50 protein-coding genes and 1 pseudogene are annotated in these 47,736 nt (G+C 72.0%); 30 read left to right on the top strand and 21 right to left on the bottom strand.

From position 1 onward, the window contains the following. Window positions 1-250: 250 nt before the first annotated feature. Both JTN19_RS20065 and JTN19_RS20340 read left to right on the top strand, forming a co-directional pair. A pseudogene (locus JTN19_RS20065) lies at window positions 251-1,267 on the top strand (chemotaxis protein CheB); the annotation flags it as partial. A gap of 31 nt (window positions 1,268-1,298) precedes the next feature. Beyond that, window positions 1,299-3,422 carry a CheR family methyltransferase gene (locus JTN19_RS20340; RefSeq protein WP_206930940.1) on the top strand — a complete coding sequence of 708 codons (2,124 nt, stop codon included), beginning with the start codon at window positions 1,299-1,301 and terminating at the stop codon, window positions 3,420-3,422. Window positions 3,423-3,532: 110 nt separating this feature from the next. On the opposite strand, the gene JTN19_RS05635 is transcribed toward JTN19_RS20340, so the two are convergent. The 7 genes from JTN19_RS05635 to rpmH form a co-directional block, all read right to left on the bottom strand. Then, window positions 3,533-4,633 carry a response regulator gene (locus JTN19_RS05635; protein ID WP_206930939.1) on the bottom strand — a complete coding sequence of 367 codons (1,101 nt, stop codon included), beginning with the start codon at window positions 4,631-4,633 and terminating at the stop codon, window positions 3,533-3,535. Between the two features lie 167 nt (window positions 4,634-4,800). Further along, window positions 4,801-5,685: an acetylglutamate kinase gene (gene argB / locus JTN19_RS05630; RefSeq protein WP_206930938.1), complete on the bottom strand. Its 885-nt coding sequence runs from the start codon at window positions 5,683-5,685 to the stop codon at window positions 4,801-4,803. A 52-nt stretch (window positions 5,686-5,737) separates the two neighbouring features. Beyond that, on the bottom strand, window positions 5,738-6,406 hold the full coding sequence (gene yihA / locus JTN19_RS05625; RefSeq protein ID WP_206930937.1) for a ribosome biogenesis GTP-binding protein YihA/YsxC: 669 nt from the start codon (window positions 6,404-6,406) through the stop codon (window positions 5,738-5,740). Beyond that, window positions 6,403-8,262, bottom strand: coding sequence for a membrane protein insertase YidC (yidC, locus tag JTN19_RS05620; protein ID WP_206930936.1), 1,860 nt, complete (start codon window positions 8,260-8,262; stop codon window positions 6,403-6,405). The genes yihA and yidC overlap by 4 nt, the downstream gene beginning before the upstream one ends. A 9-nt stretch (window positions 8,263-8,271) precedes the next feature. Continuing rightward, the gene (gene yidD, locus JTN19_RS05615; protein ID WP_206930935.1) at window positions 8,272-8,565 is read right to left on the bottom strand and encodes a membrane protein insertion efficiency factor YidD; all 294 of its coding nucleotides are present in this window, start codon (window positions 8,563-8,565) and stop codon (window positions 8,272-8,274) included. After that, window positions 8,562-8,909: a ribonuclease P protein component gene (gene rnpA / locus JTN19_RS05610; protein WP_206930934.1), complete on the bottom strand. Its 348-nt coding sequence runs from the start codon at window positions 8,907-8,909 to the stop codon at window positions 8,562-8,564. The genes yidD and rnpA overlap by 4 nt, the downstream gene beginning before the upstream one ends. Window positions 8,910-8,940: 31 nt before the next feature. Further along, on the bottom strand, window positions 8,941-9,075 hold the full coding sequence (gene rpmH, locus JTN19_RS05605) for a 50S ribosomal protein L34 (RefSeq protein WP_184383339.1): 135 nt from the start codon (window positions 9,073-9,075) through the stop codon (window positions 8,941-8,943). Window positions 9,076-9,270: 195 nt separating this feature from the next. Here rpmH and JTN19_RS05600 point away from each other — a divergent pair, with 195 nt between their 5' ends. Genes JTN19_RS05600 through JTN19_RS05590 form a run of 3 tightly spaced genes read left to right on the top strand, consistent with a single transcriptional unit; the run spans window position 9,271 to window position 11,376 of the window. Then, the gene (locus JTN19_RS05600; RefSeq protein WP_206930933.1) at window positions 9,271-10,065 is read left to right on the top strand and encodes a 3-hydroxybutyrate dehydrogenase; all 795 of its coding nucleotides are present in this window, start codon (window positions 9,271-9,273) and stop codon (window positions 10,063-10,065) included. Continuing rightward, a complete protein-coding gene (locus JTN19_RS05595; RefSeq protein ID WP_206930932.1) occupies window positions 10,062-11,159 on the top strand; it encodes a patatin-like phospholipase family protein in 1,098 nt (365 codons plus the stop codon). The genes JTN19_RS05600 and JTN19_RS05595 overlap by 4 nt, the downstream gene beginning before the upstream one ends. 13 nt (window positions 11,160-11,172) lie before the next feature. Then, on the top strand, window positions 11,173-11,376 hold the full coding sequence (locus JTN19_RS05590; protein WP_206930931.1) for a hypothetical protein: 204 nt from the start codon (window positions 11,173-11,175) through the stop codon (window positions 11,374-11,376). Between the two features lie 8 nt (window positions 11,377-11,384). Here JTN19_RS05590 and JTN19_RS05585 read toward each other — a convergent pair whose 3' ends face one another. Genes JTN19_RS05585 through gluQRS form a run of 4 tightly spaced genes read right to left on the bottom strand, consistent with a single transcriptional unit; the run spans window position 11,385 to window position 14,684 of the window. Then, window positions 11,385-11,762 carry a DUF3293 domain-containing protein gene (locus JTN19_RS05585; RefSeq protein WP_206930930.1) on the bottom strand — a complete coding sequence of 126 codons (378 nt, stop codon included), beginning with the start codon at window positions 11,760-11,762 and terminating at the stop codon, window positions 11,385-11,387. Then, complete coding sequence (locus tag JTN19_RS05580) at window positions 11,759-12,940, bottom strand: class I SAM-dependent rRNA methyltransferase (protein WP_206930929.1); 1,182 nt, start codon at window positions 12,938-12,940, stop codon at window positions 11,759-11,761. The genes JTN19_RS05585 and JTN19_RS05580 overlap by 4 nt, the downstream gene beginning before the upstream one ends. Before the next feature lie 15 nt (window positions 12,941-12,955). Then, window positions 12,956-13,846 carry a DMT family transporter gene (locus JTN19_RS20505; RefSeq protein WP_340643282.1) on the bottom strand — a complete coding sequence of 297 codons (891 nt, stop codon included), beginning with the start codon at window positions 13,844-13,846 and terminating at the stop codon, window positions 12,956-12,958. Window positions 13,847-13,862: 16 nt separating this feature from the next. Further along, a complete protein-coding gene (gene gluQRS / locus JTN19_RS05570) occupies window positions 13,863-14,684 on the bottom strand; it encodes a tRNA glutamyl-Q(34) synthetase GluQRS (RefSeq protein WP_206930928.1) in 822 nt (273 codons plus the stop codon). Between the two features lie 225 nt (window positions 14,685-14,909). Here gluQRS and JTN19_RS05565 point away from each other — a divergent pair, with 225 nt between their 5' ends. Genes JTN19_RS05565 through JTN19_RS05530 form a run of 8 tightly spaced genes read left to right on the top strand, consistent with a single transcriptional unit; the run spans window position 14,910 to window position 21,696 of the window. After that, complete coding sequence (locus tag JTN19_RS05565) at window positions 14,910-15,497, top strand: HNH endonuclease (protein WP_242530899.1); 588 nt, start codon at window positions 14,910-14,912, stop codon at window positions 15,495-15,497. Window positions 15,498-15,502: 5 nt separating this feature from the next. After that, window positions 15,503-16,414 carry a glycine betaine ABC transporter substrate-binding protein gene (locus JTN19_RS05560; RefSeq protein ID WP_206930926.1) on the top strand — a complete coding sequence of 304 codons (912 nt, stop codon included), beginning with the start codon at window positions 15,503-15,505 and terminating at the stop codon, window positions 16,412-16,414. Between the two features lies 1 nt (window position 16,415). Continuing rightward, entirely contained in the window at window positions 16,416-17,507 is a 1,092-nt protein-coding gene (locus tag JTN19_RS20500; RefSeq protein ID WP_206930925.1) for an ABC transporter permease subunit, read from the top strand. Beyond that, window positions 17,504-18,412, top strand: coding sequence for an ATP-binding cassette domain-containing protein (locus tag JTN19_RS05550; RefSeq protein ID WP_206930924.1), 909 nt, complete (start codon window positions 17,504-17,506; stop codon window positions 18,410-18,412). The genes JTN19_RS20500 and JTN19_RS05550 overlap by 4 nt, the downstream gene beginning before the upstream one ends. After that, entirely contained in the window at window positions 18,409-19,161 is a 753-nt protein-coding gene (locus tag JTN19_RS05545; RefSeq protein WP_206930923.1) for an ABC transporter permease subunit, read from the top strand. Before JTN19_RS05550 ends, JTN19_RS05545 begins: the two co-directional genes overlap by 4 nt. Beyond that, a complete protein-coding gene (dapD, locus tag JTN19_RS05540; protein ID WP_206930922.1) occupies window positions 19,158-19,982 on the top strand; it encodes a 2,3,4,5-tetrahydropyridine-2,6-dicarboxylate N-succinyltransferase in 825 nt (274 codons plus the stop codon). The genes JTN19_RS05545 and dapD overlap by 4 nt, the downstream gene beginning before the upstream one ends. A 5-nt stretch (window positions 19,983-19,987) precedes the next feature. Continuing rightward, the gene (gene dapE / locus JTN19_RS05535) at window positions 19,988-21,133 is read left to right on the top strand and encodes a succinyl-diaminopimelate desuccinylase (protein WP_206930921.1); all 1,146 of its coding nucleotides are present in this window, start codon (window positions 19,988-19,990) and stop codon (window positions 21,131-21,133) included. Beyond that, on the top strand, window positions 21,130-21,696 hold the full coding sequence (locus JTN19_RS05530; RefSeq protein WP_206930920.1) for a hypothetical protein: 567 nt from the start codon (window positions 21,130-21,132) through the stop codon (window positions 21,694-21,696). The genes dapE and JTN19_RS05530 overlap by 4 nt, the downstream gene beginning before the upstream one ends. Window positions 21,697-21,700: 4 nt before the next feature. Here the strand turns inward: JTN19_RS05530 and JTN19_RS05525 are convergent, their stop codons facing one another. The 3 genes from JTN19_RS05525 to JTN19_RS05515 are packed head-to-tail and all read right to left on the bottom strand — an operon-like array spanning window position 21,701 to window position 25,382. Further along, window positions 21,701-23,359 (bottom strand): asparagine synthetase B family protein, encoded by a 1,659-nt coding sequence (locus JTN19_RS05525; RefSeq protein ID WP_206930919.1) that lies wholly within the window; start codon window positions 23,357-23,359, stop codon window positions 21,701-21,703. After that, window positions 23,356-24,465 (bottom strand): glycosyltransferase family 4 protein, encoded by a 1,110-nt coding sequence (locus tag JTN19_RS05520; protein WP_206930918.1) that lies wholly within the window; start codon window positions 24,463-24,465, stop codon window positions 23,356-23,358. Before JTN19_RS05520 ends, JTN19_RS05525 begins: the two co-directional genes overlap by 4 nt. A gap of 2 nt (window positions 24,466-24,467) precedes the next feature. Next, complete coding sequence (locus JTN19_RS05515) at window positions 24,468-25,382, bottom strand: glycosyltransferase family 9 protein (protein ID WP_206930917.1); 915 nt, start codon at window positions 25,380-25,382, stop codon at window positions 24,468-24,470. A gap of 59 nt (window positions 25,383-25,441) precedes the next feature. Between JTN19_RS05515 and ygfZ the strand changes: the two genes are divergently transcribed. Continuing rightward, on the top strand, window positions 25,442-26,272 hold the full coding sequence (ygfZ, locus tag JTN19_RS05510) for a CAF17-like 4Fe-4S cluster assembly/insertion protein YgfZ (protein ID WP_206930916.1): 831 nt from the start codon (window positions 25,442-25,444) through the stop codon (window positions 26,270-26,272). Continuing rightward, window positions 26,259-26,729, top strand: coding sequence for a methyltransferase family protein (locus JTN19_RS05505; protein WP_206930915.1), 471 nt, complete (start codon window positions 26,259-26,261; stop codon window positions 26,727-26,729). Before ygfZ ends, JTN19_RS05505 begins: the two co-directional genes overlap by 14 nt. Window position 26,730: 1 nt before the next feature. Here the strand turns inward: JTN19_RS05505 and JTN19_RS05500 are convergent, their stop codons facing one another. Both JTN19_RS05500 and JTN19_RS20495 read right to left on the bottom strand, forming a co-directional pair. Then, on the bottom strand, window positions 26,731-27,462 hold the full coding sequence (locus JTN19_RS05500; RefSeq protein WP_206930914.1) for a hypothetical protein: 732 nt from the start codon (window positions 27,460-27,462) through the stop codon (window positions 26,731-26,733). A gap of 20 nt (window positions 27,463-27,482) precedes the next feature. Further along, window positions 27,483-28,742, bottom strand: coding sequence for an O-antigen ligase family protein (locus JTN19_RS20495; protein ID WP_206930913.1), 1,260 nt, complete (start codon window positions 28,740-28,742; stop codon window positions 27,483-27,485). A gap of 91 nt (window positions 28,743-28,833) precedes the next feature. Between JTN19_RS20495 and JTN19_RS05490 the strand changes: the two genes are divergently transcribed. Beyond that, window positions 28,834-29,937, top strand: coding sequence for a glycosyltransferase family 4 protein (locus tag JTN19_RS05490; RefSeq protein WP_206930912.1), 1,104 nt, complete (start codon window positions 28,834-28,836; stop codon window positions 29,935-29,937). 79 nt (window positions 29,938-30,016) lie between these two features. Here JTN19_RS05490 and JTN19_RS05485 read toward each other — a convergent pair whose 3' ends face one another. Then, complete coding sequence (locus JTN19_RS05485; RefSeq protein WP_206930911.1) at window positions 30,017-30,418, bottom strand: SH3 domain-containing protein; 402 nt, start codon at window positions 30,416-30,418, stop codon at window positions 30,017-30,019. 65 nt (window positions 30,419-30,483) lie between these two features. Further along, entirely contained in the window at window positions 30,484-30,879 is a 396-nt protein-coding gene (locus tag JTN19_RS05480) for an EF-hand domain-containing protein (protein ID WP_206930910.1), read from the bottom strand. A gap of 261 nt (window positions 30,880-31,140) precedes the next feature. Between JTN19_RS05480 and JTN19_RS05475 the strand changes: the two genes are divergently transcribed. From JTN19_RS05475 to JTN19_RS05460, 4 genes are read left to right on the top strand one after another with little or no spacing between them, the layout of a single operon-like run. Beyond that, a complete protein-coding gene (locus JTN19_RS05475; RefSeq protein WP_206930909.1) occupies window positions 31,141-31,521 on the top strand; it encodes a hypothetical protein in 381 nt (126 codons plus the stop codon). Window positions 31,522-31,528: 7 nt separating this feature from the next. Beyond that, window positions 31,529-32,137 carry an RNA polymerase sigma factor gene (locus JTN19_RS05470; RefSeq protein WP_340643281.1) on the top strand — a complete coding sequence of 203 codons (609 nt, stop codon included), beginning with the start codon at window positions 31,529-31,531 and terminating at the stop codon, window positions 32,135-32,137. After that, window positions 32,134-32,598: a hypothetical protein gene (locus tag JTN19_RS05465; RefSeq protein ID WP_206930907.1), complete on the top strand. Its 465-nt coding sequence runs from the start codon at window positions 32,134-32,136 to the stop codon at window positions 32,596-32,598. Before JTN19_RS05470 ends, JTN19_RS05465 begins: the two co-directional genes overlap by 4 nt. Beyond that, window positions 32,595-32,987, top strand: coding sequence for a periplasmic heavy metal sensor (locus JTN19_RS05460; protein ID WP_206930906.1), 393 nt, complete (start codon window positions 32,595-32,597; stop codon window positions 32,985-32,987). The genes JTN19_RS05465 and JTN19_RS05460 overlap by 4 nt, the downstream gene beginning before the upstream one ends. A 26-nt stretch (window positions 32,988-33,013) precedes the next feature. Here the strand turns inward: JTN19_RS05460 and JTN19_RS05455 are convergent, their stop codons facing one another. The 3 genes from JTN19_RS05455 to JTN19_RS05445 are packed head-to-tail and all read right to left on the bottom strand — an operon-like array spanning window position 33,014 to window position 35,798. Next, window positions 33,014-33,676: a DUF1028 domain-containing protein gene (locus JTN19_RS05455; protein ID WP_206930905.1), complete on the bottom strand. Its 663-nt coding sequence runs from the start codon at window positions 33,674-33,676 to the stop codon at window positions 33,014-33,016. Next, on the bottom strand, window positions 33,673-34,443 hold the full coding sequence (locus JTN19_RS05450) for a UTRA domain-containing protein (RefSeq protein WP_206930904.1): 771 nt from the start codon (window positions 34,441-34,443) through the stop codon (window positions 33,673-33,675). Before JTN19_RS05450 ends, JTN19_RS05455 begins: the two co-directional genes overlap by 4 nt. Further along, complete coding sequence (locus tag JTN19_RS05445; protein WP_206930903.1) at window positions 34,440-35,798, bottom strand: formimidoylglutamate deiminase; 1,359 nt, start codon at window positions 35,796-35,798, stop codon at window positions 34,440-34,442. Before JTN19_RS05445 ends, JTN19_RS05450 begins: the two co-directional genes overlap by 4 nt. Window positions 35,799-35,884: 86 nt before the next feature. Here JTN19_RS05445 and hutI point away from each other — a divergent pair, with 86 nt between their 5' ends. From hutI to JTN19_RS20045, 10 genes are all read left to right on the top strand, one after another. After that, window positions 35,885-37,093 (top strand): imidazolonepropionase, encoded by a 1,209-nt coding sequence (gene hutI / locus JTN19_RS05440; protein ID WP_206930902.1) that lies wholly within the window; start codon window positions 35,885-35,887, stop codon window positions 37,091-37,093. Continuing rightward, window positions 37,090-38,607, top strand: a complete 1,518-nt coding sequence (gene hutH, locus JTN19_RS05435; RefSeq protein WP_206930901.1) for a histidine ammonia-lyase — start codon at window positions 37,090-37,092, stop codon at window positions 38,605-38,607. The genes hutI and hutH overlap by 4 nt, the downstream gene beginning before the upstream one ends. Beyond that, window positions 38,604-40,277: a urocanate hydratase gene (hutU, locus tag JTN19_RS05430; RefSeq protein WP_206930900.1), complete on the top strand. Its 1,674-nt coding sequence runs from the start codon at window positions 38,604-38,606 to the stop codon at window positions 40,275-40,277. Before hutH ends, hutU begins: the two co-directional genes overlap by 4 nt. A 70-nt stretch (window positions 40,278-40,347) precedes the next feature. Continuing rightward, entirely contained in the window at window positions 40,348-41,145 is a 798-nt protein-coding gene (locus JTN19_RS05425) for a phytanoyl-CoA dioxygenase family protein (protein ID WP_206930899.1), read from the top strand. Window positions 41,146-41,180: 35 nt separating this feature from the next. After that, window positions 41,181-42,266, top strand: a complete 1,086-nt coding sequence (locus tag JTN19_RS05420; protein WP_206930898.1) for a TRAP transporter substrate-binding protein — start codon at window positions 41,181-41,183, stop codon at window positions 42,264-42,266. A gap of 5 nt (window positions 42,267-42,271) precedes the next feature. Further along, a complete protein-coding gene (locus JTN19_RS05415) occupies window positions 42,272-42,820 on the top strand; it encodes a TRAP transporter small permease subunit (protein ID WP_206930897.1) in 549 nt (182 codons plus the stop codon). After that, complete coding sequence (locus JTN19_RS05410; protein WP_206930896.1) at window positions 42,817-44,388, top strand: TRAP transporter large permease; 1,572 nt, start codon at window positions 42,817-42,819, stop codon at window positions 44,386-44,388. Before JTN19_RS05415 ends, JTN19_RS05410 begins: the two co-directional genes overlap by 4 nt. A gap of 403 nt (window positions 44,389-44,791) precedes the next feature. Continuing rightward, window positions 44,792-47,125 carry a PAS domain-containing protein gene (locus JTN19_RS05405; RefSeq protein WP_206930895.1) on the top strand — a complete coding sequence of 778 codons (2,334 nt, stop codon included), beginning with the start codon at window positions 44,792-44,794 and terminating at the stop codon, window positions 47,123-47,125. 252 nt (window positions 47,126-47,377) lie between these two features. Next, window positions 47,378-47,548: a DUF1328 family protein gene (locus tag JTN19_RS05400; protein ID WP_206930894.1), complete on the top strand. Its 171-nt coding sequence runs from the start codon at window positions 47,378-47,380 to the stop codon at window positions 47,546-47,548. Between the two features lie 33 nt (window positions 47,549-47,581). After that, a partial coding sequence (locus JTN19_RS20045) for a sigma factor (protein WP_340643283.1) occupies window positions 47,582-47,736 on the top strand: 155 nt, incomplete at its 3' end.

Raw genomic sequence — 47,736 nt, 5'->3', positions numbered from 1 at the left:
AAGAGTAGTGTTTTCTGGAGACGACCTGCTCTGGCGGCCCCGGGCGCCAGCATGACTCCGCCCTTGCTGAGTCGATGGGACACGCCTCCGGCCACCCAGGCGGCCTTCCCTTGCCGCAACGTCCAACATCATTCATGTCATTCATTTACAAGGGCTTCCAACTTCAAGGTACTTATTATTTTAAAAATTACGGGAGTTTTCTGCAAAAATTACATTTCCAAATGGTCGGGATTGATCTAATACTATCCGTATGGTCAATGGTTCTGTCGAAAAACCTTCCGTTGTTGGAGGGATTGGTGCGTCGGCGGGCGGGGTTGAGGCGCTGCGAACCCTCTTTCAGCAGGCACAACCCGGCGGCGGCATCGCCTACATCGTCCTGCTTCACCTAGCTCCGAACCGCGGCAGCGAGTTGACGGAGATCCTGGCCCGCGAATGCGCCCTGCCAGTGACCACCGCGGAAGATGGGGCGAGCCTCGAAGCGGACCATGTCTATGTGATTCCGCCGGGGGTCTTCGCCACCGTGGCCGAGGGCAAGCTGGTGCTGACCCTCGCTGAGCGCACCCACCGCGATCCCCGCTCCATCGACGTGCTGTTTTCCTCCCTGGCCGATGCGTTCAACGAGCGCGCGGTCGGCGTGATCCTATCGGGCTTCGGCCATGACGGGACCATCGGCATCAAGGCCATCAAGGAGCATGGCGGGCTCACCGTGGCGCAAGGCAGCAACGGAACGAGCCCCGGGCACAGCAGCATGCCCGACAGCGCCATCGCGGGTGGGCAGGTCGACCTCGTGGTGCCCGCCGGCGACATCCCGCGCAAGCTGGCCGACTATGCCGCCAGCCTCGACAACTTCGGTGGCTTCGCCACCGACGCCACCGACGGCACCGCCCATGAAGGCGGGCAGCAGGCGCGGCTGGACGCGGCCCGGGGCACCATCTGCGGCATCCTGCGCCAGGAGGTCGGCCACGATTTCTCGGGCTACAAGTCCAGGACGTTCCTGCGCCGGGTCCACCGGCGCATGCAGGTTTTGCACCTGGCCTCGCTCGACGCCTACATCGGCCACCTGCGCGCGAATCACGACGAGGCCGTCGCCCTGCTGGGCGACCTGCTGATCAGCGTGACCGCCTTCTTTCGCGACGAGGACACCTTCGCAACCCTGGCGGCGCAGGCCATTCCGAGCCTTTTCGCCGGCAAGGGCGCCGAGGACATGGTGCGCGTCTGGGTGCCCGGCTGCGCCACCGGGGAAGAGTCCTTCTCGCTCGCCATGCTGCTCTGCGAACACGCCGGTGCGCGGGGGGGGGATGCCGCAACTGCGAATCTTCGCGACCGACATCGACGAGGCCGCGCTGGGGGTGGCCCGCGCCGGTCGCTATCCGATGTCGGTGCTCCAGCATGTCTCACCCGCGCGGCTCCAGCGCTTCTTCGTCGGCGAGGGGCTGATGCGCACCGTCACGAAGGAACTGCGCGACATCTGCGTCTTCTCCTCGCACAGCCTGATCCGGGACCCGCCCTTCTCGCGCCTGGACCTGATCTCCTGCCGTAACCTTCTGATCTACCTGGACGCGCGGGCACAGCGGGAGGTGTTCCCCCTGTTTCACTTCGCGCTGCGGCCGGGCGGGCACCTTCTGCTCGGCAGCGCCGAGAGCGCCGTGCAGTTCGCCGACCTGTTCACGCCCCTCGACAAGCACCACCGCATCTACCGCCGCCGCGACGATGTGGTTCCCGCGCCGCGCTTCCCTGTCCCGCGCGGGCTGCTGGAGGCGCGCGGCCTGTCCTCCCTTTCCGGCGCGCGGGCGCCGGCCGCGCCACGCACGGCGCGCCAGGCGGCCGAGGCCATCGTGCTGGACCGCTTCGCCCCGGCCCATGTGGTCGTGAACCGCGACGGGGCGGTGGTGCACTACTCCGCCCATACCGGCCCCTACCTTGAGGCCGCGCCCGGGGAACCCACCCGCAGCATACTGGCCCTCGCCCGTCCGGGGCTGCGCCTGGATATCCGCCTGGCTCTGGAGGAGGTGCTGCGAACCCGCCGCGCCGTCACCCGCACCGGGACGGCGATGACCGGGGGCGAGGATGCCAGGCCCGTCACCCTCACGATCACCCCGCTGCCGGAGACGGACCCCGCGGAGCCCCTCTTCCTGGTTGTCTTCATCGAGACCCCGGCGACCGAGACAGCCGTCACGGCCACACCGGCGCCGAAGCCGGGCGAGGCACTGGCCCTGCTGGCCGAGCAGGACCTGCGCGACACGCGCGAGCGCCTGCAGGCCGTCATCGAGGAGTACGAGACGGCGGTGGCCGAGCTGCGTGCGGGCAATGAGGAACTCGTGTCCGTCAACGAGGAGCTGCAATCCGCGAACGAGGAGCTGGAGACCTCCAAGGAGGAGCAGCAGTCGGTCAACGAGGAGCTCCAGCTTCTCAACCAGGAACTGAAGGCCAAGGTCGAGCAGCTCGATCGCGCCATCGCTGACCTGAACAACCTGTTCGCCGCCACGCAGGTCGCGACCGTCACGCTCGACCGCGACCTCACCATCCGCAGTTTCACCCCGGCGATCGCCGGCGTATTCAACCTCCTGCCGACCGACCTGGCGCGGCCGCTGGCCGATATCGCGGGCTCGATCGACACCGACGAAATCCTGCGCGAGGCGCGCGAGGTGCTGGCCAGCGGCAGGCCCATCGAACATCGGGTGGACCGCCGGGACGGCTCGGCGCAATTCCTCCTGCGCCTCGTTCCCTATCTGGTGGCAAATGGCGTGGTGGACGGCGTGCTGGCCGCCTTCGTGGACGTGACGCAACTGGTCCACGTGACGCGCGAGGGCGATCAGCAGCGCCTGCTGGTGGCCGAATTGAACCACCGCGTGGGCAACATCCTCAACGTCGTCATCGCGCTGACCCGGCAGACGCTGCACGACGACGCGCCCATCGCGGCGGCGCGGGATGCCCTCGTGGGCCGAATGGCAGCCCTGACGCGGGCCTATCAGCTGATCGCGCGGGAATCCTGGCGGGAGACGCTGTTGGCCGATGTCATCACCGAGCAGTTGGGCCCGCACCTGTCCACGCCGGCGCGAGGCATCGTCAACGGCCCCGCCATATGGTTGCAGCCTTCCGCCGCGGTGGCGTTCGGGCTGGTGATCCACGAACTCGCGACCAATGCCGTGAAGTACGGGGCCCTGTCCAACACGACGGGCACGGTGACCATATCTTGGGTCGTGGCCGGCACGACGAGCCAGCCCTGCCTTGACGTTCAGTGGCAGGAAGCGGGTGGACCTGCCCCGGAGGTGTCCCGGTTGCCTGGCTTTGGCACCCAGCTTCTCGAGGGGCAGGTGGCGCACGGGCTGGGCGGCACGCTGGAGAAGGGCTTCGCCCCTGAGGGCATCGCCATCCGGATCAGCGTGCCACTCGGCCCGCACCAAGGGCAGCGCCTGGGCTGAGCCGCGCCGTCGCGTTCCCTCGTGTCCCGCATCTTTGCGGATGTGGCCCTTCAACTGGGTCGGCGGCGCGGCACAGGCGAGCGCAGGCGCCGCGCGACTTCCCCCAGCACCTACCCCTCCGGATAGGCGGCGCGAAGGCGGTCCAGCAGGTCGGCCACTTGGCGGCGGGCGTCGGGGTGATTGTCGCGCAGCGCGCGCATGGCGGTGCGGGCCTCCTCCACGAAGCCCGTCCCGCCCAGATGGCCCACGGTGCCCGCGATGGCGTGGACGGGGCCAAGAAGCGGCAGATCCTCCGCCAAGGCGGCGTCCAGCTCGTGCAGGCGCGTGGCGAGTTCGCAACGGAAGAGGGGCCGCAGCGCCTCCTCCTCCGGCTGGTCACCCTGGCCGAGGGCCAGCACGATGCCGCGCATCAGGCCCACCCGCTCCACAGGTTTGGGCACATGGCCTGTCATGCCGGCCGCGTGGCAGGCGGCGATGTCCTCGGGGAAGCTGCTGGCGGTGACGGGAATGACGGGCACCTGGGCCAGCGCCCCGGGCAGGGCGCGGATGCGGCGCGTGCATTCCAACCCGTCCATGCCCGGCATCACCACATCCATCAGCACGGCGTCGAAGGGCTGCCCGGCGGCGGCGGCGGCGGTGAGGGCCTCCAGCGCCGCGGGGCCGTCCGTGACGGTCTCCAGCGTGAAGCCCGTCGTGGAGAGCAGTGCGCGCAGGACGGAGAGGTTGGCCGGCGAATCATCCACCCCCAGAAGCCGGAGCCGCCCGCCTGGCCAAGGCGCCGCGGCCGGCTGAGGCAGGGGCAAGGGCATCGGTGCCGGGGGCAGCACGGGCGGCGGTGCGGGGGAGGGCACCTCGCTGTAGAGCCCCAGGCGGAAGCCGCCCGGCAGCATCGCCGTGCTGGCCAACACCCAGCGCCCATCGGGCAGTGGCTGCGGCGTGGGGCCGGGCTGGGGGGGCGGGCCGCTGAGAAGGGCGACATAGCGGCGATTGCAGCGCAGCAGGCGCCCCTCCGCATCCCAGAGGGCCAGGGCATGCGGGCTGGTTTCAAAGCCGGCCACAACAGGAAGATAGTCGGGGGAGGAGGGGCCGGGCCGGGATGGGGGCCGCGTCCAGGCGAGGGCCAGCCCCATGCCCATCGCCATGCCGACGACCAGCAGGCCGGCGGCTTGCAAAATCCAGCCCGGTTGCTCCAGCAGGTCGTGCGACATCATGTGCCGCCGGCACCAGCGAAGGCGCAAGGCTTCGTCAGTCTGGTGCGTCGGCGGTGCAACATCCGGTTCCTGCGGCGCCTGGCGGGCCGCCAGGGCACGGCCACCCCTATGGCGACCGTGCCCTGCCAGAATGTCAGCCGCGGGTTAAGCCTTCCCGAACGCCCGCCTCAGGGCCGGATCAGCGTGCCGGCGCCACCATCGGTCAGCAGCTCGCGCAGCACGGCGTGGGGCAGGCGGCCATCCAGGATGACGGCGCCCTTCACCCCGGCCTCGACGGCATGGATGCACGTCTCGACCTTGGGGATCATGCCCCCCGCGATCCAGCCGGCCGCGATGCCGGCGCGCGCCTCGGCCACCGTCATTTCGGGGATGAAGTTCTTGTTCGCGTCCATCACGCCGGCGACGTCGGTCAGCATCAGCATCCGTTCGGCCCTGAGCGCGCCCGCGATGGCGCCCGAGACCGTGTCGGCGTTGATGTTGTAGGTCTGCCCGTCCGCCCCCACGCCCACGGGCGCGATGACGGGGACGATGTCCGCATGGATCAGCAGTTCGAGGACGCGGGTGTCCACGCTTTCGGGCTCGCCCACCAGGCCAAGGTCCAGCACCTGCTCGATGTTGGAGCCGGGGTCCTTCACCGTGCGGGTGGCCTTCCGCGCCCGCACCAGCCCGCCATCCTTGCCCGAGATGCCCACCGCCATGCATCCCGCCCGCGTGATGGCGGAGGCGAGCTGCTTGTTGACGGTGCCGGCCAGGACCATCTCGACCACCTCGACCATCTGCGCGTCGGTCACGCGCAGGCCCTGGACGAAGGTGGATTTCACCCCCAGGCGCGACAGCATGGCGTTGATCTGCGGGCCGCCGCCATGCACCACTACGGGGTTCACGCCCACCTGCTCCAGCAGGGCGATGTCGCGGCCGAAGCGGTCGGCGGCGTGCTCCTCGCCCATGGCGTGGCCGCCATACTTCACCACGACGATCTGGTCGTCATAGCGCTTCAGGTAGGGCAGCGCGCCGATCAGGGTCTGCATCTGGGTGAGCGCGTCATCGGCCATCTGGCATTCCTCGAAACCTTGCCCGCGCCTATCCGGCGCGGGGCGCGATCCGTCAAGCGAGGGCGGCGAGTTCCGCGCGCAGCTCTTCCATGCCGCGGCCGGTGCGGCTGCTGGTGACCAGCACCAGCGGGTGGCCGGCGGGGTGCTTGCGGGCGAGCGCCTGGACCTCGGCCTCGCGCGCCGCCAGCGCGGTGGGCTTCACGTCATCGGCCTTGGTCAGCACCAGCTGGAAGGCGACGGCGGCCTTGTCGAGCAGGTCCATGACCGCGTGGTCGGAGGCCTTGGTCTCGATCCGCGCGTCCAGCAGCAGCAGCACGCGACGGAGGTTGGGCCGGCCGCGCAGGTAGTTGAACATGAGGCCCTGCCAATCCTCCTTCACCGACTTGGCGGCCTTGGCGAAGCCGTAGCCCGGCATGTCCACCAGGGTGAGGCGGCCGTCGAGGGTGAAGAAGTTCAGCTGCTTGGTGCGCCCGGGCGTGTGGGAGACGCGGGCCAGCGCGTTCTGCCCCGTCAGCGCGTTCATCAGCGACGACTTGCCGACGTTGGAACGCCCTGCCAGCGCCACCTCCACGCCTTCCGGCGGGGGCAGGTGGTCCAGCGCCTGGGCGGCGGTGAAGAAGGTGCAGGGCCGGGCGAAGAGCAGGCGCCCGGCCTCGATGAGGGCGGCGCGCTCCTCCTCGTCGCGCGCCTCCAGCAAGCCGCCGGCGGGAAGTTCGGTCACTTCTTCGCCGCGGCCGGGCCGGCCAGCTTGCCGCCGCCCTTGGGGGCCGGCGGTGCGCCACCCGTGCCGCCTTGCGCGGGCGGCTTGGCCGCCTGGGCCTTGGCGTCGAGCCGCATGATGTACCACTGCTGCGCGATGGAGAGCAGGTTGTTCCAGGTCCAGTAGATGACCAGGCCCGCGGGGAAGCTCGCCAGCATGAAGGTGAAGATCACCGGCAGCCAGGCGAAGATCTTCTGCTGGATCGGGTCGGGCGGCTGCGGGTTCAGCTTCTGCTGGATGAACATCGTCAGCCCCATCAGGATCGCCCAGATCGGCAGATGGAGGAACAGCGGCGGATCCCAGGGAATCAGCCCGAACAGGGTGAAGGCGTTGGTCGGGTCCATGTCCGAAAGGTCACGGATCCAGCCGAAGAAGGGCGCGTGGCGCATCTCGATGGTGACGAAGAGCACCTTGTACAGCGCGAAGAAGACGGGAATCTGCACCAGGATGGGCAGGCAGCCCGAGGCGGGATTGATCTTCTCGCTCTTGTAGAGCGCCATCATCTCCGCCTGCATCTTCTGCGGATCGTCTTTGTAGCGCTCGCGGATTTCCTGCATCTTCGGCGCCACCAGCCGCATGCGGCTCATGGACTTGTAGGCCTTGTTGGCCAGCGGGAAGAACAGGATCTTGAGCGCCAGCGTGAAGATCAGGATGGCCACGCCGAAATTGCCGGTCAGGATGAACAGATAGTCCAGCGCGTAGAAGAACGGCTTGGTGATGAAGTAGAACCAGCCGAAATCGATCGCCTTGTCGAAATCCTGGATGTGCAGCCGGTCGCGGTAATCGTCCAGCAGGCGCACCTCCTTCGCGCCGGCGAAGAGGCGGCTGCCAAAGCCCGCACTTTGCCCGGGCGCGATGAGCTGCGGCGCGGCGGGCGCGATGTCCACCTGCCAGCGGTCCACCCCGGCATCGGGGATGTGGCGGAAGGCGCTGCGGATGCGCTCATTGCGGTCGAGGCGGGTCAGCGCCGTCAGCCAGTACTTGTCCGACAGGCCGGCCCAGCCCTCGGCGGCCTCGTTCTCCCAGGCTGAGCCGAGGGCGCGGCGCGAATTCCCCTCGTCACGGCCGGTGCTGTAGGTCATTTCCGTCAGGCGGCCATCCTGCACGGCGATGAAGCCCTCATGCAGGATGAAGAAGCCCTGCACCTGGGGCGTGCGCTCGCGGCGGATGCGGGCCCAGGGCAGCACGGTCACGGCCTCGGCGGAGGTGTTCTCCACCGATTGCCGCACCTCGAACATGTAGTTCGCGTCCAGCGAGACCACCGCCTGGAAGATCTGGCCCTGGCCATTGTCCCAGCGGAAGGTCACGGGGCTGTTGGGGCCGAGGGGCCCGCCCGTCACCGTCCAGTCGGTGTCGTTGTTGGGAACCGGCGTGCGGCCATCGGCCTGGGTCCAGCCCCATTGCGCGAAATAGCCCTCGGGCCGGCCGCGCGGGGCCAGCAGGGTGACGTTCGGGCTGTTGGGCTCCACCGTCTCGCGGTAGTCGCGCAGGGTCAGCTGGTCGAGCGAGAGGCCGCGGGCCGTAAGGGCGCCCTGCACGCGGGTGTTCTCCACCTGCACGCGCTGCGCCGGGATGGCGGGCGGCGCGGCGGTGACGGCGGTCTCACCAGGACCGGCCGCTTGCGGCGCGCCAGGCGCCGCACCCGGCGCCACTTGGGGCGTGGCGGGCGCGGGCACGGCCGGCAGCGGCACATCGGCCTGCTGCGTGGCCACCGGCCGCGGCGGCGGCACCGGGGCATTGCCGCGGTTCCACATCTCGAAGAGCAGCAGGATGCCGACGGAAAGGGCGATGGCCGCCAGGAGGCGCTTCTGGTCCATGGGTCTCGATCAACTCTCGGGGCGGGTATCGGGGCCGGCGGAAGGGGAGGCGGCGGGTCGGAGGCGGTTCAGCCCCGGCTTGCGCGGCGGCACGGGATCATAGCCGCCGGCATTCCAGGGGTTGCAGCGCAGGATGCGCCAGGCGGACATGGCCGCACCCTTCACCGCGCCGTGTTCGGTCACGGCCTCGATCGCGTAGTGCGAGCAGGAGGGGTGGAAGCGGCAATTCGCCCCGATGAAGGGGCGCAGCGTCCACTGGTAGGTGACGATGGCGCCCTTCAGCACATGCTGCGCGGGGTTCATGGCGCCCGCACCCCGGCCTTGGCCAGCGCCGATTCGAATTCGGCCCGCAGGGTGGGGAAGGGACAGGTCGCGGTGCCGTCGCGGGCGATGAGCACGAGGTCCCAGCCAGGCGCCGGGGCGGCATCCAGCACCAGGCGCGCCATGGCGCGCAGCCGGCGCTTGGCACGGTTGCGGACCACGGCGTTGCCGATCTTCTTCGTCGCGGTGAAGCCCAGCCGCGTGGCCTCGTCGGCGCGCGGCAGGGCCTGCACGACAAGCGTCCCGCGCCCGACCTTGCGGCCTTCGCGCGCAGCACGGAGGAATTCCGCGCGGCGCTTCAACCGTGCGGGCGGGGCAGCAGGCATCGCGGGGTCTCCCGCGCCGCGTGTGGCGCGATCAGGCGGAGAGCTTGGCGCGGCCCTTCGAGCGGCGGTTGGCCAGGATCTTGCGGCCCGCCACCGTGGCCGAACGGGCACGGAAGCCATGGCGCCGCTTGCGGACGAGCTTGGAGGGCTGATAGGTGCGCTTCACGGCAGGCTCCTGAACGGGCGTAAGGCAAATGGAAAGGGCGGGGCTGCCATAGGCTGTCCCGTGCTGTGGCGGGTATAGGAAGGGGGTGGCCTCCGCGTCAACCTCCGGCCCACCCGGCACCGCTCGTGAACGGGTTGTTGATGCGGTGCAGCAATGGGCCTATCCACGCGTTGCAAGGGTTTGGAGACAGGCGGCATGGAACGCATTCTTGAAGGCCAGGCGGCCCTCATCACCGGATCCACCTCGGGCATCGGGCTCGGCATCGCGCGGCTTTACGCCGAGGCGGGTGCGAAGGTGATGCTGAACGGTTTCGGCAAGCCCGAGGAAATCGCCAAGGCCCGCGCCGAAGTGGGCGCGCTGATGGGTGGCGGGGACGCCCCCTACAGCCCCGCCGACATGTCCAAGCCCGCGGAGGTGCGCGACATGGTCGCCGCCGCCGAATCCGCCTTTGGCCGGCTGGACATCCTGGTGAACAATGCCGGCATCCAGTTCGTCTCGCCCGTGCAGGATTTCCCGGACGATAAGTGGGATGCCATCATCGCCATCAACATGTCGTCCAACTTCCACGCCATCAAGGCGGCCATGCCGGGGATGCTGGCGCGGAAATACGGGCGCATCATCAATGTCGCCTCGGCGCACGGCCTGGTGGCCAGCCCCTACAAGAGCGCCTATGTGGCCGCCAAGCACGGGGTGGTGGGCATGACCAAGTCCATCGCGCTCGAGATCGCGGAAAGCCCCATCACCTGCAACGCCATCTGCCCGGGCTTCGTCCGCACGCCGCTGGCGGAAGCGCAGGTGAAGCCGCTGGCCGACAAGCACGGCGTCTCGGAGGAGGTGGCGCTGAAGGACCACCTTCTCGCCAAGCAGCCCTCCAAGCGCTGGGTCGAGGTCGAGGAGGTGGCGCGCATGGCGCTCTACCTGGTCGGCCCCGGCTCGGGCGGGGTGAATGGCGCGGCGCTGTCCATTGACGGGGGCTGGCTCGCGGCATGACGCCCCCGGAGGCCCCCATCGTGGTGGAGGAGGTGGCGGTCGCCACATCCCCGGCCGCGCCCGCCCTGCGCGAGGTGAAGCCCCGCCGCGTGAACCTGGCCCTGCAGGGCGGCGGCACGCATGGCGCCTTCACCTGGGGCGCGCTGGACCGCCTGCTGGAGGAGGAGGGGATCGAGTTCGACGGCCTCTCCGGCACCTCGGCCGGCGCCATCAATGGCGCGGTGCTGGCGCTGGGCCTGCTGGAAGGCGGGCGCGAGGGCGCCAAGGCGGCGCTGGACCGTTTCTGGCGGGCGCTGGGCGCCAAGTTCGCCGTCTCGCCGCTCCGTTCCACCCCCTTCGAGAAGGCGCTCTGGGGCTGGGACCTGACCTACAGCTTCGCCTACAACGCCTTCGACACCGCGACGCGGATGCTGAGCCCCTACCAGTTCAACCCCTTCCCGATGGAGTTCAACCCGCTGCGGAAGGCGCTGGAGCAGAGCCTCGATCTCGCGCGCCTGCGCGAAGACCGCAGCGCCATGCGGCTCTACATCTCCGCCACCAATGTCCGCACCGGCAAGCCGCGGGTGTTCAACCGCGCCGAGATCACGGTGGATGCGCTGCTGGCCTCGGCCTGCCTGCCCAACATCTTCCGCGCGGTGGAGATTGATGGCGAGGCCTATTGGGATGGCGGCTACCTGGGCAACCCGGCGTTGTGGCCGCTCTATCATGACCGCCCGGCGTCGGACATCATCATCGTCCAGTTGAACCCGCTGATCCGGCCCGAGGTGCCCACCACCTCGTCGGACATCATGAACCGGCTGAACGAGATCACCTTCAACGCCAGCCTGATGAGCGAGATGCGCGCCATAGATTTCGTGCAGCGCATGCTCGAATCCGGCCGGCTGGAGCAGCCGCGCTATCGCCGCATCTTCCTGCACGCCATCGAGGACGAGGCGCGGATGCGCGCCTTCAAGCTCAGCACCAAGTTCAATGGCGACTGGGATTTCCTCTCCACCCTGCGGGATTACGGGCGCCAGGCGGCGGACAAGTTCCTGCGCGAGAGCGTTTCCAGCCTGGGGCGCGAAAGCACCCTCGACATCCAGCGCTATCTGTAGCAAAGCCCGAGTCATGGACATGGGCATTGTGCTCCGCATCGGAGCGGGGGCTGTGGTGGCGTTGCTGGGCCTGGCGCTGGCGACGCGGACCACGATCGAGCTGCGGGTGACGCAGGAGCAACTGGGGATCGTGCTGATCCTGGGCGGGATCTTCTTCGCCTATCGGGCGGTGGCGGCGTATTTCGACGCCCAGGACCACGACCGCCACGGCGAGTAGGCCGCCATTCAGATGAAGGCGCGCAGCCGCGCCGGCCGGCCCTTCCGCAGCACCAGGATGGCCGCCTGCCGGAAGCGCCGTGCCAGCGCCGCCACCACGCGCGGGTCGGCGGCCAGCAGCAGGTTGTGCTCCTGCCAGCGTGTCGTGCCACTGAACCCCTCCGCGCGCGCCCAACGTCGCGTGGCGGCGCGCAGCCGGTCCTGGGCGCGCTCGTTCCATCTTGGCGGATGCTTGCGACACATGGGGTTCCAGGCGGTGATGATGGCCCCCGCCCACACCCCCTGTGCCGCCAGCCAAGCGTCGGCCGAGGCCGATCGCCGGCCCACGCGCGCCACCACCGGCCCCGCCCGATAGGTCGAGGCGCGCCAGGCCGCCTCCCGCGTCATCGCAGCTGGAACAGCAGCGCCTTGAGATAGGCGCTCTCGGGCAGCAGCGGGTGCACCGGGTGGTCCGGCCCCGCGCCGCCCTGGAACAGCAGCCGCGCCTCGCGCCGTGCCCGCCAGACGCCCTGGGCCACCGCCTCCGCGAAGTCGGGCGGGGCGACGTGGTGGGAGCAGGAGGCGATGAACAGCACGCCCCCCGGCGCCACCAGCTGCGCGCAAAGCCGCGCGAGGCGCAGATAGGCCCGCAGCGCCGCCGGGATGTCCTTGCGCGCCTTGGCGAAGGCCGGCGGGTCGGCCACCACCACCTCGAAGCGGCGGCCCATGCCCACCATGCGTTCCAGTGCCTCCAGCGCCTCGCCGCGCTGGGCGGTGACGCGCTCGGCCAACCCATGCGCGGCCGCCGTCCGCATGGCCAGCGCGAGCGCCGGCTCCGAACGGTCCAGCAGCGTCACATGCGCGGCCCCGGCCTGTGCCGCCACCAGCCCGAAGCCGCCCGTGTGGCAGAAGGCGTCCAGCATGGTGGCGCCGGGGGCCAGGGCGGCCACGCGCGCGCGGTTCTCGCGCTGGTCGTGGAACCAGCCGGTCTTCTGGCCGGAGAGCAGGTCCATCTCGAAGGCGAGGCCGCCTTCCTCGATGCGCGCCGTGGCGTCGGCGCCGTGCAGCAGGCGGGATTCGAGGGGCAGGCCCTCCAGCGTCCGCACCGGGCTGTCATTGCGCGCCACCACCGCGCGGGGGCCAAGAAGGGCGTGCAGCGCCTCCAGCACCAGCGGGGTCGCGGCCTCCATGCCGGCGGTGTTGGCCTGCAGCGCCACCGCATCGCCGTGCCGGTCCAGGATCAGGCCGGGCAGCCCATCGGCCTCGGCATGCACTAGGCGGCAGTGGCGGGCGACGCCCAGGCGTTCGCGCAGGGACAGCGCCTCGGCGATGCGGGCCCGGAACCAGGCGGCGTCGGGGCGGGCGGAGGGGTCGCGGTCCAGCACGCGGGCCGCGATGAGGCTGTGAGGGTTGAACTGCCAGATGCCGTGCTTCACCCCGTCATCGCCCTCCAGCCGCACCGGGCTTCCGGGCGGCAGGGCGCGGGCCTCGGGCGACATGGCCACCTCGTTGGAATAGGCCCAGGGGTGGCCCCCCTTCACGCGCCGGTCACGGCCGGGCAGCAGGCGGAGCAGGGGAAGGTCCATAAGTTACAATTCCAATCAGTGACGCGGGCGGGCGGGCGGCGGGCGCACCGCCAATGCCACGCCCAGCACGATGCAGGCCAGCGCCCCCCATTGCCGCCAGCCCAGCGCCTCACCCACCAGCCAGGCGGCGCCGAGCGTCCCCACCACGGGCGTCAGCAGCGTGCCCAACGCCGCGGTGGAGGCCGGCAGGCGCCGCAGCGCGCCGAACCAGGTCATGTAGGCGATGCCGAGCGGCCCCACCGCCATCCAGAGGAAATACCCCCAGCCGGCGGGGGAGAGGGCGGCCCAGTCCACCTCCTCCCATAACGAGGAGACGAGGAACAGCGGCAGGCTGCCCAGCCCCAACTGCCAGGTCACCGCCGAGAGCGGCGGCAGGGCCAGTGGCTTGCGCTTGGCGATGACCGCGCCCAGCGCGAAGAGCAGCGCGGCGGCCAGCAGCATGGCCCCGCCCAGCACCTTGTCCGGGCCGATCTCGACCTCCTGCGGAGTGAACAGCAGCGCGACCCCCAGCGTGCCCAGCGCCAGCGCCGCGACCTTGGCCCAGCCCAGCGGCTCGCCCAGGATCAGCCAGGCCAGCAGCGCGGCCCAGACGGGCATGGTGTAGGCGATGATGGCGGCCTCGCCGGCGGCGAGCCAGAGCAGCGCCATGGAGGCGAAGCCCATCCAGGCCGTGACGTTCAGCAGGGCGAAGAGCCAGACGCGGCCCCATTGCTCGCGCGGGACGGCAAGGCTTTCACCCCGCGCCAGCGCGATGGCCCCCACCAGCGCGGCCGCGATGAAGCCCGCATAGGCGCGGGCGCCGAGCGGCGGCATCTCGGCCAGCAGCAGCTTGAGCAAAGGCCAGTTGGATCCCCAGCACAGCGCCGTCACGATCAGGAGAAGGAGGCCGGTGCTGCGTTGGGTCACAAACGCGACGCTACCCTCAATCCGGAAAGCCGGCCATGGCGCGGACCTCGGCGGGGCTGCGCCCGGCCTCGCGCAGGGCGCGCAGGGTGGGGGCCTGGTCGCGCTTCGCCAGGCGCCGCCCCTCGGCGTCGCGGATCAGGGCGTGATGGGCGTAGCAGGGTTCCGGCCAGCCCATCAGCGCCTGGAGCAGGCGGTGGATGTCGGTGGCTTCCAGCAGATCCTCGCCACGGGTGACGAGGGTGACACCCTGCAGGGCGTCATCATGCGTCACGCAGAGGTGGTAGCTGGCGGGGATGTCCTTGCGCGCCAGGACCACATCGCCCTGGGCCAGGGGGTCGCAGCGGCGGGGGCCGTGGACCAGGTCCTGGAAGGCGAGGGGGCCGGTCTCGGCCAGGGCGCGCGCCACATCGAGGCGCAGCGCATGGGCCTCGCCGGCGGCCACGCGGGCGGCGGCCAGGCCCGGGTCCAGCCCCCGGCAGGTGCCCGGATAGACATGGGCCGGCCCGTGCTGGGCGGCGACGGCGGCGGCGATGTCGGCCCGGGTGCAGAAGCAGGGGTAGAGCAGGCGGCGGTGGGAAAGTGCGGCCAGCACCGCGCGATACTCCGCGAAATGCATGGACTGCACCCGCACCGGCACCTCCCAGCGCAGGCCGAGCCATTCCAGATCCTGCAAGATGGCGGCGGTGAATTCCGGGCGGCAGCGGGTGGCGTCAATGTCCTCCAGCCGCAACAGGAAGCGGCCCCCCGCCCGCGCGGCGAACAGCGCGGCATGCGCATGGCCCAGATGCAGCAGCCCGGTGGGCGAGGGGGCGAAGCGGGTGACGGCGCCCTGGATCATGCGGGCCATCCTTTCACGCCCTTTCTCCGTTGCGGCAAGGGCTTGTGTGGGCGCGCGAGTGTGACGGGCCGGTGAAACCGCCAAGCCCCCTCCGGCGCTTGGCTTGCGGCGGTGCGGCATCCCTGTCATGCCTGCGCTGCAGTTGTGGCGCAGAACCGAATCGGGAGCGCGCCCGCTCCCTCCGGGTCCGGCTTCCGCGCCATGCGAGACGTGGAGGAGCTTCGCTTGCCCGACGGCAGCCTCATTCCGCAGATCAACGGCCCCGGCGGCTTCCCCGCCCTGGTGCTGAACGCGGATTTCCGCCCGCTATCCTACTTCCCGCTGTCCGTCTGGGCCTGGCAGGACGCGGTGAAGGCCGTGGTTCTCGACCGCGTGTCCGTGCTGAGCGAATACGAGACGGAGGTGCGTTCCCCCTCCTTCGCGCTGCGCCTGCCCTCCGTCATCGCGCTGCGCGAATACATCCCCGCCGCGCGCCGCCCGGCCTTCACGCGATTCAACGTGTTCCTGCGCGACCGCTTCGAATGCCAGTATTGCGGCGACGGGCGGCCGGCGCAGGATTTGACCTTCGACCACGTCATCCCGCGCAGCCGCGGCGGCCGAACCAACTGGGAAAACGTGGTCGCCGCCTGCGGCCCGTGCAATCTCAGGAAGGCCGACAAGCTGCCGCGTGAATGCCAGATGCTGCCCCGCGCCACCCCGCGCCAGCCCACCAGCTGGGAATTGCAGGAAAACGGCCGCGCCTTCCCGCCCAACCATTTGCACGAGAGCTGGCGGGACTATCTCTATTGGGACAGCGAACTGGAACAGGGTTGAGACGGATGGCGCATTTCCTCGGACGCCGCGCGCTGGCGGGGCTGGTGCTGGCGGCGCCGGCCGTGGCTTCCGCGCAGAGCCGCGACCGCGTGGTCGTTTCTTCCAAGATCGACACCGAGGGCGCGCTGCTGGGCAACCTGATCCTGGCGGTGCTGGAGCGCGCGGGCGTGCCGGCCGAGGCGCGGCTTTCGCTCGGCCCCACGCGCATCGTCCGCGCCGCGCTGGTGGCGGGCGAGATCGACCTCTACCCCGAATACACCGGCAACGCCGCCTTCTTCCACAACCGCGCCGACGACCCCGCCTGGAAGAACGCCGACCAGGCGCACGCCCTGGCGCGCGAGCTGGATGCGCCGCAGGGCCTGGCCTGGCTCGGCCGCGCGCCGGCCAACAACACCTGGGCCATCGCGGTGCGCCGCGACGTGGCGACGCGCGAGAACCTCCGCACCATGGAGGACCTGGCCGCGGCCGCCGGGCGTGGCGTGCTGCGCCTCGCGGCCTCCGCCGAGTTCGTGGAAAGCGCCGCCGCCCTGCCGAGCTTCGAGCGCACCTACGGCTTCACCTTCCCGCGCGACCGCATCGTGGTGCTGCCGGGCGGCGACACGGCGGTGACCATGCGCTCGGCCGCGCAGCAGATCTCGGGCGTGAATGCCGCGATGGTCTATGGGACGGATGGCGCCATCTCCGCGCTGAACCTCGTGGTGATGACCGACACCAAGGGCGCCCAGATCGTCTATGAGGCCGCCCCCGTGGTGCGCCAGGCCGTGCTGGACCGTTTCCCCGCCATGCGCGCGCCGCTCGATGCCGCCTTCGCCAGCCTGGACCTGACCACGCTGCAAAGGCTGAACGCGCAGATCGCGGTGGAGGGCCGCCCCGCGCGCGACGTGGCCCGCGCCCATCTGGAGGCCGCGGCGCGCTGAGGTGACGCCCGCCTGGCCGCGCCTGCTGCCGGCCGGGTTGGCGCTGGTGGCGCTGATCTGGGGGCAGGATGCGCTTTCGCTCGCGCCCAACCGGCTGATGCCCGGCGCGCCGCTCATGGCGCGGGACGTGTTGCCCGGCTGGGCCCTCCTGTCGCTTCCGCTGTTGCTGACGGGGGCCGCGCCCTGGCGCGGGGCACCGCTTGCCGCCGCCGCCGCCCTGCTGGTGCTGCTGGCCGCGCTGGGGATGGCCGCCGCCGGGCTGCTGGAGGGCGCGGCGCCGGCCGCGCGCGCCACGCTGGGGGCCGCGGCCTGGCTGGCGCTGGCCGCGCTGGCGGCCTTGGTCTTCTGGCCGGGACCGGCCCGCGTCCTCGCGGCGGCGCTGCTGGCACTGGGCCTGGGCGCGCTGGCCTGGGGCGGCGTGCTGGACGGGCTTTCCCTGGCCGTCGAGTTCCACGCGCGGCGGGAGGCGGTGGCGGCGGCGCTGCTCACGCATCTCTGGCTGTCCCTGGCCGCGCTGGGGCTGGCGCTGGCCCTGGCGAGCATGCTCGCGCTGGCGGGGCTGGCCTCCGCCCGGCTCGGCGCCTTCTTCGACACGCTGCTGGGCGGCGTGCAGGTGGTGCCGGCCATCGCGCTGTTCGGGCTGCTGGTGCCGGTGCTGGCGGCGCTGCTGGGGGCCTTCCCCGGGCTGCGCGCCGCGGGGCTGGGCGCCATCGGCGCGACCCCGGCCCTGATCGGCATCGCGCTCTACCTGTCGCTGCCGCTGCTGCGCGCCCTCCGCACCGGGCTGACGGCCACCGACCCCGCCGTGCTCCAGGCCGCGACCGCGTTGGGCATGGGGCGCGGGCGGATGCTGGCCTGGGTGCGGCTGCCGCTCGGCCTGCCGCATTTCCTCGGCGGGCTGCGCGTGGCGGCGGTACAGGCGGTGGGGCTGGTGACGCTTGGGGGCCTGGTCGGCGCGGGCGGCCTCGGCGCGCTGGTCTTCGAGGGCATGGCGCAATTCGCGACCGACCTGATCCTGCTGGGCGCGCTGCCGGTGGTGGCGCTGGCGCTCGCCGTGGATGCGGGGCTCGGTGCCATGGAGCGGCGGGCATGATCGAGTTCGACGACGTCTCGGTGCGTTTCGGCGCGGCGGAGGCGGTCCGCGGCGTCTCCGTCGCCATTCCCCCTGGCGCGCTGGCCGTGCTGGTGGGGCCATCCGGTTCGGGCAAGACCACGCTGCTGCGGCTGGTCAACCGCATGGCAACGCCCAGCGCCGGCCAGGTGCGGGTGCGCGGCGAGGATGTGGCGCTGGCCGACCCGGCCAGGCTGCGGCGCTCCGTGGGCTACGTCATGCAGTCCATGGGGCTGTTCCCGCATTGGTCGGTGGCGCGCAACATCGGCACCGTGCCGGCCCTGCTGGGTTGGCCCCAGCCGCGCATCGCGGCGCGGGTGGAGGAATTGCTGGCGCTGGTGCGGCTGGACCCGGCGCTGGCGCAGCGCCGGCCGGCGGCGCTTTCGGGCGGGCAGGCGCAGCGGGTCGGTCTGGCCCGCGCATTGGCCGCCGACCCCGACATCTTGCTGATGGACGAGCCCTTCGGCGCGGTGGACCCCATCGTGCGGCGGGAACTCCGCGCGGAGCTGACGCGCATCCATGCGGCGACGGGCAAGACCATCCTGCTGGTCACGCATGACCCCATCGAGGCGTTGGAACTGGCCACACACCTGATCGTGCTGCGCGAGGGGCAACTGGTCGCGGCGGGCGAGGCGGCGGCGCTGGCGGCACCCCCGGCCGCGCCCTTCCTGCGCGCGCTGTTCGGGCCGGAGGCGCTGGCCCTGCGCCGCCTCTCGCTGCTGCGCGTGGGAGATGCCGCGCTGGATGGCCCCGCGCCGGACGCCGCGCCCGAGATCGCGCCCGAAGCCAGCCTCGCCGAGGCCTGGATCCTGATGCAGGAGCGGGGCGCGCCCGTGCTGGCCGTGGGCGCGCGGCACCTGCCCTGGTCCGCGCTGCTGCCGCGATGAGGCCGCTGCCGGCCCTGATCCTGGCCGGCTTGCTCGCGGCCCTGGCCAGCGCGCCGGGTGCCGCGCTGGTGGCGCGCGGCCTGGGGCTGGAGGGCGCCCCCTTCGACACCGCCCGCCTGCTGGCGCTGGCCGCGCAGCATCTGCTGCTGGTGCTGGGGGGCGCGGGGCCGGCCATCCTGCTGGGCATCGCCGCCGGCCTCTGGGTGACGCGGCCTTCCGGGGCGGGGCGCGCCCTGCGCCCGGTGGCCGATGCAGGCGCCGCCGCGGCCCAGGCCATCCCGCCCGTGGTGGTGGTGGCGCTGGCCTTCCCGGCGCTGGGCTTCGGCGCGGCGCCCACTTTGCTGGCGCTCGCGCTCTACGCCCTGATGCCCGTTCTGCGCGCGACCATCGCGGCCGTCGAGGCGACGCCGCCCGATGCCGTGCTCGCCGCCCGCGCCATGGGCATGACGGAGGGCCAGGCGCTGTGGCGCGTCGTGCTGCCGCTGGCCTGGCCCGCCATGCTGCCGGGTGTCCGGACGGCGGTGCTGCTGGCCGCCGCCACGGCGGCCGTGGGCTCGCTGGCTGGGGCCGCCACGCTCGGCACGCCCATCATCCTCGGCCTGCAGACGATGAATGAGCTGCTGATTCTGCAAGGTGCCGCCGCCACCGCCGCGCTGGCGTTCCTCTGCGACGCGGCCCTGGGCGGGGTTGCGGCGCGATTGACGGGGGGGCAAGGCGCTGCGATTCAAGCGGGAGGAGACCGAACATGACCTTGCAAGCCACCATCGAAGCCCTCTGGGACAAGCGCGACACGCTCAACAGCGGTACGCGCGGCGAGGCGCGCGACGCCATCGAGAGCGCCCTCGACATGCTGGACCGCGGCCAGGCCCGCGTCGCCGCCCCCACCGAGAATGGCTGGGTGGTGAACCAGTGGCTGAAGCAGGCCGTGCTGCTCTCCTTCCGCATCGAGGACAGCGCGCCCATGGCGACCTCCGCCGGCGCCTTCGACAAGGTGCCGCTGAAGTGGTCGGACTGGGGCCCGAACCGCTGGAAGGAAGCGGGCTTCCGCGCGGTGCCCGGCGCCGTGGCGCGGCGTTCGGCCTACATCGCGCCGAATGTGGTGCTGATGCCCTCCTTCGTGAATCTCGGCGCCTATGTGGGCGAGAACACCATGGTGGACACCTGGGCCACCGTCGGTTCCTGCGCGCAGATCGGCAAGAACGTGCACCTCTCGGGCGGTGTCGGCATCGGCGGCGTGCTGGAGCCGCTGCAGGCCAACCCCGTCATCATCGAGGATGATTGCTTTATTGGCGCGCGCTCCGAAGTGGTGGAGGGCGTCATCGTCGAGAAGGGCAGCGTGCTCTCCATGGGTGTGTTCCTCAGTGCCACCACCAAGATCGTGGATCGCAACACGGGCGAGATCTTCATGGGCCGCGTGCCCTCCTATTCCGTGGTGGTGCCCGGCTCGCTGCCCGGCAAGCCGCTGCCCGACGGCACGCCCGGGCCCAGCCTCTACTGCGCCGTGATCGTGAAGCGGGTGGACGCGCAGACCCGCGCCAAGACCGCCATCAACGACCTGCTGCGGGATTGAGGCCCATGCCGCTCACCGACCCGATTCCCCTGGCGCAGGACCTGATCCGCTGCCCCTCCGTCACCCCGGCCGACCATGGGGCGCTGGACGTGGTGCAGCGCTTCCTGGAGGGCCTGGGCTTCCAATGCTCGCGCCTGGTGTTCGGGCCGGATGAGTGGCGGGTGGACAACCTGTTTGCCATGAAGGGCGGCGGGGCCTCGCCGCACTTCATGTATTGTGGCCACACCGACGTGGTGCCGCCCGGCGACCCGGCGCATTGGACGGACGACCCCTTCTCGGGCGTGGTGCGCGATGGCTGGCTCTATGGCCGCGGCTCCAACGACATGAAGGGGGGTGTCGCCTCCTTCCTGGCGGGGCTGAAGGACTACATCGCGGCCCACCCGGACCACCCGGGCACCATCAGCGTCCTGATCACGGGCGATGAGGAGGCGCGCAGCGTGGACGGCGTGGCGCGTGTCATGCCCTGGCTGGCCGAGCGCGACCTCGTGCCCGACATGGCGCTGGTGGGCGAGCCCTCCTCCGCGCGCAATGTGGGCGACGTGATCCGCATCGGCCGGCGCGGTTCGCTGACGGCGCGCATCACGGTGCAGGGCAAGCAGGGGCACAGCGCCATGCCGTCCCGCGCCGACAACCCGGTGCATCGCCTCATGGCCGCGCTGACGCCGCTGCTGGCCGCGCCGCTCGACCAGGGCACCGAATTCTTCCCGCCCTCCACGCTCCAGATCACGGGCTTCGACGTGGGCAACACGGCGGCCAACGTCATTCCCGCCACCGCGCGGGCCATGCTGAACATCCGCTTCAACGACCTGCACACCCGCGCGGGGCTGATCGAACGGCTGAATGCGGCGCTGACGGCGGCCGGCTGCCGCTACGACCTCCAGGCCGACAGCAATGCCGACCCCTTCCTGACCGAGCCCGGCCCCTTCGTGGACGCGCTCCAACGCGCCATCCGCCGCACCACCGGCGAGGAGCCGGAGCTGAACGCCGGCGGCGGCACCTCCGACGCGCGCTTCATCCGCGCCTTCTGCCCCGTGGCGGAGTTCGGCGACATCGGCGCCACCGGCCACCAGGTGGATGAGCGCGCGGGGGTGGAGAACCTCCGCACCCTGTCGCGCGTCTACACCGCGATCCTGGAGGAGTGCCTAGCTTGAATCCCAGCAGCGCCGCGGGCCTCGCGGCCGCATTGCTCTTCGCGCGCGGCCGGCCCGAGGGGCTGGCGCTGCTGCCCAATGACCTCGCCACCGCCCGCGCCTCCTTCCGCGCGGCGCTGATCTGCCTGCCGATGTTCCTCGTGATGCGCCTGCTTTCCTGGGGCACGCGCGGGACGCCGGAGGCGGGCATTCCCTACGCCGTGGTGGTGGAGCTGCTCAGCTACACGCTGTCCTGGACGGCTTTCGCCGTGGTCTCACTGCCGCTCGCGGCGCAGGCGGGGCGCGCCGAGCAATGGCCGCAATTCATGGCCGCCTGGAACTGGACCAATGTGGTGCAGTTCCTCCTGCTGGTGGCGATGGCCCTGCTGGCGGCGCTCGGCCTGCCGGGCTGGGTCGCGAACATGCTGGGGCTGGCGGCGCTGGGCTATGCCGTCTGGCTGGAATGGTTCGTGGTGCGGGTCGCGCTGAACGTGAGCGGCGGCACGGCGGCGCTCTTCGTCGTCACGGATTTGATCCTGGGACTGTTTATCGGCGGCTATTCGGCGCGGCTGCTGGCGGGCTGAGGCGTCAGCTCAGCGCCTCGAAGGCATCGCCGCGCGGCGCGACACCCTCGACATGCGCCCGGTGCCACAGCGCGTAGAAGAGCAGGTTCCACGCGGCGGCCCCGGCGCGGCGGTCGGTCGCGCGGCGGAACAGCGCCTCGGCCCGGCCGGGCCGGCAGATCTCCGCGACACCGGGCTGGCGCGCGACCAGCGGGCCGAGCCGCGCCGCCTCCGCCTCCAGCCAGGCGCCGATGGGCAGGCGCGGCGACGTGCGGGGCGAGGGCGTGCCGAGCCAGCGGCGCAGCAGGTGCTTGCCCTCGCCGCCCCGCACCTTCAGCGCATCGGGCAGGCGGAAGGTGGCGGCGACGACGCCGGCATCGAGGAAGGGCGCCCGCGCCTCGATCCCGTGCCGCGCGCAGCAGCGATCAAGCCCGGCCAGCAGCCCGTTGGTGAGCCAGTCGCCCATGTCCACCGCCTGGGCCACCTGCAGCCGGCTGCGCCCGGAGCCCGCCTCGGCCGTCTCGGCGGCGGCGATGCCGTCGCGCCAAGCGCGCGGCTCGATGCCCAGCGTCTCCAGCCGGTCGAAGGCGCCGCGGGCGCGCATGGCCCTTCCCCAGAGCCACCAGGGGCGCATGGCGGCGCGGTGGCGGCCATGGCCGGCCAGCAATTCGCTGGAGCCATCGGGGGCCAGCAGCGCCGGGACCTGCCCCCGCGCCGCCTCCGCCAGCAGCCAATGCAGCACATGGGCGGGCTCGGCCGAGGGGTCGTCCAGCGCCTGCGCCAGGGCGGGCAGGCAGGCCCAGAAGGCGTCGCGCGTGACGGGGATGGGAATGGCGTCGCCGGGTGCCGCCTGGCCCTCCAGCACGGGTGCGAAGGCGGGCAGGGGGGGCAGCCCCAGCCGCGCCACACCCGCGACCAGCGCGGCCGCCCCCGCGCCGCCGGTGAGCAGCAGGCCGGGGGTGGCGCCTTGCACCCGGGCGGCGAGGCTCGCCAGGAAGGCGGCCTCGAAGCGCGCCAGCGCCTCGGGCTCGGAGATGGCTTCGGGGCCACCTTCGGGCAGGGGCGGCGCGCGGCGGCGCTCCACGATGGCGCCGCCCGCGATGGCCAAGCACTCGGCCGGCAGCACGCGCTGGATGCCCTCGAAGATGGTCTCGGCCCCGGTGGTGAAGCGCAGTTGCAGCAATTCGTCGCGCGCGGCGGGGCGCAGCCGGGGTGTGGCGAAGCCGGCCGCGATCAGCGCCGCGGGTTCGGAGGCGAAGGCGACCCCCAGCGAGGTCTCCGCGAAATAGAGGGGCGCGAGCCCGAAGGCGTCGCGCGCCAGCACCAGGCGCCGCATGGCGTGGTCGGCCACGGCCAGCGCATGGGCGCCGCCCAGCACAGCGCCGAAATCGAGACCCCGGCGGCGATACAGCAGCAGGGGCAATTCGGCGTCGCGCGCCTCGGGCAGGCCCTGGGCCGCGCGCAGCGCCTCGGGCGCGGCCAGGAGGTGGCTCGCCACCAGCGTCGCCGCGCCGGCCGAGAGGGGCTCGGCCGGCAGGCCGCGCCCGACCAGCCCGAGGCCCGGGCCCAGCACGGGCGGGCCGGAGGCGGGGCCGCGATGGGCCAGGGCGGCCGACAGCGCCTCCAGCGGCGCCGCATCGGGCACGCGCCGCCCGCGCAGGACTAGGCCCGCGATGGCGCTCAATCCGCGTCTCCGCGCGGGGGCATCAGGTCCAGGAAGCGGCGGGCGACGGCGTCCAGCAGGAAGCCCTCGTGCAGGCGGCGCGCGGCGGCCGCGCCCATGGCGTCGGCGCGGGCGGGGTCGTCCAGCAGGGCGGCGAGGTGCGTGGTGACGCTCGCCTGGTCCGCGCCGTCGCAGAGCAGGCCGGTGACGCCGTCCTCCACCGCATCGCCCGCGCCGCCCTCGCGGCCGGCGAGCGAGGGGCGGCCATGCCAGGCGGCCTCGAGGTAGACGATGCCGAAGCCCTCCACCGAGGCGCCCTCGCGCCGCACCGGCATGGCGAAGGCGGCGCACTCGGCCAGCAGCGCGGCTTTCTGCGCGTCATCCACCCGGCCCAAGAAATGGACGTGCGGGGTGACACGCAATTCGGCGGCCAGGGCTTCCAGCCGGGCGCGGTCCTCGCCCTCACCGGCGATGGCGAAGGCGAGGCCCGGATGGCGCGGCAGCAGTTCGGGCAGGGCGGCGATGACGCGGTCCACGCCCTTGCGCTTCTCCAGGCGACACAGCGTGGCCAGCAGCGGCCCCGCGCCCACCCGCGCGCGCAGGGCGGCGCGCGCCTCGGGCGTGGGGTCGGGCTGAGGGGCGATGGGGGGTGGGATGATCTCCATCCGCGTGCCGGGGGCGAGGTAGGGCGCCACCGCCGCCGCCGTGTGGCGCGAGATGGGCAGCACCGCGCTCGCCTTCGCCAGGGCAGCCTGGATGCGGCGCATGCGGCGCGGCGAGGGGTTCGGCGGCAATTCCATGCCCATGGCCGGCACCAGCACGGGGGCGCTGGTGGGGGGCAGGATCTCGGCGCTCTTCCAACTGTCGCAGAGCACGCCACGCAAGGCGGGGTTGGCCAGCGGCCCGCGCAGCGCCCAGCCCTTGCGCCAGCCGCGCAGCGGGTTGGGGCCGCCGAAGCGGTGCAGGGCGGTGTAGGGGTGGCCCTCGAGTTCCGGCCCGCCGCCGCGGATGCGGTGGGCGAAGACCTCGACGGGGCCTTCCGCCGCCAGGGCGCCGGCCAGCGCGTGCATCACGATGGCGATCCCGCCGATATCCGGCGCGAAGTTCTGGGTGACCACGACGAACATGGTCAGGCCACGGGCTCCGGCGCCAGCAATTCCCGCGCACCCGCCAGGGCGGCCGAGACGCTCAGGCCCCGCATCGGCGCATGCCCGGCCCGGCCCGGCGCCACCACCGGGCGGGCGCGCGGCCCGATGGGCGCGTATTCGCTGACCATGGAGGGGCCGAACAGCCCGAGCGTGGGCGCGCCCGCCGCCGCCGCCAAATGCATCAGCCCGGAATCATTGCCGACATAGAGCGCGGCGCGGGAGAGCAGCGCCGTCACCTCCGGGATGGAGAGCGTGCCGATCAGCGGCCGGGCCTCGGGCAGGGCGGCCAGCAGGGGGGCGGCCATGCGGGCCTCCTCCGCGCCCGGCCCGCCCAGGATCAGGATGGGTGCGCCGGGCAGGGGGCCTTCGGGCGCGGTCAGCCTCTGGGCCAGGGCCACGAAGCGCTCGGTGGGCCACATCTTGGGCGCCCAGGTGGCCGTGGGGCCGAGGACCAGGAAGGGGGCCGCCGGCAGCAGGGGTTCGACGCGCGCCATGTCCTCCGGCGCGAACCAGGCGACGGGCCGCGGGGCGGGGGTGATGCCCAGCACCTCCGCGATGTGCAGGATGCGATGGCCCGGCCGCCTTCCGCCCCGCTTCACCGCGCGCTTTCGCGCCGGCACCGTCCAGGCGAAGGCCGAGCCGCGCAGATCCACCACCAGGTCCCAACGGCGGGTCACGCATCGCGCCCACAGGCCCAGCCAATGCAAGGCGAGGCGCCGCTTGCGCAGCACCAGCGTGGCCACGCGCCCGGGCATGCGCGCGAACACCCCGGCCGCGGCGGGGCCGCAGGCGATGGTGAAGCGCGCCTCGGGGTGGGCCAGCCGCAGATGTTCGGCGAGGCCGGTCGAGAGCACGGCGTCCCCGATGCGGCTCGAGGTGATGAACAGGATTTCCACCCGCGCGGCTTAACATGCATGGGGTTGAGGCGGGAGGCTGGGCCCCCGATATCCTGTTCATGACCATGGCATTCCTCCCCGAGCGGGGCGTTGTGGAGGTGACGGGCGCGGACCGCGTCGCCTTCCTGCAAGGGCTGATCTCCAACGACGTGGCGGCCGCCGACGGGCAGGCGGCCGTCTGGGCCGCGCTGCTGTCGCCGCAGGGCAAGTGGCTGGCGGATTTCCTGCTGGTCGCGGAAGGCGAGGCGCTGCTGCTGGACGCCGACCGTGCCCAGGTGCCGGAGCTGGTGCAGCGCCTCTCGCGCTTCCGGCTGCGGAGCAAGGTGGCGCTGCGGGATGCGTCGGAGGAGTGGCATGTCCATGCCGCCTGGGGCGCGGGGCCGCCGGGTGCGGGGCTGGTGCGGCGCGACCCCCGCCACAAGGAGGCGGGATGGCGCGTGCTCTCGCCCACCCCCCTGCCGGCCGACGCCACGGCCGAGGATTACGACCTCCACCGCCTGGCCCTGGGCATTCCTGACGGCGGGCGCGACATGGATTCGGAAAAGTCGGTGCTGCTCGAGGCCGGCTTCGACGAGCTGCACGGCGTTTCCTGGACCAAGGGCTGCTACATGGGCCAGGAACTCACGGCGCGGACCAAGTATCGGGGCCTGGTGAAGCGGCGCCTGGTGCCGGTGCGCGTGGAAGGCCCCCTGCCGGCCCGCGGCACGCCCGTGACGCGCGCGGGCGTGGAACTGGGCGAGATGCGCTCCGGCCGGGGCGGGCGGGGCCTCGCGCTGCTGCGGCTGGAGGCGCTGCGGGGCGGCGCGCTGGAATGCGGCGCGGCCCTTTTGACGCCCGAGGTGCCCGCCTGGATGACCCTGCCCGAAGGCATGGCCGATGTTCCCGCCTGAGGACGAGGCCCACGGCCCCGGCGTGAAGGTGCCGCCCCCGCTGATGGTGCTGGCGGGGCTGATGCTGGCCTGGGCGCTGAACTGGCTGGCCCCCGTCATGCTGGGCCCGCCCGCGCCGGAACTCGGCCTGCCGGTGATGCTGCTGGCCTTCCTGCTGATGGGCTGGGCGTTGCTGGTGCTGGTCCGCGCCGGCAATGACCCGCGGCCCGACAGGCCCGACACCGCCTTCGTCGCGCGCGGCCCCTTCCGGCTGGGCCGCAACCCGATCTATTCGGGCTTCCTGCTGGTGGCGGCGGGCATGGCGCTGGTCTGGGGCACGCTCTGGGGCTGGCTGGCCGTGGGCGGCATCTTCCTGGCGCTGGATTTCCTGGTGGTGCGGCGCGAGGAGGCCTATCTGGAGCGCCGCTTCGGCCAGGACTACCTGGACTACAAGGCCAAGGTGCGCCGCTGGTTCTGAATTATTCGCGCCAGTGCGCCGCCACCCAGTCGGGCCGGCGCAGGGTCTTGTAGAATTTCTTGAACCAGGGCGCGGGCCAGCGCCCTTCCAGCACGTCATGCACGTCGGGCTTGCCGGTGAAGGCCACGAGGCGCGTGCCCGCCGGCAGCGGCGCCGGGCGCCACAGCCGCGCGGGCCAGGGCGGCAGCAGGGAATGCTTGAAGCTGACGCACCAGCCCTCGGGCCAGAAGGCGATGCTGTGGGCGTGGCGGGAGATGAACACCTGCTCGATCCGGTGCGCGGCGAAGACGCCGTCGAAATCCGCCTCCACCGCGGCGAGCAGATGCGCGTTCGACCCCACGCGCAGCCGGAAGCAGGAGGTGTTGCCGATGGCCCTCTCGCCTGCCGCGGGGGGCCGCGAGGTCCAGTTGCGGATCACCACGAAATCCTCGTCCGGCGCGTGGTCGAAGAAGCCATCCACATCGCCCGTCACCACCAGGTCGAGGTCGAGGAACAGCACCTGGCCCGTGAGGTCGCCCAGCGTCTCGCCCCAGAGGGACATCTTGCGCCAGGGGAAACGCTGGTGGTGGGCGGGGATGCGGATGGGGGGAAGGGGCTGCACCTCGATGGCGGGGTGAAGCCCCGTCCCATCCTCGGTGAAGCAGACGAAGCGCAGCAGGCGCCGCGTGTTCCGCCGCACCATGGCATGCAGGCGGTTGGCGTATTCGGGGCCGTAGAGGGTGCCCCACTTCATGCAGATGACGGTCTGCACGCTCAGGTCGCCGGCCGCGCGGCGAGGGCGAGGCCCAGCCCCATCAGGAAGACCCGCAGCCCCGCCTGGTCAATGCCCGCATAGGCGCCGGCCGTCGCCACGGGCCACAGCGCGATCAGCGCCGACAGGAACAGGCCCAGGCGCAGCGGGTCGCTCAACGCCCCCCGCCCCAGCGCCCAGAGCAGCGCGAGGCAGGAGGCGGTGAACAGCACCAGCCCGGGGATGCCGGCATCCACCAGCGCCTCCAGGTAGAAATGGTGCACATGCGTGACGCACATCGCGGCGCCGCCGCCATCGCCCACCCCGCCCCAGCCGATGTGGAAGCGCGGGTCATAGCAGCCGGTGCGGAAGGCCTCCGCGCCGGCGCCGAGCCAGGGATGCGCCTCCACCATGGCCAAGGCGCGAGCCAGGATCTGGCCGTAATGCGTCTCCGGGAAGTTGGCCAGCAGCTGCGGCAGGTGAACGGCGTAGCGGTAGAAGGTGTTGGGCGCCACGATCGCGGCCAGCCCCAGCATCGTCGCCCCGCCCAGCACCGCCACCAGCGCCGGCAGCCGCAGCGGGCGCAGCGCCAGCGCGGCCAGGACGAGGCCGAACAGCACCATGATCAGCGGGCTGCGCTGCCCCGCCATCAGCACGGCGCCGACCGCCACGGCCACCAGCGCGACGCCCGCCACATGGCCCCGCGCGCCGTAGGTGGCCAGCAGCACCACCGCGGGCACCAGCAGGGGCCAGAGTGTGAGCGCGAGATAGCCCCCGGCCCGCGGCCGGAGGAAGGGGCCGGGCATATAGCCTGGCAGCGCCGTGCCCGAACGCACCAGCCCATGCCCGAAGACGAATTGCAGCCAGATCTCCAGGCCCACGAAGACCACGGCGCCGCCCAGCGCCCAGAGGGCCAGGCGCTGCGCCCGCGCGCTGGAAAAAGCCCATGTGGCGATGGCGAGGGTGGCGAGCGGGAAGCGCCCCCAGCTCAGCGCCGCCAGCATCTGCCCGGGCTCCGCCCCGGCCAGGGCCGTGGCCAGCACCAGCCAGGCCCAATAGGCCATGGCCAGCAGGAACCAGGGCGCGCGCAGCGGCGCGGCGTTGCGGGTCGCCAGCAGGTGCAGCAGGAAGCCGGCGGCGAGCCCGGCCACCACCGCCTCGGCCGCCGAACGCGAGGCGATGACCACCCAGGGGATCGCCACACCCACCGCCATGGCCAGGACACCGCCCGGCCCGTCGAGACGCCGCAGCCAGCTGGGCGGTGTCGTGCTGGTCTGCTCCACGCGACCTCCCTGGATTGCGGCGCGGTTATACAGGCTGGGGCCGGCGGGCCAAGGCTGGCCCCCCGGCGGGCCATTGGGTAAGCGTGGCCGCATGTCCGCCCCCCGGCGCGTCGCGATGGTCCTGCCCGCCAAGGAGCGCTTCGGCCCCCGGGGCGCGGGCGGCGTGGCCCTGGTGGTGCGGGACCTGGCCCGCGCACCCGCCCCGGGATGGGAGGCCATGGTGTTGGGCAGCCCGATGGAGGATGCCCCCTTCGAGGGCTGCCGCTTCGAGGGGCTGCCGCCCGGCCCGCTGGCCTTCCTCGGCCGCAACCGTGCCCATGCCCGCGCGGCCGCGCGCCGGCTGCGCGCCCAGCCGGCCGATGTGGTGGAGGCGCACAACCGCGCGCCGTTGGCGCTCCACCTGGCGCGGGCGCTGCCCTGCCCGGTGGTGCTGGTGCTGCACAACGCGGCCTCGGGCATGGGCGGGCTGCGGCGCGCGGAGGAACGCGCCGCGCTGCTGCGCCATGTGCGTGCCGTGGCCTGTGTGTCGGACTTCCTGCGGCGGGATTTCCTGGACGGGCTGCCGGAGGCACTGGCGCCCCGCGTCCATGTGCTGCCCAACCCGCATGACCCCGCCGCCTTCCCGGCCGATCCTGCCCCGCGTGAGGCGCTGATCCTCTTCGTGGGGCGGCTCAATGCCGAGAAGGGCGCCGACAGCTTCGTCGCCGCCTGCGCCCGCGCCCTGCCGCGCCTGCCCGGCTGGCGGGCGGAAATGGTCGGGGATGCCTGGTTCGGCGGCCGGGCCGACACGCCCTTCGTCACCACGCTGCGCGCTGAGGCGGAAGCGGCGGGGGTGCAGATGCTGGGCTATCTCGACCACGCCGCCACCCTGGCCCGTATGGCGCGCGCTTCCATCATCGTCATGCCCAACCGGTGGGAGGAGCCCTTCGGCCGCGTGGCGCAGGAGGCGCTGGGGGCGGGGGCGGCGCTGGTCGCCTCGCGCCGCGGCGGGCTGCCGGAGGCCGCGGGCGAGGCCGCGCTCTACGCCGACCCCGACGACCCTGGCGTTATCGCCGAGGCCATCCATCACCTGGCCACCCATCCGGAGGAACGCGCGCGCCGCGCCGAGGCGGGGCGGGCGCATCTGGAGGGGTTCCTGCTGCCCGCGATCGCCCGGCGCTGGGCGGCGCTGCGGGAGGGGCTGCTTCAGGGCTGAAGGCCCAGGACGCTTCCGGCGCGCCGGCCGTGCCACCAGGATCCTTGCCCCGGCCTCGCCCCGGCTCGCGGCGGCGGCGTTAATTCCCCACCCATCGGTCCCAGCGGCGATCCATCCGCCGATGCACGCGATACTGGACACGCGCGTCACGCCAGGCCTCCACCCAGGGGGACACCATGGGGATGCGGTGATGAACCGTGGCGATCGGCACGACGTATCCGGGTGCCGCGTAGTGGATGTAGCGGGCGTAGACCCATCCCCGGTGCCCGGCCCACACCACGTCACACCAGGCCATGCCCGGCAGGCAGCCCATGATCACGATGGGCTGGCTGGTGGGGACCGCGACCAGAACCGGATGCTGCGTTCCAGGACCGATGCGCATGTTCACGGTGCCAGTCGTGACGCCCGGATGCGCCAGCGCCGCGCCGCATGACAGGCCGAGCGCCATGACGGCCATCGCCAAGGTGGATGTGAGCTTCATCTTCGTCTCCTGATGAGAGGGTGGGCCAGGGGAGGGGCCGTCGCCTCGGCGGGACCCTGCCGCCCCTATTGTCGGCGCATCGCTCTCAGCTCCCGGCGCGACAGGACGCCGTCGCCATTCGTGTCGGCGCGCCTCACGCGGTCGGGAATGAAGTTCGCGAACTCCTGGCGCGAAATTCGTCCATCGCCATCCGCGTCCATGCGGGAGAAATGCGAGGCGAGGTCCTCGGCGGAGGCCATGGCCATGTCGCGCCGATCGCCAAGGCGTTGCAGCGCGAGACGCACCTCGTCCGCGTCCAGGACGCCATCACGGTTCACGTCGAGCCGATCGAACAGGTTGGCCCGCGCGGCCTGGATCTCGGAGAACTGGAGCGCGCCATCCCCGTTCACGTCGAGCTGCCGGAACATCTCGCGGCCGCTCGGTGCGGGGGAGGCGCAGGCGCTGGTGCCCAGCAGCAGCATGACAAGCGGCAGGGATGATGTGCGCATGTGGGCCCTCACGGAGGGCGGCAGCGCCCTCTTCCGGCAACTTCTACGCAGGGTGCCGGGCTGTCCTACGTGAGCGCGCCGGCAGGGCGTCGCCCTGGGGAGTTCGGCCGGCGCGACGACGCCCCCCGCCGCGCGGTTCCGTCCCGGGTCGCGTAGGAGTGGTGGGCTTCGATGCGTATCGGCAGCATCACAGCCCTGCCGGCGTCTGCCTGGCAAAGATGAGGATGTCGCGTCATGAATCTCTGGCTCAAGGCCACGCTGCTCGGGATCGGCCTGCTTGCGGTCGGGAGCGTGACTTCCGCGGAGGCGACCGAGTGGCGGCGCGGAACGGTCCATGGCGGCCATCTCTCCCGCAGCATCGTCGGCAATGGGCTGGTCTATTCCGGCCAGACGACGCGCATAGGCCCGAATGGCGGCATCTACACCTCCAACTCCACCTGCGTGAACGGAATTGTGGACCGCTGCCGTCGAAGCTATTCGGCCACCGGCCCGGCCGGCCGTTCCATCTCCGGCCACCGCGCCTCGGCCCATGGCCCCTACCGGACGCGTTCGGTGGGCGTCGTCACCGGGCCGCGCGGAAACAGCGTCGTCGGCGTTCATCGTCACTGGAGATGATGGTGGCGTGACAGGCGCGGGACATGGGCCGCATGCGCCGGGCGAGGATGACGGTCTCATTCTCCGCGCCGCCGCGGGTGAGCAGGCGGCGCTGGTGCGCCTCATGGATCGCCACGGCCATGGCCTGCGCCTTTTCGCTGCCCGTTATCTCGGCAGCGCGGCCGATGCGGAAGATGTCGTGCAGGACGTGTTCGTATCGGTGTGGAAGCATGCGGCGCGCTTCGATCCGGGCAAGGGGCGCGCCTCGACATGGCTCTACCGGATCGCGGCGAACCGCTGCGTGGATGCGCGCCGACGGCGAAGCTTTCGCGCCTTCATAGGTCTCGACGACGTGCATGACACCTTGGCCGACGAAGCCCGCCAGGCCGATGCGCGCGTCGGCGCGCGGCAGGAACTGGCCATTGTCCGCGAGGGACTGGCCCGCCTGCCGGAACGGCAGTGCATGGCCTTGCTCCTGCGCGCGGTGGCCGGCCTCGATGTGCCCGGCATCGCCGAGGTGATGGGCGCGAGCGCCGGCTCGGTCGAGCAATTGCTGGTGCGCGGCAGGCGCACCCTTCGGGCGCGGCTGGGGACGTCGCGGGATTCACATGGGGAAGCACGAGGGCGGCCGACATGACGGATGAAGAACTAGAAGGCCTGAGGCGCCGCTTCGGCGCCGACATCTCGGCCTGGCCCGCGCCCTACCGGCAGGAGGCCGAATGGCTGCTCATCAGGGCGGACGGGAGCGCGGATGGTGACGAGGATGCGCAAATCGACCGGCTCATCCTGCGGGCCGCGCAGATGGAGACCGACGGGGGGGAACTGGCGCGCAAGGTGCAGGAACGGCTTGGCCAGGGGCGGCGCAGACCCCTCCGCGTCGCCGCCATCATGCCCGCCTGGCGAATTCCCGCCGCGGCCGCGAGCTGCGCGGCCGTGCTCGTGATGGCGGGGCTTGCCGGCTACGCGATCGGGGGCGCGGGCCTCGGCGGGGTGGATGACGCGTTGCTGGCGCTCGCCGCCGGCGAAACGCCCCTGGGGGTCCTGGGCGTGGGCTGGCCGGCTCCAGAAGCGCTCGTGGGTGAGGAGGGTTTCCTGTGACGCGACGTCTCTCGCCGCGGCTGCTGCTCGTCGGGGCGCTGGCGCTGTCCGTGCTGGCCAACATGTTCCTCCTGGGCCACGCGGTCCGGAACTGGGGTGCCGGTCATGATGCCGTCAGGCTGCCCGAGGCCATCGGCGCCGCCTATTCCCCGGAAGTCCGCGCGGAGTTCCGAAGCCTGCTGCGCGCGGATAGGCGGCGCGCGCTCGAAGCCCTGTATGACCTGCGCGAGGCGCGCCAGAGACTTGGCGCGGCGGTCAACGCCGCCACGCTGGACGTGGCGGAAATGGAGCGCGCGATGCAGGATGTCCGCACCGCGACCGAGGCGCTGCAGCGCGTCATGCAGGAATTGCTGCTGGAAGCCGTGAAGCGGACACGCGGCGCCGGATGACACGGCGGCCCGCGAAGGGCTGCCGCCTACAGCACGGGCGGCTTCGCGGCCTCCGGGTCCACCGCGCGGACCACATGCTCATCCATGTCCGGTCGGTAGCGGTCCCATAGGACGCGCAGCGCCGGCAGCGCGGCCTCGGCCAGGTCCACGCGCAGGTCCACATAGGGGAAGCGCTGTTCGTGCACCACGAGCAGGCAGGCCGAGAGCAGGGGTCGCCCCTCGCCGCCCGCGGCTTCTCCGGCCTCCATCGCGCGCATCAGCCGTTCGGCGAGCGGTTCGTGGGCGTCCGCGGCGAAGGCGGCGGCCATGGCGGCAGGCACCTCCGTATTGGCCATGATGTTGCCGAGGGCGATGCAGCCCGGCGCATGCACCGCGGCGCGGGCGTGCTTCACCGCCTCGCCGTCGAAATGCGCCGTGCGGCCGGCGCGGTCCATGATCGCGATCTGCCGCCAGCGGTGATGGGGCGTGCTGGCGACCAGCGCGGCCAGTGCCTCCTCCGCCGAACAGCCGCTCCGCAGCAGGTCGAGGCCGCGCGGGCCCAGGCGCGGGTCGGTGCGGTGCTGCGTCAGCACGGCGCCGAGCCCCGCTTCGGTGAAGGGCACCCGGGCGCCCACGCCCATGGCCGAGGTGGTGACGGCGCAGCCGAACTGCCCCGTGCGGGCGCAATGGCCGATGAGGGAGAAGGTCATGCCCGATGGTGCGGGCGGCCTGGCGGCATTGGCAAGCCGGCCCCGCCCGCGGTGAAGCGCCCCACCAGCCGGTGCCGCCCGCCCGGATGCCAGAGCCGCGCGAAAGTGACCGGAATCTCGCCATTCCAGGTGCGGCGCTCCACCACCAGCGCGGGCTCGCCCGGCGCCATGCCGAGGAAGCGGGCGATGCGCGCCGGCGTGCTGGTGGCGAGGATGCTGTGCTCGGCCTCGGTCCAGGCGATGTGGTCCAGCAGCCAGCGGCCGGGCGGGGTCTCGGTGAAGCGCTCCGCCGCCGCCTGGGGCGCGGCCTGGAGATGGATGCGGCGTTCCTCCAGTTGCACGGGGCGGCCATCCGCCAGGTGGCGGGTGGTCAGGGCCAGGATGGGCGCGCCCTCGGCCACGGTCAGCGCCGCGGCGTCTGCGGCGGTGGCGGGGCGGATGGCGCGGTGCAGGATGTCATGGCTGTGGGTGCCGCCCGCGGCGGCGATCTCGGCGCCGATGTCCCAGATCTCGAAAACCGCGCGGCCGCGCGCCTCCGGGCTCGCGATGGTGCCGGCGCGGCGGTTGCGGCGCACCAGCCCCTCGGTGGCGAGTTGGGCCAGCGCCCGGTGCACCGTCATGCGCGAGGCGCCGAACAGCGCCATCAGCGCCGCCTCGGAGGGGATGCGCCCGCCGGGCGGGATGCGGCCCGAGAGGATGGCCTGGGCCACCGCGCGGCGGATTTGCGCGTGTAGCGGGCCCTGGCCGTCCAGCGGGAAGTCGGTCATGCGGCCAGGATGCGGGCCAGCGCGGCGGCGACGCGCGCCTCGGCGGGCGCGCGCAGGGGGTGGCGGCCATCCTCCACCATGCGGCGGCCGCGCACCCAGACTTCGCGGATGGGCGAGGTGCGGGCGGCGAAGACCAGCGCGTCCAGCCAGCGGTCGCCCTCGCGCGCGGCCAGCGCGGGGTGGGCGGGGTCGAGCAGCACCAGGTCCGCCCAGGCGCCGGGGGTGAGGCCGGCGGGGCCGGCGGCCAGGGCCTGGGTGCCGCCCGCCAGCGCGGCGTCCCACAGGGCGCGGCCGGTGGAGGCCTCGCGCGGGGCGAGCGCGTTGCGGGTGCGGAGGGAAAGGCGTTGCCCGTATTCCAGCGTGCGAAGCTCCTCCGCCGCGCCGATCAGCACATTGCTGTCCGTGCCCACGCCGTAGCGGCCCCCCGCCGCGCGATAGCTGGGCGCGGGGAAGATGCCATCGCCCAGGTTGGCCTCGGTGACGGGGCAGAGGCCCACCACCGCGCCCGCCCTTGCCACGGCCGCAAGTTCCGCCTCGGTGCCGTGGGTCGCATGGATCAGGCACCAGCGCGCATCCAGGCCCACCTGATCCAGCAGGGCCTGGATGGGGGGCGCGCTGAGGATGGCGCGGCAGGTCTCGACCTCCCGCACCTGTTCGGCGGCGTGGATGTGCAGGGGTTCGCCGGGCGCCAGCATGGCGGCCACGTCGCGGATTTCCGCGAAGGTGGCGGCGCGCAGGGAGTGGGGGGCGGCGCCCAGCACGGCACCCGGCAGGGGCGCGATGGCGGCGCGGCTGGCTTCCAGCAGGCGGGCGAAGCCGTCGCGGTCGTTCAGGAAGCGGCGCTGGGCGGGCAGGGGGGCGCCGCCGCCCGCTTCGCCATGGGCATAGAAGCTCGGCAGCAGGGTGAGGTGGATGCCGGTGGCCGCGGCGGCGGCGGCGATGCGCGCGGCCATCTCGGCGGGGTTGGCGTAGGGGCGGCCCTCGGCGTCGTGGTGCAGGTAGTGGAACTCGCCGACACGGGTGAAGCCCGTCTCCAGCATCTCGGCATAGGCCAGGGTGGCGAGGGCCTCGACATCCTCGGGGGTAAGCTGGCCCAGGAAACGATACATCAGCTCGCGCCAGGTCCAGAAGCTGTCCTCGCTGGCGCCGGCCTGTTCCGTGAGGCCCGCCATGCCACGCTGGAAGGCATGGGAATGCAGGTTGGGCAGGCCGGGGAGGGCGATGGCATCCTGGCGTTCGCCGCCCGTGGCGCCGGGCTCCACGGCGGCGATGCGGCCTGTGGCATCGAGCGTGACCAGCACCTCGCGGCGCCAGCCTTCGGGCAGAAGGGCATGGGCGAAAAGCAGCTTGCGCATCGGCCGTCTCCGCAGTGTATTATGTCTATACATTATCACGCGGGCCGCAGGAAAGCGGCACGTCCATCCAGTGCAAGGATTGGCGCATGGCGGGCATCCCTGCCGATCTGCTGTTCGAGGGCGCGCGGCTGGCCACCATGGCGGGCGCGGGGCTCGGCGTGGTGGAGGATGGCGTGCTGGCGGTGCGCGACGGGCGCATCGCCTATGCCGGCCCGCGCGAGGGCGCGCCGCGCTTCGAGGCCGCCGAACGGGTGGATTGCGAGGGGCGCTGGATCACGCCCGGCCTGGTGGACTGCCACACGCATCTCGTCTTCGCGGGCGACCGGTCGGAGGAGTTCGCGCGGCGCCTGGCCGGCGAGAGCTATGCCGACATCGCCCGCTCGGGCGGCGGCATCGCCTCCACCGTGCGCGCCACCCGCGCGGCGGATGAGGCCGCGCTGCTCGCCGCCGCCCTGCCGCGGCTGGATGCGCTGCTGGCGGAGGGTGTTACCACCGTCGAGGTGAAGTCGGGCTATGGCCTGGACGAGGGGACGGAACGCCGCCAGCTCCGCGTGGCCCGCGCGCTGGCGCGGGAGCGTGCCGTGACGGTGCGCGCCACCTATCTCGGCGCCCATGCCGTGCCGCCGGATGGCACGCGTGCGGGCTACCTCGACCTTGTGTGCGACCGCATGATTCCGGCGCTGGCGGCCGAGGGTCTGGCCGATGCGGTGGACGTCTTCCAGGAGGGCATCGCCTTCACCGGCGCCGAATGCGCCCGCGTCTTCACCGCGGCGCGGGCGGCGGGCCTGCCGGTGAAGTCCCATGCCGAGCAGTTGAGCGACACGGGCGGTGCCGCGCTGGCCGCGCGCTTCGGGGCGCTCTCGGCCGACCACCTGGAATATTGCTCCAATGCCGGGGCCGCGGCCATGGCGCAGGCGGGCACGGTGGCCGTGATCCTGCCCGGCGCCTTCCTGATGCTGAACGAGACCCGCAAGCCGCCCATCGCCGCCTTCCGCGCCGAAGGTGTCGCGATGGCGGTGGCGACGGACCTCAACCCGGGTTCCTCGCCCATCGCCTCGCTGCGTGTCTCGGCCACGCTGGCCTGCGTGCTGTTCGGCATGACGGTGAAGGAGGTGTGGCGCGGCATGACGATCCATGCGGCGCGCGCGCTGGGGCTGCGGGCGGAGGCGGGCAGCCTGGAGGCGGGCAAGCGGGCGGACCTGGCGCTGTGGTCGGTGGACAGCCTGGCGCAGGTGGTGGCGCAGATCGGGCCCTCGCCGCTCTGGGCGCGATATCATGGAGGGGTGCGGGCATGAGCCTCGTGGCTGGTGAGGTCACGCTGGCGCAATGGCGCGCGGTGCTGGAGGGGGCGGCGACCCCGCTCGACGAAGGCGCGCGGGTGGCGGTGGAGCGCAGCGCGGCGGCGGTGGCGGGCGTCATCGCGCGGGGCGAGACGGCCTATGGCGTGAACACCGGCTTCGGCAAGCTGGCCTCGGTGCGGATCGGCGATGCGGACCTCGCGGCCTTACAGCGCAACCTGATCCTCTCGCACGCCTGCGGGGTGGGGGCGCCGCTGCCCGCGCCTGTGGTGCGGCTGATCATGGCGATGAAGGCCGCGAGCCTGGCGCGCGGCGCTTCGGGCGTGCGCTGGGAGGTGGTGGAACTCCTCGAGGCCATGCGCGCGCGCGAAGTGCTGCCGCTGATCCCGGCCAAGGGCTCGGTTGGCGCCTCGGGGGATCTGGCGCCGCTCGCGCACCTGACGGCCGCCATGCTGGGCGAAGGGGCGGTGCTGCCGAACGTGCCGGCCGCGCGGGCGCTGGCGGGGGCGGGGCTTTCGCCCGTGGCCCTCGGGCCCAAGGAGGGGTTGGCGCTGATCAATGGCACGCAGGTCTCGACCGCGCTGGCGCTGGCGGGGCTGTTCGCGGCGCATCGGGTGTTCCAGGCGGCGCTGGTGTCCGGCGCGCTGACGGTGGATGCGTTGCGCGGTTCCGACACGCCGTTTGATGCGCGCATCCATGCGCTGCGCGGCCATGCCGGCCAGCGCTACGTGGCGGAGGCCCTGCGCGGGCTGCTGGCGGGAAGCGCCATCCGCGAAAGCCACCGCGAGGGCGATGACCGCGTGCAGGACCCCTATTCACTGCGCTGCCAGCCGCAGGTGATGGGGGCGGGGCTGGATGTGTTGCGCTTCGCGGCGCGCACGCTGGCGGTGGAGGCCAATGCCGTCACCGACAACCCGCTGGTCATGGAGGATGGGTCCATCCTCTCCGGCGGCAATTTCCACGCGGAACCGGTGGCCTTCGCGGCCGACCAGATCGCGCTGGTGCTGGCTGAGATCGGCAACCTCGCCGAGCGCCGCATCGCCCTGCTGGTGGACCCGGTGATGTCCGGCCTACCCGCCTTCCTCGCGCGCGATGCGGGGCTGAATTCGGGGCTGATGATCGCGCAGGTGACGGCGGCGGCGCTCGCTTCCGAGAACAAGCAGCGGGCGGCGCCTGCTTCAGTGGACAGCATCCCGACCTCGGCGAACCAGGAGGACCATGTGTCCATGGCCACCCATGCCGCATACCGCCTGCTGGAGATGGCGGAGAACGCCGCCGGCATCATCGGCATCGAGGCGCTGGCTGCGGCGGAGGCGCTGGAGCATCGGCGCCCGCTGACCAGCTCCGCGCCGCTGGAAGCTGCCCATGCCGCCATCCGCGCGCGGGTGGCCCTACTGCTGGCCGACCGTTTCCTGGCCCCCGACATCGCCGCCGCCACATCCCTGGTGCGGGACGGCGCGCTCGCCGCCGCCACGGCCCACCCCCTGCCTGAGTTGGACACCGACGCATGAGCCGCATGGCCAACAGCCGCATCATCACCGCCCCGCACGGCCCGGAACTCACCTGCAAGAGCTGGGCGGCCGAGGCGGCCATGCGGATGCTGATGAACAACCTCGACGCCGCCGTGGCCGAACGCCCGCAGGAGCTGGTGGTCTATGGCGGCATCGGCCGCGCGGCGCGTGACTGGGACAGCTATGACCGGATCGTGCAAAGCCTCACGCGCCTTGAGCCGGACGAGACGCTGCTGGTGCAGTCGGGCAAGCCCGTCGGCGTCTTCCGGACCACCGAGGATGGGCCGCGCGCGCTGATCGCCAACTCCAATTTGGTGCCGCATTGGGCCACCTGGGAGAAATTCCACGAGCTCGATCGCGCGGGGCTGATGATGTACGGCCAGATGACGGCCGGTTCCTGGATCTACATCGGCAGCCAGGGCATCGTGCAGGGCACCTACGAGACCTTCGCGGAAGTGGGCCGCCAGCATTATGGCGGCTCGCTGGCGGGCCGTTGGGTGCTGACGGGCGGCCTCGGCGGCATGGGCGGGGCGCAGCCGCTGGCGGCGACCATGGCCGGCGCCTCGATGCTGGCCGTGGAATGCCAGCCCTCGCGCATCGAGATGCGGCTGCGCACGCGCTACCTCGACACCCAGGCGGCCACGCTGGAGGAGGCGCTTTCCATCATCGAGGCCGCGAAGCGCGAGGGCCGCGCCGTCTCGGTCGGCCTGCTGGGCAATGCGGCGGAGGTCTTCCCCGAAATCCTGCGCCGCGGCATCCGCCCCGATGTGGTGACGGACCAGACCAGCGCGCATGACCCGTTGAACGGCTACCTCCCCGCTGGCTGGACGCTGGCCGAGTGGGAGGAGCGGCGGGAGCGCGACCCCGATGGCGTGGTGGCCGCCGCCAAGCGTTCCATGGCCGCGCATGTCGAGGCCATGCTGGGCTTCCACCGCCTGGGCATTCCCACGCTCGACTACGGCAACAACATCCGCCAGATGGCGCAGGAGGCCGGCGTCGCCGATGCCTTCGACTTCCCGGGCTTCGTGCCCGCCTATATCCGCCCGCTCTTCTGCCGGGGCATCGGGCCCTTCCGCTGGGCCGCGCTGTCGGGCGACCCGGAGGACATCGCGCGCACCGATGCCAAGGTGCGCGAACTGATGCCGGATGACGCCAACCTGCACCGCTGGCTGGACATGGCGGGCAAGCGCATCGCCTTCCAGGGCCTGCCCGCGCGCATCTGCTGGGTGGGGCTGGGGGACAGGCACCGGCTCGGCCTCGCCTTCAACGAGATGGTGGCGAAGGGCGAGCTGAAGGCGCCCATCGTCATCGGGCGCGACCACCTGGACAGTGGTTCGGTGGCCTCCCCCAACCGCGAGACGGAGGCGATGCGCGATGGCTCGGACGCCATCTCCGACTGGCCGCTGCTGAATGCGTTGCTGAACACCGCCTCCGGCGCCTCCTGGGTGTCGCTGCACCATGGCGGCGGGGTGGGCATGGGCTTCTCGCAGCATGCGGGCATGGTCATCGTGGCCGATGGCACGGAGGCCGCGGCGAAGCGCCTCGCGCGCGTGCTGTGGAACGACCCGGGCACGGGCGTGATGCGCCACGCCGATGCTGGCTATGAATTGGCCATTGAGCACGCCCGCCGCACAGGGTTGAAGCTGCCGGCGCTTGGAATTGGAATGTGACGGCCGCGGCCTGCTTTACAGCGTGCGGGACGGGAAGCAGCATCCGATCGCAGGGAGCGGAGTGACCCCCATGGACCAAGCCATCGCAACCGACCCCGAGGCCCGGGCCTTCGCCGAGGACGGCGCCATCCTCCTGCGCGGCGCCTTCGCCGAATGGGTGGAACCGCTGCGCGCCGGCATCGAGACGCTCATGGCCCATCCCGGCCCCTATGAGCGCAGCTACACGCCCAAGGATGGCAGCGCGCGCTTCTTCCAGGATTTGTGCAACTGGCAGCGCATCCCGGAATTCCGCGCCTTCGTGGAGCAGGGGCCGGGGGCCGCCATCGCCCGCCGCCTGATGGGCAGCCAGGGGGCGCGCTTCTTCCACGACCATGTGCTGGTGAAGGAACCGGGGACGAGCCTCGTCACCCCCTGGCACCAGGATTCGCCCTATTACTGCGTGGAGGCGGAGCAGAGCGTCAGCTTCTGGATTCCCCTCGACCCCGTGGGCCGGGACGTGACGCTGGAATGCGTGGCGGGCAGCCACCTCTGGACCAAGGCGCTCAAGCCCAAGCGCTTCGACGGCACCGACCTCTACGAGGGCGATGACCGCGAGGACATGCCCGACATTGATGCCGAGCGCGAGAAGCACCGCATCCTGGGCTGGGAAATGCAGCCGGGCGATGCGGTGGCCTTCCACTACCGCACCATGCATGGCGCGCCGGCCAACACCTCGCCGCAGCGGCGGCGGCGCGTCTTCTCGGCGCGCTGGGTGGGCGATGACGCGGTGTTCCGCGACCGCGGCGGCCGAGGCTCTCCCCCGATGCGGCATCTGCGGCTGGCGGATGGCGCGCCCCTCGAAGGGCCGGACTTCCCCCGCTTCACCTGACATCACCCACAAGAACACAAGAGGCAGAGACGAAGATGCAAAGACGCACCATCATCGGTTCGGCCGCGGCCGCGACCGCCGCGACCCTGGCCACCCCCGCCCTCAGCCAGGGCCGGATCGAGTGGCGCATGGTCACCATCTGGCCGCGCAACCTGCCGGGCCCCGGCGTGGCCGCGCAGCGCTGCGCCGACCGCATCGGCCAGATGTCGGGCGGGCGGCTGACGGTGCGCCTGTTCGCGGCCGGCGAGGTGGTGCCCCCCGCCGGCGCCTTCGACGCGGTGGCGGCCGGCACGGCCGATCTCTACCACGGCGTGCCCTCCTTCTGGATTTCCAAGTCGCCCGGCATCGGCTTCTTCGGCAGCTTCCCCTACGGCATGACGGCCTATGAGCGGCAGGGCTGGATGATGCATGGCGGCGGCCAGGCCATGTATGACGAGATGTATGCCCGCTTCGGCGTGAAGGGCTTCATCGTGGGCGACAGCGGCCCGCAATGGATGGGCTTCTTCCGCCGCGAACTGAACAGCCTCGAGGACTTCCGCGGCCTGCGCTACCGCACCGCGGGCCTGGGCGGCGAGATGTTCCGCCGCGCCGGCGCCTCGGTCGTGTCGCTGCCGGCCGGGCAGATCTTCGCGGCGCTCCAGTCGGGCACGATTGACGCCGCCGAATTCGTCGGCCCCTTCTCGGACCTGCCGCTCGGCCTGCACCAGGTGGCCAAGAACTACTACTACCCGGGCGTGCAGGAGCCGTCCTCCGCCGAGGAGATCGGCATCAACATGGGCCGCTGGAACGCCCTGCCGGATGACCTGAAGGCCGTGGTGCGCTTCTGCGCCTTGTCGCTCCATGAGGAGACGACCAGCGAATACGACGTGCGCCACCCCATCGCGCTGAACGAGCTGGTGACGCGCCATGGCGTGCAGGTGAAGGAAGTGCCGCGCGACATGCTGATCGCCTTCGGCAACATCGCGGGCGAAATCCTGGCCGAGCTGCGCGCCCACCAGGACCCGCTGGTGAAGCGCATCGCCGACAGCTACGCGGAGTTCCGCAACCGCAGCCAAGCCTACATGCTGCAATCCTACGCGGGGAACTTCAACTCGCGCGCCCTGCCGATCCGCTGGGGCTGAGCGGCTTGCGCTTCCTGCTGCGTGCCGCCGACGCGCATGACGCCCTGAGCCGGTTCCTGGCCCAGGGCGTCAAGTGGCTGGCGCTGGGGGTGGTGCTGGTGCAGTTCATCGTCGTGGTGCTGCGCTACGCCTATGGCTCCTCCTTCGTCTGGATGCAGGAGAGCGTGATCTACATCCATGCCACGCTGTTCATGCTGGTGATGGGCTATACCTGGATGGTGGACCAGCATGTGCGGGTGGATGTCTTCTATGCCGGCTGGTCCGTGCGGCGGCAGGCGGCGGTGGACCTCGTCTGCGTGATCGTCGCCGCACTTCCCTTCTGCGCCTTGGTCGTCTGGGCCTCCTGGGACTACGCGGCGCGATCCTGGATCCAGAACGAGGGGCCCATGGCGCTGGGGGGTGTGCCCTTCGTGCCCGCGCTGAAATCGCTCATCCCGGCCATGGGCATCCTGCTGGGGTTGCAGGCCGTCTCCATTGGCATCCGCTGCGTGGCGGTGCTGACAGGCGCGGCCACGACGCATTTCCCGCACCGGCAAAGGCAGGGCGAGGCATGAGCACCGCCGCCATCGGGCAGGTGCTGGACCTGCTGATGTTCGCCTCGCTCTGCGGGCTGATCCTGACGGGCATTCCCGTCGTCTTCCTGCTGGTGGGCTGCGCCATCGTCTTCGGCACGGCCGGCATCCTGCTCGGCGTCTTCGACACTTTCCTGCTGGCGGCGCTGGCGCAGCGCATCTTCGGCACCATGACGGGCGAGACGCTGGTCGCCATTCCCCTGTTCGTCTTCATGGGCATCATGCTCGAACGCTCCCGCATCGCGGAGGAGCTGCTGGAGGCCATGGGCCGCCTCTTCGGCACGGTGCGCGGGGGCCTGGCCATCAGCGTCTCGGTGGTGGGGGCGTTGCTGGCCGCTTCCACGGGCATCGTGGGCGCCACCGTCGTCACCATGGGGCTGATCGCGCTGCCGGCCATGCTGCGGCGCGGCTACGACAAGCGCTTCGCCTGCGGCACCGTGTGTGCCGCGGGGACGCTCGGGCAGATCATCCCGCCCTCCACCGTCATGGTCATCCTGGGCGAGGTGATCTCGGCGGCCTACCAGCAGGCGCAGCTCGCGCAGGGGCTGTTCTCGGTGCAGACGGTCTCGGTGGGGCAGCTCTTCGCGGGCTCCATGATCCCGGGGCTGATGCTCGTCGGGCTCTATATCCTCTACCAGCTGCTGCTGAGCCTGTTCCGGCCCGAGATGGGCCCCGCCATCCCGCCCGAGGAGGCGGGGCGCGTCACCACCGCCGAATTGCTGCGGGCATTGCTGCCCCCCATCATCCTGGTCATCGCCGTGCTGGGCTCCATCCTCGCCGGCGTCGCCACGCCGACCGAGGCGGCCTCGGTCGGCGCCATCGGTGCCACGCTGCTGGCGGGGCTGCGCCAGCCCGGGCCGCGCGGCTGGCTGATGTGGCTGGCGGGGCTGGCCGCCGTGGGCCTCGTGCTGCTGGGCGTCTTCTTTGACATGCGCCTGGGCCGCAGCGCACCCCCGCTGGCCGACCGCATCGCCATCGGCGTCGCCGGGGTGCTGGTGGTCATCCTGGCGGCGGGCATCGCGCTCGCGCTGTGGCGCACCTTCCGGGGCGGGGTGCTCTCGGCCGTGTCGCATTCGACCATGACCATCACGGCCATGATCTTCGCGACGCTCATCGGCGCCACGCTCTTCTCGCTGGTGTTCCGCGGGCTGGGTGGCGACGAGACGGTGAAGGAGCTGCTCTCCCTCATCCCCGGTGGCGCGCATGGCGCGCTGGTCGCGGTGATGATCCTGATCTTCCTGATGGGCTTCTTCCTCGACTTCGTGGAGATCACCATCATCGTGGTCCCCATCGTGGGCCCGGTGCTGCTGGCCATGGGGATAGACCCCATCTGGCTCGCGGTGTTGATCGCGCTGAATCTGCAGACGAGCTTCCTCACGCCGCCCTTCGGCTTCTCGCTGTTCTACCTGGGCGGCGTGGTGCCGGCGGGCGTGGGCACGGGGGATATCTACCGCGGCGTCATTCCCTATGTGCTGTTGCAGCTGCTGGCCATCGGGCTTGTCATGGCCTTTCCGGCATTGGCCACTTGGTTGCCGGCACAACTCTTTTGAAGGCGGGACATCGTTTCAGACGCGGAAATCCAGGCACACCTGGCGTGACTGTCTCCGCCGGGGACGCCAACTGGAAGTGCGTCGTTTTTACTTTACTGTAACTGTCCTGCCGGGGTGGGAAATGCGGGCCGAAGGTGTGGCGGCGGTCAAGGTTTCTGTGTAGCTTGGCTGCCGCATCATTCGGAAAGATCGAGTTCATCGCCTTCCCCCTGGACAGCCGAAGGCTCGCGACGTGACCCACGCCTCCAAATCCGCCGAGCTTCGGGTCACGGCGCCGCCCTACGGAAGCATGCCGTCAGCCAGGCCGCGGGGTGATGCCCGGGTTGGGCTTCCAGAAACCTTGCGCGGAACGAGCCGCGCGCCGCAACCCCGCGGTACGCGCCTTGTCCAGCTCCTGCCCCTCATGGCCGTGCTGCTGCCCCTGTGCATGCTGGGCGGTGGCGGATGGGTGATGTGGCGCCTCACCTGGGCCGAGGCCGGCGAGGAGTTGCTCCGCTCGGCCGAGGCCACCGCCGAATACGGCGCGCGGGCACTCACGGGCTACGCCGTGGGCGCGGGCCGCATCAATGAACGCCTGCGCGGGCTGACGGATGAGCAGGTCCTGACCGCGGGCCCCGGCTTGCGGGGCGAGCTCGGGCGCATCGTGCGCGAGTTGCCGCACGCCGCCTTCGGCCATGTGGTGAGCCGGGAGGGCCGGGCGCTGCTCATCACCGGCCTGCCATTGCCGGAGGCGCCCGTCTCCATGGCCGACCGCGACTACTTCGAGGCGCTGCGCGCCGAGGACGCGCCGCAGGTCTTCATCAGCCGGCAGTTCAGCGGCCGCATCCACGGCTCGCTGCTGTTCACCGTGGCGCGCCGGCGCGAGGACACAGGCAATGACCTCCCCGAACCCGGCGCCTTCGATGGCCTGATCGGCGTCTCGGTGGACCCCAACACCCTGGCCGAGGGCATGCGCCGCCTCCAGGCGCCGACGGACAGCCTCGCCTTTGTGCGCGACGACGGCTATGTGCTCAGCCGCAGCGTGGGGCAGACGGAGCCGCTGCCCCAGGTGTCGCTGGAAAGCCCCTTTCACGAGATCGCGGCGGGGCGGCGCCATTCGCACATCTACATGTCCACGCGCACGCAGGACGGCCTGCCCGCGCTCTTCGCCGCCTATCCCATCGAGGGCTTCGACGTGCATGCGGTGGCGCTGCGCCCGCGGCAGGAGATCGTGGCCCGCTGGCAGCGCGCGATGCTGGGCTATTTCGTCTTCGGCCTGCCCGCCAGCGCGGCACTTCTCTGGCTGAGCCTGCGCGTGCGCGCGGACCAGCTGCGCCTGCGGGCGGCGAACGCGGCGCTGGGCCGGGACCTGGAGCGCGATGCCGACCGGTTGAACCGCGCCGCGCGCCTCGGTTTGGTCGGCACTTTCGAGGTGGACCTCGCCACCGGCGTCAGCCTGCGCTCGGCGGAGTACATGTCGTTGCAGGGCCTGGCGCCGCGTGCCGCCGTGGAGGGCCATGCCGACTGGGTGCGCCGCCTCCATCCCGATGACCGGGAGCGCGCGGAATCCACCCTGCTGGAAGCCGTGTCGGAGACGAGTGGCATCACCGACTACGCGCAGAGCTACCGCATCGTCACGCCCGCGGGCGAGGTGCGCTGGATCGCGGCGCGCGGCGAGATCCAGCGCGACGCGGATGGCCGTCCGCGCGTGCTGCGCGGCGCCCATGTGGACGTGACCCCCCTGCGCGAGACGCAGATGGCGCTGGCCGAGAGCGATGCGCGGTTGCGCCTGGCGCAGGAGGCGGTGGGCATCGGCACCTGGGAATGGTTCCCCGCCACGCGCACCCTCAACTGGTCGCCCAAGATGATCGAGCTGTGGGGCTTCGACCCCGCCGACGGCCAGCCGGACCTGCAGGAGGCGATGCGCCGGCTGCACCCGGATGACCGGATGCGGGTGCGGCGCGAGATGGCGAAGGCCAACCGCGCGGGCTGGCTGCGCAGCGAGTTCCGCCTCAACCGCCCCACCGAGGAAGGTGGGGTCGAGACCATCTGGATCATCGTGCGCGCGCGCCTCGTGCCGCCGGAGGGCGGGCCTGGCGCGCGGCTGATCGGCGTCGCCTATGACGTGACCGACCGCAAGGAGGCGGAAGCGCACAGCGAGATGCTGGCCCATGAGGTCGAGCACCGCGCGAAGAACGCGCTGGCCGTGGTCACGGGCCTCCTGCGCGTCACCACCGCCGACACGCATGAGGAATATGTCGAGGTGCTGGAGGCGCGCATCCGCGCCCTGGCCGGCACCATGGCCCTGCTGGGCCGCCACCGCTGGAAGGGCGCCAGCGTGGGCGACCTGCTGCACCATGAGCTGGAGCCCTTCGGGGTGGGCGAGGAGGATTCGCCCGTGACCCTCCAGGGCCCGGAGGTGGTGGTCGGGCCCCATGTGGCGCAGCCGCTCTCGATGGCGCTGCACGAGCTGGCGACCAACGCGGCGAAGTATGGCGCCCTCTCCACGGCCGAGGGCCGCCTCGAAGTGCGCTGGTCGCTGCGCGGGCAGGAGGTGGTGCTGCACTGGCGCGAGAGCGGGGGGCCCGCGCTGGATGGTCCGCCGGAACGCGTCAGCTTCGGCTCGCAGATCATCACCCACAGCTTCGAGGGGTCGCTGGGCGGCACCATCGAGCGTCAGTGGCGCCCTGAGGGGCTGGCCTGCGACATCCGGTTCTCCACCGACCAGGAGGCGCCTGTCGCCGGCCCGCGCGGCTGAAGCTGAAACCCGGCGGCCCGCGGGCCGTTGAGGCGGGGAGATGAAGGAGATCCCCGCCATGGCCCCCCACGCCGCCTCCACCTGGCCGAACCCGCCGCCACCGGAAGTGCCGCCCGCCCCGCCGCCCGGGCCCGATGTGCCCCCGCCGGCGCCGGGGCCCGACCTTCCTCCCATCCCGCAGGAAATGCCTCCCCAGACGCCGGATGGCCCCACCGCCCCGCCGCCGGCAGGCCCGCGGCTGGAGGGCGGCCGATGAAGGTCATCTGGTGGATCATCGTGCTGGCCATCGTCTCGATCGTGGCCGGCGTGCTGGGACTGAGCGGCGTGGCCGCGGCCGCGGGGGGTGTCGCCAGCATCCTGTTCTGGGCGCTGATCATCTTCGGCGTGGTGGCGCTCCTGGCGGGGCTGATGCGGCGCCGATAACGGTCCGGCAGCCGGGTTCCGGGAGATCATGGCGTGACCTTCGAACAGGAGCTTCTGGCGCTGCTGCCACGCCTGCGGGCCTACGCCCGGAACATGGCCCGCAACGCGCATGACGCCGATGACCTGGTGCAGGACACTGTCCTGCGCGGGCTCTCGGCGCGGGACCGCTTCGTGCCGGGCAGCAACGT

This window comes from Roseococcus thiosulfatophilus (genome assembly GCF_017311575.1).
GTDB lineage: Bacteria > Pseudomonadota > Alphaproteobacteria > Acetobacterales > Acetobacteraceae > Roseococcus > Roseococcus thiosulfatophilus.
This window is presented reverse-complemented; position numbering and strand designations above follow the sequence as displayed.

Coding starts and splice junctions, on each gene's coding strand:
- JTN19_RS05445 (WP_206930903.1), bottom strand. CDS start 35,798: ATGCGCAAGCTGCTTTTCGCCCATGCCCTTCTGCCCGAAGGCTGGCGC.
- JTN19_RS05590 (WP_206930931.1), top strand. CDS start 11,173: ATGGACATGGGCATTGTGCTCCGCATCGGAGCGGGGGCTGTGGTGGCG.
- JTN19_RS05560 (WP_206930926.1), top strand. CDS start 15,503: ATGGCGCATTTCCTCGGACGCCGCGCGCTGGCGGGGCTGGTGCTGGCG.
- JTN19_RS05580 (WP_206930929.1), bottom strand. CDS start 12,940: ATGGACCTTCCCCTGCTCCGCCTGCTGCCCGGCCGTGACCGGCGCGTG.
- JTN19_RS05505 (WP_206930915.1), top strand. CDS start 26,259: ATGTTCCCGCCTGAGGACGAGGCCCACGGCCCCGGCGTGAAGGTGCCG.
- JTN19_RS05475 (WP_206930909.1), top strand. CDS start 31,141: ATGAATCTCTGGCTCAAGGCCACGCTGCTCGGGATCGGCCTGCTTGCG.
- hutI (WP_206930902.1), top strand. CDS start 35,885: ATGGCGGGCATCCCTGCCGATCTGCTGTTCGAGGGCGCGCGGCTGGCC.
- hutH (WP_206930901.1), top strand. CDS start 37,090: ATGAGCCTCGTGGCTGGTGAGGTCACGCTGGCGCAATGGCGCGCGGTG.
- JTN19_RS05595 (WP_206930932.1), top strand. CDS start 10,062: ATGACGCCCCCGGAGGCCCCCATCGTGGTGGAGGAGGTGGCGGTCGCC.
- JTN19_RS05450 (WP_206930904.1), bottom strand. CDS start 34,443: ATGACCGACTTCCCGCTGGACGGCCAGGGCCCGCTACACGCGCAAATC.
- hutU (WP_206930900.1), top strand. CDS start 38,604: ATGAGCCGCATGGCCAACAGCCGCATCATCACCGCCCCGCACGGCCCG.
- dapD (WP_206930922.1), top strand. CDS start 19,158: ATGACCTTGCAAGCCACCATCGAAGCCCTCTGGGACAAGCGCGACACG.
- JTN19_RS05550 (WP_206930924.1), top strand. CDS start 17,504: ATGATCGAGTTCGACGACGTCTCGGTGCGTTTCGGCGCGGCGGAGGCG.
- JTN19_RS05635 (WP_206930939.1), bottom strand. CDS start 4,633: ATGATGTCGCACGACCTGCTGGAGCAACCGGGCTGGATTTTGCAAGCC.
- JTN19_RS05400 (WP_206930894.1), top strand. CDS start 47,378: ATGAAGGTCATCTGGTGGATCATCGTGCTGGCCATCGTCTCGATCGTG.
- JTN19_RS05410 (WP_206930896.1), top strand. CDS start 42,817: ATGAGCACCGCCGCCATCGGGCAGGTGCTGGACCTGCTGATGTTCGCC.
- JTN19_RS05520 (WP_206930918.1), bottom strand. CDS start 24,465: ATGTTCGTCGTGGTCACCCAGAACTTCGCGCCGGATATCGGCGGGATC.
- gluQRS (WP_206930928.1), bottom strand. CDS start 14,684: ATGATCCAGGGCGCCGTCACCCGCTTCGCCCCCTCGCCCACCGGGCTG.
- JTN19_RS05490 (WP_206930912.1), top strand. CDS start 28,834: ATGTCCGCCCCCCGGCGCGTCGCGATGGTCCTGCCCGCCAAGGAGCGC.
- JTN19_RS20340 (WP_206930940.1), top strand. CDS start 1,299: ATGCCGCAACTGCGAATCTTCGCGACCGACATCGACGAGGCCGCGCTG.
- JTN19_RS05425 (WP_206930899.1), top strand. CDS start 40,348: ATGGACCAAGCCATCGCAACCGACCCCGAGGCCCGGGCCTTCGCCGAG.
- yidC (WP_206930936.1), bottom strand. CDS start 8,262: ATGGACCAGAAGCGCCTCCTGGCGGCCATCGCCCTTTCCGTCGGCATC.
- JTN19_RS05545 (WP_206930923.1), top strand. CDS start 18,409: ATGAGGCCGCTGCCGGCCCTGATCCTGGCCGGCTTGCTCGCGGCCCTG.
- JTN19_RS05585 (WP_206930930.1), bottom strand. CDS start 11,762: ATGACGCGGGAGGCGGCCTGGCGCGCCTCGACCTATCGGGCGGGGCCG.
- JTN19_RS05465 (WP_206930907.1), top strand. CDS start 32,134: ATGACGGATGAAGAACTAGAAGGCCTGAGGCGCCGCTTCGGCGCCGAC.
- JTN19_RS05420 (WP_206930898.1), top strand. CDS start 41,181: ATGCAAAGACGCACCATCATCGGTTCGGCCGCGGCCGCGACCGCCGCG.
- argB (WP_206930938.1), bottom strand. CDS start 5,685: ATGGCCGATGACGCGCTCACCCAGATGCAGACCCTGATCGGCGCGCTG.
- JTN19_RS05500 (WP_206930914.1), bottom strand. CDS start 27,462: ATGAAGTGGGGCACCCTCTACGGCCCCGAATACGCCAACCGCCTGCAT.
- ygfZ (WP_206930916.1), top strand. CDS start 25,442: ATGACCATGGCATTCCTCCCCGAGCGGGGCGTTGTGGAGGTGACGGGC.
- JTN19_RS05480 (WP_206930910.1), bottom strand. CDS start 30,879: ATGCTGCTGCTGGGCACCAGCGCCTGCGCCTCCCCCGCACCGAGCGGC.
- yidD (WP_206930935.1), bottom strand. CDS start 8,565: ATGAACCCCGCGCAGCATGTGCTGAAGGGCGCCATCGTCACCTACCAG.
- JTN19_RS05455 (WP_206930905.1), bottom strand. CDS start 33,676: ATGACCTTCTCCCTCATCGGCCATTGCGCCCGCACGGGGCAGTTCGGC.
- JTN19_RS05405 (WP_206930895.1), top strand. CDS start 44,792: ATGGCCGTGCTGCTGCCCCTGTGCATGCTGGGCGGTGGCGGATGGGTG.
- dapE (WP_206930921.1), top strand. CDS start 19,988: ATGCCGCTCACCGACCCGATTCCCCTGGCGCAGGACCTGATCCGCTGC.
- rnpA (WP_206930934.1), bottom strand. CDS start 8,909: ATGCCTGCTGCCCCGCCCGCACGGTTGAAGCGCCGCGCGGAATTCCTC.
- JTN19_RS05600 (WP_206930933.1), top strand. CDS start 9,271: ATGGAACGCATTCTTGAAGGCCAGGCGGCCCTCATCACCGGATCCACC.
- JTN19_RS05485 (WP_206930911.1), bottom strand. CDS start 30,418: ATGAAGCTCACATCCACCTTGGCGATGGCCGTCATGGCGCTCGGCCTG.